Origin of the sequence: Nocardia sp. NPDC088792 (genome assembly GCF_044750615.1) — a bacterium.
Lineage (GTDB): Bacteria > Actinomycetota > Actinomycetes > Mycobacteriales > Mycobacteriaceae > Nocardia.
Genome location: NZ_JBIVKC010000009.1, coordinates 317584 through 374434 on the forward strand (window position 1 = coordinate 317584; position 56851 = coordinate 374434).

General features: G+C 67.8%; 52 protein-coding genes (2 of these 52 running past the window's edge). 30 read left to right on the forward strand and 22 right to left on the reverse strand.

Annotated elements, in window-relative coordinates; all coding sequences use genetic code 11:
• Positions 1-610, reverse strand: partial view of an inositol-3-phosphate synthase gene (locus ACIP5Y_RS46285; RefSeq protein ID WP_400360184.1) — the 5' portion only. Its footprint begins 500 nt before the window's first position; the window shows 610 of its 1110 coding nt (coding positions 1-610); its start codon is at positions 608-610; its stop codon lies beyond the left edge, outside the window.
• On the reverse strand, positions 603-1160 hold the full coding sequence (locus ACIP5Y_RS46290; RefSeq protein ID WP_400360185.1) for a PadR family transcriptional regulator: 558 nt from the start codon (positions 1158-1160) through the stop codon (positions 603-605). The genes ACIP5Y_RS46285 and ACIP5Y_RS46290 overlap by 8 nt, the downstream gene beginning before the upstream one ends.
• 237 nt (positions 1161-1397) lie before the next feature.
• Between ACIP5Y_RS46290 and ACIP5Y_RS46295 the strand changes: the two genes are divergently transcribed.
• The 3 genes from ACIP5Y_RS46295 (at position 1398) to ACIP5Y_RS46305 (ending at position 6537) form a co-directional block, all read left to right on the forward strand.
• Positions 1398-1790: a DUF5318 family protein gene (locus ACIP5Y_RS46295; RefSeq protein ID WP_400360298.1), complete on the forward strand. Its 393-nt coding sequence runs from the start codon at positions 1398-1400 to the stop codon at positions 1788-1790.
• A 598-nt stretch (positions 1791-2388) separates the two neighbouring features.
• A complete protein-coding gene (locus tag ACIP5Y_RS46300; RefSeq protein WP_400360299.1) occupies positions 2389-4776 on the forward strand; it encodes a transglycosylase domain-containing protein in 2388 nt (795 codons plus the stop codon).
• Positions 4777-4866: 90 nt separating this feature from the next.
• Positions 4867-6537 carry a glycosyltransferase family 87 protein gene (locus tag ACIP5Y_RS46305; RefSeq protein ID WP_400360300.1) on the forward strand — a complete coding sequence of 557 codons (1671 nt, stop codon included), beginning with the start codon at positions 4867-4869 and terminating at the stop codon, positions 6535-6537.
• A gap of 53 nt (positions 6538-6590) precedes the next feature.
• Here ACIP5Y_RS46305 and ACIP5Y_RS46310 read toward each other — a convergent pair whose 3' ends face one another.
• Positions 6591-7841: a TerD family protein gene (locus tag ACIP5Y_RS46310; RefSeq protein WP_400360186.1), complete on the reverse strand. Its 1251-nt coding sequence runs from the start codon at positions 7839-7841 to the stop codon at positions 6591-6593.
• A 156-nt stretch (positions 7842-7997) separates the two neighbouring features.
• On the opposite strand from ACIP5Y_RS46310, the gene ACIP5Y_RS46315 reads away from it, so the two are divergent.
• The 4 genes from ACIP5Y_RS46315 to dhaM all read left to right on the forward strand — a co-directional run bounded on the left by ACIP5Y_RS46315 (position 7998) and on the right by dhaM (position 11172).
• Positions 7998-8744, forward strand: coding sequence for a hypothetical protein (locus ACIP5Y_RS46315; RefSeq protein WP_400360187.1), 747 nt, complete (start codon positions 7998-8000; stop codon positions 8742-8744).
• Between the two features lie 102 nt (positions 8745-8846).
• Entirely contained in the window at positions 8847-9848 is a 1002-nt protein-coding gene (gene dhaK / locus ACIP5Y_RS46320; RefSeq protein ID WP_400360188.1) for a dihydroxyacetone kinase subunit DhaK, read from the forward strand.
• Entirely contained in the window at positions 9848-10462 is a 615-nt protein-coding gene (dhaL, locus tag ACIP5Y_RS46325; protein WP_400360189.1) for a dihydroxyacetone kinase subunit DhaL, read from the forward strand. Before dhaK ends, dhaL begins: the two co-directional genes overlap by 1 nt.
• The gene (gene dhaM / locus ACIP5Y_RS46330) at positions 10459-11172 is read left to right on the forward strand and encodes a dihydroxyacetone kinase phosphoryl donor subunit DhaM (protein WP_400360190.1); all 714 of its coding nucleotides are present in this window, start codon (positions 10459-10461) and stop codon (positions 11170-11172) included. Before dhaL ends, dhaM begins: the two co-directional genes overlap by 4 nt.
• A 77-nt stretch (positions 11173-11249) precedes the next feature.
• Here the strand turns inward: dhaM and ACIP5Y_RS46335 are convergent, their stop codons facing one another.
• Positions 11250-12077: a carboxymuconolactone decarboxylase family protein gene (locus tag ACIP5Y_RS46335; RefSeq protein WP_400360191.1), complete on the reverse strand. Its 828-nt coding sequence runs from the start codon at positions 12075-12077 to the stop codon at positions 11250-11252.
• A gap of 131 nt (positions 12078-12208) precedes the next feature.
• Between ACIP5Y_RS46335 and ACIP5Y_RS46340 the strand changes: the two genes are divergently transcribed.
• Positions 12209-12796, forward strand: a complete 588-nt coding sequence (locus ACIP5Y_RS46340) for a TetR/AcrR family transcriptional regulator (RefSeq protein WP_400360192.1) — start codon at positions 12209-12211, stop codon at positions 12794-12796.
• Here ACIP5Y_RS46340 and ACIP5Y_RS46345 read toward each other — a convergent pair.
• From ACIP5Y_RS46345 to ACIP5Y_RS46360, 4 genes are all read right to left on the reverse strand, one after another.
• Positions 12793-13566: an HAD family hydrolase gene (locus tag ACIP5Y_RS46345; protein ID WP_400360193.1), complete on the reverse strand. Its 774-nt coding sequence runs from the start codon at positions 13564-13566 to the stop codon at positions 12793-12795. The genes ACIP5Y_RS46340 and ACIP5Y_RS46345 overlap by 4 nt on opposite strands.
• Before the next feature lie 53 nt (positions 13567-13619).
• Positions 13620-16217 (reverse strand): phosphoribosyltransferase, encoded by a 2598-nt coding sequence (locus ACIP5Y_RS46350; protein ID WP_400360194.1) that lies wholly within the window; start codon positions 16215-16217, stop codon positions 13620-13622.
• Positions 16214-17278, reverse strand: a complete 1065-nt coding sequence (locus ACIP5Y_RS46355; RefSeq protein ID WP_400360301.1) for an HpcH/HpaI aldolase/citrate lyase family protein — start codon at positions 17276-17278, stop codon at positions 16214-16216. Before ACIP5Y_RS46355 ends, ACIP5Y_RS46350 begins: the two co-directional genes overlap by 4 nt.
• A gap of 91 nt (positions 17279-17369) precedes the next feature.
• Positions 17370-18569 (reverse strand): hypothetical protein, encoded by a 1200-nt coding sequence (locus ACIP5Y_RS46360; RefSeq protein WP_400360195.1) that lies wholly within the window; start codon positions 18567-18569, stop codon positions 17370-17372.
• 212 nt (positions 18570-18781) lie between these two features.
• On the opposite strand from ACIP5Y_RS46360, the gene ACIP5Y_RS46365 reads away from it, so the two are divergent.
• The gene (locus ACIP5Y_RS46365) at positions 18782-19357 is read left to right on the forward strand and encodes a TerD family protein (RefSeq protein WP_397007689.1); all 576 of its coding nucleotides are present in this window, start codon (positions 18782-18784) and stop codon (positions 19355-19357) included.
• A gap of 88 nt (positions 19358-19445) precedes the next feature.
• Positions 19446-20570, forward strand: a complete 1125-nt coding sequence (locus tag ACIP5Y_RS46370; protein WP_400360302.1) for a DUF475 domain-containing protein — start codon at positions 19446-19448, stop codon at positions 20568-20570.
• Between the two features lie 79 nt (positions 20571-20649).
• On the opposite strand, the gene ACIP5Y_RS46375 is transcribed toward ACIP5Y_RS46370, so the two are convergent.
• Entirely contained in the window at positions 20650-21612 is a 963-nt protein-coding gene (locus tag ACIP5Y_RS46375; protein WP_400360196.1) for a DMT family transporter, read from the reverse strand.
• A gap of 76 nt (positions 21613-21688) precedes the next feature.
• Here ACIP5Y_RS46375 and ACIP5Y_RS46380 point away from each other — a divergent pair, with 76 nt between their 5' ends.
• Entirely contained in the window at positions 21689-22249 is a 561-nt protein-coding gene (locus ACIP5Y_RS46380) for a CGNR zinc finger domain-containing protein (protein WP_400360197.1), read from the forward strand.
• On the opposite strand, the gene ACIP5Y_RS46385 is transcribed toward ACIP5Y_RS46380, so the two are convergent.
• Positions 22163-23560 (reverse strand): glycosyltransferase family 87 protein, encoded by a 1398-nt coding sequence (locus ACIP5Y_RS46385; RefSeq protein ID WP_400360198.1) that lies wholly within the window; start codon positions 23558-23560, stop codon positions 22163-22165. The two genes, ACIP5Y_RS46380 and ACIP5Y_RS46385, sit on opposite strands and share 87 nt — an antisense overlap.
• Before the next feature lie 196 nt (positions 23561-23756).
• Between ACIP5Y_RS46385 and rpsF the strand changes: the two genes are divergently transcribed.
• From rpsF to ACIP5Y_RS46415, 6 genes are all read left to right on the forward strand, one after another.
• Positions 23757-24047, forward strand: a complete 291-nt coding sequence (gene rpsF / locus ACIP5Y_RS46390) for a 30S ribosomal protein S6 (protein WP_397007697.1) — start codon at positions 23757-23759, stop codon at positions 24045-24047.
• A 143-nt stretch (positions 24048-24190) separates the two neighbouring features.
• Positions 24191-24757 carry a single-stranded DNA-binding protein gene (locus ACIP5Y_RS46395; protein WP_397007699.1) on the forward strand — a complete coding sequence of 189 codons (567 nt, stop codon included), beginning with the start codon at positions 24191-24193 and terminating at the stop codon, positions 24755-24757.
• Positions 24758-24815: 58 nt separating this feature from the next.
• Positions 24816-25085, forward strand: coding sequence for a 30S ribosomal protein S18 (rpsR, locus tag ACIP5Y_RS46400; protein WP_040814320.1), 270 nt, complete (start codon positions 24816-24818; stop codon positions 25083-25085).
• 17 nt (positions 25086-25102) lie between these two features.
• Positions 25103-25558, forward strand: a complete 456-nt coding sequence (gene rplI, locus ACIP5Y_RS46405) for a 50S ribosomal protein L9 (RefSeq protein WP_400360199.1) — start codon at positions 25103-25105, stop codon at positions 25556-25558.
• Positions 25559-26186: 628 nt separating this feature from the next.
• Positions 26187-27581: a replicative DNA helicase gene (dnaB, locus tag ACIP5Y_RS46410; protein WP_400360200.1), complete on the forward strand. Its 1395-nt coding sequence runs from the start codon at positions 26187-26189 to the stop codon at positions 27579-27581.
• A gap of 40 nt (positions 27582-27621) precedes the next feature.
• On the forward strand, positions 27622-28287 hold the full coding sequence (locus ACIP5Y_RS46415) for a hypothetical protein (protein ID WP_400360201.1): 666 nt from the start codon (positions 27622-27624) through the stop codon (positions 28285-28287).
• Between the two features lie 10 nt (positions 28288-28297).
• Here the strand turns inward: ACIP5Y_RS46415 and ACIP5Y_RS46420 are convergent, their stop codons facing one another.
• On the reverse strand, positions 28298-28786 hold the full coding sequence (locus tag ACIP5Y_RS46420; protein WP_400360202.1) for a hypothetical protein: 489 nt from the start codon (positions 28784-28786) through the stop codon (positions 28298-28300).
• Between the two features lie 24 nt (positions 28787-28810).
• Entirely contained in the window at positions 28811-29866 is a 1056-nt protein-coding gene (locus tag ACIP5Y_RS46425; RefSeq protein ID WP_400360203.1) for an alpha/beta hydrolase, read from the reverse strand.
• Between the two features lie 149 nt (positions 29867-30015).
• Between ACIP5Y_RS46425 and ACIP5Y_RS46430 the strand changes: the two genes are divergently transcribed.
• Complete coding sequence (locus ACIP5Y_RS46430; RefSeq protein WP_400360204.1) at positions 30016-31941, forward strand: CocE/NonD family hydrolase; 1926 nt, start codon at positions 30016-30018, stop codon at positions 31939-31941.
• On the opposite strand, the gene ACIP5Y_RS46435 is transcribed toward ACIP5Y_RS46430, so the two are convergent.
• Positions 31938-33404 (reverse strand): MFS transporter, encoded by a 1467-nt coding sequence (locus ACIP5Y_RS46435; protein WP_400360205.1) that lies wholly within the window; start codon positions 33402-33404, stop codon positions 31938-31940. The two genes, ACIP5Y_RS46430 and ACIP5Y_RS46435, sit on opposite strands and share 4 nt — an antisense overlap.
• A 45-nt stretch (positions 33405-33449) precedes the next feature.
• Here ACIP5Y_RS46435 and ACIP5Y_RS46440 point away from each other — a divergent pair, with 45 nt between their 5' ends.
• Positions 33450-35360 (forward strand): DUF6301 family protein, encoded by a 1911-nt coding sequence (locus tag ACIP5Y_RS46440; protein ID WP_400360206.1) that lies wholly within the window; start codon positions 33450-33452, stop codon positions 35358-35360.
• Between the two features lie 80 nt (positions 35361-35440).
• Positions 35441-36079 (forward strand): class I SAM-dependent DNA methyltransferase, encoded by a 639-nt coding sequence (locus ACIP5Y_RS46445; protein ID WP_400360207.1) that lies wholly within the window; start codon positions 35441-35443, stop codon positions 36077-36079.
• Here ACIP5Y_RS46445 and ACIP5Y_RS46450 read toward each other — a convergent pair.
• Positions 36069-36530, reverse strand: coding sequence for a winged helix-turn-helix transcriptional regulator (locus ACIP5Y_RS46450; protein ID WP_400360208.1), 462 nt, complete (start codon positions 36528-36530; stop codon positions 36069-36071). The genes ACIP5Y_RS46445 and ACIP5Y_RS46450 overlap by 11 nt on opposite strands.
• A 66-nt stretch (positions 36531-36596) precedes the next feature.
• Here ACIP5Y_RS46450 and ACIP5Y_RS46455 point away from each other — a divergent pair, with 66 nt between their 5' ends.
• The 3 genes from ACIP5Y_RS46455 (at position 36597) to ACIP5Y_RS46465 (ending at position 40760) form a co-directional block, all read left to right on the forward strand.
• The gene (locus ACIP5Y_RS46455) at positions 36597-37502 is read left to right on the forward strand and encodes an NADP-dependent oxidoreductase (protein ID WP_400360209.1); all 906 of its coding nucleotides are present in this window, start codon (positions 36597-36599) and stop codon (positions 37500-37502) included.
• A 106-nt stretch (positions 37503-37608) separates the two neighbouring features.
• Positions 37609-39144 (forward strand): FAD-binding protein, encoded by a 1536-nt coding sequence (locus ACIP5Y_RS46460; RefSeq protein WP_400360210.1) that lies wholly within the window; start codon positions 37609-37611, stop codon positions 39142-39144.
• A 35-nt stretch (positions 39145-39179) separates the two neighbouring features.
• Complete coding sequence (locus ACIP5Y_RS46465; protein WP_400360211.1) at positions 39180-40760, forward strand: phytoene desaturase family protein; 1581 nt, start codon at positions 39180-39182, stop codon at positions 40758-40760.
• Here ACIP5Y_RS46465 and ACIP5Y_RS46470 read toward each other — a convergent pair.
• The 4 genes from ACIP5Y_RS46470 to ACIP5Y_RS46485 form a co-directional block, all read right to left on the reverse strand.
• Positions 40741-41379: a class I SAM-dependent methyltransferase gene (locus ACIP5Y_RS46470; RefSeq protein WP_400360212.1), complete on the reverse strand. Its 639-nt coding sequence runs from the start codon at positions 41377-41379 to the stop codon at positions 40741-40743. The genes ACIP5Y_RS46465 and ACIP5Y_RS46470 overlap by 20 nt on opposite strands.
• Positions 41376-42269: a LysR family transcriptional regulator gene (locus ACIP5Y_RS46475; protein ID WP_400360213.1), complete on the reverse strand. Its 894-nt coding sequence runs from the start codon at positions 42267-42269 to the stop codon at positions 41376-41378. Before ACIP5Y_RS46475 ends, ACIP5Y_RS46470 begins: the two co-directional genes overlap by 4 nt.
• Before the next feature lie 16 nt (positions 42270-42285).
• Positions 42286-43206: a LysR family transcriptional regulator gene (locus ACIP5Y_RS46480; protein ID WP_400360214.1), complete on the reverse strand. Its 921-nt coding sequence runs from the start codon at positions 43204-43206 to the stop codon at positions 42286-42288.
• Between the two features lie 131 nt (positions 43207-43337).
• The gene (locus ACIP5Y_RS46485; RefSeq protein ID WP_400360215.1) at positions 43338-43895 is read right to left on the reverse strand and encodes a dihydrofolate reductase family protein; all 558 of its coding nucleotides are present in this window, start codon (positions 43893-43895) and stop codon (positions 43338-43340) included.
• Between the two features lie 173 nt (positions 43896-44068).
• On the opposite strand from ACIP5Y_RS46485, the gene ACIP5Y_RS46490 reads away from it, so the two are divergent.
• Entirely contained in the window at positions 44069-45604 is a 1536-nt protein-coding gene (locus ACIP5Y_RS46490) for a threonine/serine exporter ThrE family protein (RefSeq protein ID WP_400360216.1), read from the forward strand.
• Here ACIP5Y_RS46490 and ACIP5Y_RS46495 read toward each other — a convergent pair.
• Positions 45581-46207 (reverse strand): GDSL-type esterase/lipase family protein, encoded by a 627-nt coding sequence (locus ACIP5Y_RS46495; protein ID WP_400360217.1) that lies wholly within the window; start codon positions 46205-46207, stop codon positions 45581-45583. The genes ACIP5Y_RS46490 and ACIP5Y_RS46495 overlap by 24 nt on opposite strands.
• Positions 46208-46457: 250 nt before the next feature.
• Here ACIP5Y_RS46495 and ACIP5Y_RS46500 point away from each other — a divergent pair, with 250 nt between their 5' ends.
• On the forward strand, positions 46458-48887 hold the full coding sequence (locus ACIP5Y_RS46500; RefSeq protein WP_400360218.1) for a flippase-like domain-containing protein: 2430 nt from the start codon (positions 46458-46460) through the stop codon (positions 48885-48887).
• Positions 48888-48890: 3 nt separating this feature from the next.
• On the opposite strand, the gene fadD5 is transcribed toward ACIP5Y_RS46500, so the two are convergent.
• On the reverse strand, positions 48891-50456 hold the full coding sequence (gene fadD5, locus ACIP5Y_RS46505) for a fatty-acid--CoA ligase FadD5 (protein WP_400360219.1): 1566 nt from the start codon (positions 50454-50456) through the stop codon (positions 48891-48893).
• 283 nt (positions 50457-50739) lie between these two features.
• Between fadD5 and ACIP5Y_RS46510 the strand changes: the two genes are divergently transcribed.
• Positions 50740-51714, forward strand: a complete 975-nt coding sequence (locus ACIP5Y_RS46510) for an NAD(P)H-dependent flavin oxidoreductase (protein ID WP_400360220.1) — start codon at positions 50740-50742, stop codon at positions 51712-51714.
• Between the two features lie 94 nt (positions 51715-51808).
• The gene (locus tag ACIP5Y_RS46515) at positions 51809-51982 is read left to right on the forward strand and encodes a type II toxin-antitoxin system VapB family antitoxin (protein ID WP_400360221.1); all 174 of its coding nucleotides are present in this window, start codon (positions 51809-51811) and stop codon (positions 51980-51982) included.
• Positions 51983-52101: 119 nt separating this feature from the next.
• On the opposite strand, the gene ACIP5Y_RS46520 is transcribed toward ACIP5Y_RS46515, so the two are convergent.
• On the reverse strand, positions 52102-52230 hold the full coding sequence (locus tag ACIP5Y_RS46520) for a hypothetical protein (protein ID WP_400360222.1): 129 nt from the start codon (positions 52228-52230) through the stop codon (positions 52102-52104).
• A 310-nt stretch (positions 52231-52540) separates the two neighbouring features.
• Here ACIP5Y_RS46520 and ACIP5Y_RS46525 point away from each other — a divergent pair, with 310 nt between their 5' ends.
• The 3 genes from ACIP5Y_RS46525 to ACIP5Y_RS46535 are packed head-to-tail and all read left to right on the forward strand — an operon-like array spanning position 52541 to position 56726.
• Positions 52541-55090, forward strand: coding sequence for an acyltransferase domain-containing protein (locus ACIP5Y_RS46525; protein ID WP_400360223.1), 2550 nt, complete (start codon positions 52541-52543; stop codon positions 55088-55090).
• Positions 55091-55141: 51 nt separating this feature from the next.
• Positions 55142-55531, forward strand: coding sequence for a hypothetical protein (locus tag ACIP5Y_RS46530; RefSeq protein WP_400360224.1), 390 nt, complete (start codon positions 55142-55144; stop codon positions 55529-55531).
• Between the two features lie 10 nt (positions 55532-55541).
• Entirely contained in the window at positions 55542-56726 is a 1185-nt protein-coding gene (locus tag ACIP5Y_RS46535; protein WP_400360225.1) for a cation:proton antiporter, read from the forward strand.
• Positions 56727-56743: 17 nt separating this feature from the next.
• Here the strand turns inward: ACIP5Y_RS46535 and ACIP5Y_RS46540 are convergent, their stop codons facing one another.
• On the reverse strand, positions 56744-56851 hold the final stretch of the coding sequence (locus ACIP5Y_RS46540) for an RNA-binding S4 domain-containing protein (RefSeq protein ID WP_400360226.1). It continues 303 nt past the right edge of the window; only the last 108 of its 411 coding nucleotides appear in the window; the start codon falls outside the window, past its right edge — the gene reads right to left on this strand; it ends in the stop codon at positions 56744-56746.

Sequence of the window (56851 nt, forward strand, 5' to 3'; positions counted from 1 at the left end):
GCGTGATGGTCGCGCCGACCTGGGACTTGATGTCGTCGCCGACGATCGGGACGCCCGCGTCCACGAACTTCTGCGCCCACACCGGGTCGGAGGCGATGAACACCGGCAGCGCGTTGACGAACGCGACGCCCGCGTCGATCGCGCACTGCGCGTAGAACTTGTCGGCCTCATCGGAGCCGACCGGAAGGTAGGAGACCAGGACGTCGACCTTGGCATCCTTCAGCACCTGCACCACATCGACCGGCTCGGCGTCGGACAGCTCGATGGTCTGCGCGTAGTACTTGCCGATACCGTCGAGGGTCGGACCGCGCTGCACCGTAAGGCCACTCGGCGGCACATCGGAGATCTTGATGGTGTTGTTCTCGCTCGCGAAGATCGCGTCGGAAAGGTCGAAGCCGACCTTCTTCGCATCCACGTCGAACGCGGCGACGAACTTCACATCGCGCACGTGGTAGGGACCGAACTTGACGTGCATGAGGCCCGGAACAGTCGCGTTCTCGTCCGCGTCCTTGTAGTACTGCACGCCCTGGACCAGAGACGATGCGCAGTTACCCACACCAACGATGGCCACCCGTACTTCGGTGGCGCCAGCCTTGTCGATGTCACTCATGGCCGATATTTCCCTCTTTCTGTGGTGACGCCTTCGTCGATTGCTCTGCGGCAATCAACTCGTTGAGCCAGCGCACTTCGCGCTCGCTTGATTCGAGACCGAGTTGATGGAGCTGGCGGGTATAGCGGTCCAATTGCCCGCTGGCGCGTTTCACGGCCTCCCGCAGTCCTTCTCGGCGTTCTTCGACCTGCCGCCGCCGCCCCTCCAGGATTCGCATCCTCGCTTCCGCGGGAGTGCGGCCGAAGAAGGCCAGGTGAACGCCGAAGCCGTCGTCGGTGTAGTTCTGGGGGCCGGTATCGGCCAGCAGTTCAGCGAACCGCTCTCTCCCCGAGTCGGTCAGCTGGTAGACCCGTCGCGCGCGGCGCGTGGCCAAACCCTGTGGGCTCTCCTCAGCGATGAGACCGTCCGCCTGCATTCTGCGCAGTGCCGGGTACAGCGACCCGTACGAGAACGCCCGGAACGGTCCGAGTAGGCCGGTGAGCCGCTTGCGCAGTTCGTAGCCGTGCATCGGTGATTCGAGGAGCAGCCCGAGGATTGCCAACTCGAGCACCGGGCTTCACCCCCTGACTGTTCTCTTCAGACCTAACCGATGGATGCAGTTCCAAACTATATCGCGCCGATATATTTCGCGCGCACTTACGCCACCCGAACGACCATCAGGGGGTTCGGGGGCAAGGCCTCCGAACCCCCGCTCCGGTTGTAGGAGAACCCTGAGAGTCGATCGGGGGCGTGCGAGCTGTGGGGGGCCGCAAGTACTCTGGGTCGCGTGCGAATACAGCGGCAGGTAGTGGACTATGCGCTGAGGCGCCGGTCGCTGCTGGCCGACGTCTACGCGGGGCGGGTGGACGTCGCGGAAGTATGCGATGCGAACCCGTACCTGTTGCGTGCGGCGAAGTTCCACGGTCGGGGGAGCGAGGTCACATGCCCTATCTGCAGGAAAGAGCAGTTGACTCTCGTATCGTGGGTCTACGGTGACGGGCTCGGGCCCATCGCCGGCTCCGCGCGCACACCTGAGGAACTGGTCCGGCTGGCCGAGTCTCGTGAAGAGTTCTCGGTGCATGTGGTCGAGGTGTGCCGGACCTGCAGTTGGAATCATCTGGTGCAGTCCTATGTGCTGGGCATGACCCCGGCGCCGACGGGCCGCCGCCGTAGCGGCACCCGCCGCACGGCCGCCGAGTGAAAGGCCACGTCGACTGCTGATTCACGGGCAGGAGCCTGCCCGCCGCGGTGCCCGTGACCGCATCGAGCCAGCGCCGCCGCCTCCCCTGGCGGACCGTATCGAGTAGTTATTGGAGATCCAGGCTGTGACAGCGCCCTATGACGACGGACCGCACGGCGGCCGCCCCCGAGGCGGTTCGCAACCCGGGCCCGGCGGCTACCCCCCGCCTCGACCGGCAGGCCCGCCGCCCGGTGCACGGCAGCCGCAGGGTGGTGGCGCGCCCCGGCCCGGGCAGGGTCCGGGCGGACCGGGGCGCGGTCCCGTCCCCGGTGGCGGCCTACCGCCCCGGGGTCCGAACGGTCAGCCGCCGCGTGGGCCGGCGCCGCAGGGCAGCAGACCGGCGCCGGGCGCCGGAGCGCCCCCGCGTCGTCCCGGTGCGCCGCGTCCGGCCGATCCCGATGGCACCCAGAAGGTGAACACCGGGTCGCGGCAGGCGGTGCCGGATCATATTCAGCGCGCGGCGGTTTCCGATCGCACGCAGCGCATTTCCGACCGCGCGGTACGCGCGGGTGCGGGTGCGGGCACCGCGAGCCGCACCGCCGACGACCGCACGCGCCAGCTGTCAGGCGCGAACGGCTCGCAGGAGCGGCGCGCCCAGCCCGGTACCCCCTCGGGTCCGCCCCCGCGGCGGCCGGGCGGTGGTTCCGGTGGCGGTAAGGGCGGTCCGGGCCGCGGCGCCGGCAGCAAGCGCAATGTGTGGCGCATCATCCGGCGCATCTGCTACGTCGGTATCGCCTTGCTGCTCATCGTGCCCAGTACCCTGTTCCTGGTCTCGTATTCGGCGACGACCGTGCCGCAGCCGGCCGACCTGAAGACCAATCAGGTGGCCACCATCTTCGACAGCGACGGCGCCACGGTGCTGGCGAAAGTCGTTCCGCCGGAAGGCAACCGGTCCGATGTGGGCATCGACCAGATCCCGCCGCAGGTGCGCAATGCGGTGATCGCCGCGGAAGACCGGACCTTCTATACGAATCCGGGCTTCTCGATCCAGGGCTTCGCCCGCGCGCTGTACCGCAACGTCATGGGTAAGCAGGACGCCGGCGGTGGTTCCACGATTACCCAGCAGTACGTGAAGAACGCGCTGGTCGGCAACGAGCACTCCTTGACCCGAAAGGTCAAGGAGCTGGTCATGTCCGCGAAGATGGCGCGGCAGTGGTCCAAGGACCAGATCCTCACCGCGTACCTGAACACCATCTACTTCGGCCGTGGCGCATACGGTATCGACGCGGCGGCCAAGGCGTACTTCAACAAGAAGGTGCCGGATCTGAACGTGGCCGAGGGCGCGATGCTCGCGGCGACCATTCAGCAGCCGTCGAACCTGGACCCGGAGAAGAATCCGACGGGTGCGAAGTCGCGCTGGAATTACGTGCTGGACGGCATGGTGTCCGGCGGCAATCTGTCCGCGTCCGATCGCGCGAACATGCAGTATCCGGACGTGATTCCGGCCGCGCAGGCGCAACAGGACAAGACCCTGGACGCGGGCCCCGAGGGCCTGATCAAGACCCAGGTGATCAAGGAACTCGAGGCCGCGGGCATCTCGGAGAACGATCTGAACACCGAGGGCCTGCAGATCACCACGACCATCGATCAGAAGGCGCAGCAGGCGGTCGTGGACGCGGCCACCAAGGTGATGGACGGCGAACCCGACAAGCTGCGGACCGCCGCGGTGTCGGTGGACCCGAAAACCGGTGCGGTCAAGGCCTATTACGGCGGCACCGACGGCTACGGTCTCGACTACGCCAATTCCGGTCTGCCGCCGGGTTCCTCGTTCAAGGTCTTCGGCCTGGCCGAGAATCTGGAGCTGGGCAAGCCGCTGTCGACGCTGTACGACTCGTCGCCGGTGACGGTGAACGGCATCAAGATCACCAACGTGGCCGGTGAGAACTGCGGTACCTCCTGCACCATCGCCCAAGCGCTGAAGATGTCGCTGAACACCAGCTTCTATCGCATGATGCTGGACATGCCGGGCAACGGCCCGCAGAAGATCGCGGACATGGCGCATCGGCTGGGCATTCCGGAAACCATTCCGGGCGTGGGCAAGACACTCACCGAGCCGGACGGCAGCGGCCCCAACAACGGCATCGTGCTCGGCCAGTACCGGGTGCGCACCCTGGACATGGCGTCCGCGTACGCGACGCTCGCCGCCTCGGGCGTCTTCCACGCACCGCACTTCGTGCAGAAGGTCGTCGCCTCCGACGGCACCGTACTGCTGGACCGCGGCACCGTGGCGGGCGAGCAGAAGGTCTCGGCCGCCGTGGCCGACAACGTGACCGACGCCATGAAGCCGATCGCGCAGTACTCCAACCAGCATCAGCTGGCCGGTGGCCGCCTGAGCGCCACCAAGAGTGGTACCAACCAGCTCGACGACAGCGACGAGAACCGTGACGCCTGGTTCGTCGGCTACACGCCGTCGCTGTCGACCGCGGTCTGGGTCGGTACCGATCAGGGTGACGCACTGCGCAATGCGAACGGCGGCCAGGTCTACGGTTCCGGCCTGCCGGCCGATATCTGGAAGAAGACCATGGACGGCGCGCTGGACGGCACGCCGAACGAGCAGTTCCCGAAGCCGGCGCCGATCGCCGGCCAGGCCGGTGTGCCGTCCTGGACGGCGCCGTACACCGCACCGTCGACCTCGAACGTGCCTGTCGCGCCGCCGGTGATCACGCAGAGTCAGGTGGAGATCCTGCCGGGTATCACCATCCCGGTGCCGGGTCTGGCGCCGAACCCGCAGAACCAGCGGCAGCAGCCGCAGAACCAGAATCAGAACCAGGGCGACGGCGGCGGTCCGCTGCCCGGCCAGCCGGTCGCGCCGGCCGACGGCGGGCCGGCCACCACGGCGCCGTCGACGACATCCAACAACGGATACGGCAACGGCAATGGGACCGGCGACGGTAACGGCAATGGGAATGGCTACGGGAACGGTAACGGCTCACCGCGCAATCGGTAGCCTCGTGCCGTGATCGAGGAGGAGCTGGCGCACCGGCCGGCCGCCACAGGCGAGCCGGCCGGTCGCGCGCTGGAGACAGGGGGCGGTCGCATGCCGGAAACAGCGGAGACCGACGGATCCGAAGATGATGGCGGACAGCCGACTTCGCCGCGGCCCGATGCGCCGCGGGAACGCCGTGCCACCGACCGGTATGTATCGCCCGCGCCGCTGGCCGATGATCTGCGGTCGCTGGACGACCGCGACAAGCCCAGCCGCACCGATACCCTGACCGCCCAGCTGTGCGATCCGTTCGGCGGCCCGGTGGGCGATCACGCGGTGATCGGCCGGGTGCGGTTCTGGACGCCCATGCGGGTGCTGTTCGCCTTCGGCGTGCTGTTCCTGGCCTTGAGCTGGTTCGGCAAGATGGGCTGCATCCAGCAGCGTCCGGACGCCAATGGCGTACTGGGACTGGACTGGAACAACGGACGCCAATACACGGCCATGTGCTATTCGGATGTCGTGCCGCTGTACGGCGCGGAACACCTCAACGAGGGCGCGTTCCCGTACAAGAAGCAGTGGACCGAGATCGGCCCGGACGGTAAGCCACAGGTCCGGTACATGGAGTATCCGGTGCTGTCGGGCCTGTACCAGTACGCGGCCATGGGAATCGCCAAGGCGTGGAAGGCTTCTCCGCTGCCGGGCGGGCTCGAGGTGGTCATCTACTTCGATGTGGTGGCGGTCGGGCTGGCGCTGGCCTGGCTGGTGACCATCTGGGCCACCGCGCTGTCGGCGGGCCGCCGGGTATGGGACGGCGCGCTGGTGGCGTTGTCGCCGCTGGTACTCGTGCACGCCTTCACCAACTTCGACGCCCTCGCAACGGCTTTCGCGGCCTGCGGGCTGCTGGCGTGGGCGCGGCGGCGGCCGGTGCTGGCGGGGATACTGCTGGGGCTGGGTGGTGCGGCGAAGCTGTATCCGCTGCTGCTGCTCGGCCCGATCGTCATTCTGTGCCTGCGGGCGGACCGGCAGGGCGAGGACGTGCCGCTGTGGGGCGGATTGCGCCCGCTGCGTGCGGCGGGGGCGACGGTCGCCGCGGCGGCGGTGACCTGGCTGGCCGTGAACGCGCCCATCGCGGCGCTGTATTCGACGGGTTGGCGAGAGTTCTTCCGCCTCAATACCGTCCGGCACGCCGACCCGGATTCGATCTACAACGTGATCACCTCGTTCGCCGGCTGGAAGGGGTTCGACGGCACGCTGACTCCCGAACAGACGCCGACGACGCTGAACGCGGTGTCCTTGGTGTTGTTCGTGGTGGCGTGCGCGGGCATCGCCTGGATCGGCCTGACGGCGGCGCGGCGACCGCGGCTGGCGCAGTTGTTGTTCCTGGTGGTGGCGGCGTTCCTGCTGACCAACAAGGTGTGGAGCCCGCAGTATTCGCTGTGGCTGGTGCCGCTGGCCGTGCTGGCCCTGCCGCAACGCCGAATCCTGTTGGCGTGGATGGCGATCGACGCGCTGGTGTGGGTGCCGCGCATGTTCTATTACCTGGGCGTGGATCGGAAGGGGTTGCCGGAGCAGTGGTTCACGGGCGCGGTGCTGCTGCGTGATCTCGCGGTGCTCGGGCTGTGTGTTCTGGTTATCCGCCAGATCTACCGGCCGGCGGAGGATCCGGTGCGCCGGGACGGCGTGGACGATCCGCTCGGCGGTGTGCTGGACCGGTCCCCCGATCCGCAGCTGCCGTGGCTGCCGCGGGTGCTGCAGCCGCGCACGCTGGAACCAGTCCCCTAAGCCGGTCCTGCCGGCCGGCGGAGCCGTCGTGCCGGTTTCGGAGAGCCGTTGTCCTAGTTGAGGAATCGTCCCAGCTGGGGCACGGCCTCGCCCGGGTGCGCGGCCTGGAAGCCCTCGCCGATGGCCTCCATCTTCCAGTCCTCGCCGGTGCCGAAGCGGTACACCTTGGCCAGCACCATGCCGGTGTACGGCATGCCACCGGTGAAGGTGAAGCGGGCGAGTTCGGTATTCGTGGCGCCATCGACCAAGCGGCAGTAGGCATTCGAGATCTGTTCGAAGGTGTGCCCCTTGTAGGAGGTCACGATGAACAGCAGTGCGGTGACATAGGCGGGGATGCGGGTGAGGTCGACGACGATGACCTCGTCGTCACCGTTGCCCTCACCGGTGAGATTGTCGCCCTGATGCCGGATGGAGCCGTCCTTGGAGGTGAGGCTGCTGTAGTAGACGACATCGACCGGGCTCATATCGGAGAACAGCACCACCGAGGCGTCGAGGTCGATATCCGGCGCCTTGCCGCCGAACATGCCGCCGCGCGACACCGGATCCCACCCGACCCCCATGCGCACGTAGCTGAGCGGTTCGCCGCCGGCCTTGCGCAGGTTGATCCGCTGCCCCTTGACGAGGCTGACCGCATGACTTCCGGGCAGGTCGTGATCGTCGAGAAAGCCGGCCTGTGACGGATACCCGCCCCCGGCCGGGGACTGCGTGTACTGCTGCGCGGGTGGCGGATAGCCGGGATCCGTGTATCCCGTTGCGGGGGGCGCGAAGTCGGGCGGCGTGGGCGGCGCGGCCGGGGTCCGGTTGATCTGCACCCCGTGATCGGCGACCAGTGCGGCGAATCCGTTCGCATAGCCCTGGCCGACCGCGCGCACCTTCCAATCGCCCTGTCGCCGATACAGTTCCAGCGCGATGACGACGGATTCGGTGGTGAGTCCTTCGGTCCGGTACTCGTACAGCACTTCTCCGCTCAGGTCCGCCACGATGGCGGTCGGCGGGGCGATCTGCCCGAAGTTCGGCACGACGGAGTTGTCGAGGGTGATGACGGCGCGGATTCCCTGAATCTCCGGGGGCACCGACCCGAGCGAGATGACGAGCGCCGCGGGCCGCCCGTCGGGGCCGGGGTGCAGGCTGACGCCTGGGCCGCTGGGCTGGTTGAAGAACACGAAGTCGGCGTCCGACCGTACGGTGCCGTTTTCGGTGACCAGCAGCGCCGAAAGGTCGGCGGGCGCCGCGATCTGTGTACTGACCACCAGGTCGGTGACGTTCAGGGGCCCGTTCTGCCCCTTCACCAATGCTCCGGACAAGGTCTCCCCCTTCGCTTGTCGATGCTGTCGTTGCCACTTTACGAGAACCGGGCGACACCACGGGCGCGCCTGTCGGGAGCCCGTCACTCGGAAGGCACGCTAACAGTTTGCTGTCATTGCGCGGGTCCGCCACTCGGTCATGGCAGGATCGGCGGAGTGAGCGACGGTGAGGTCCAGCCCGCGGAAGCACACGAGCAGTACCTGCGCGCCTTCCGCCACCCCGCCGTGTCCCGCGAGCAGTTACAGGGCCTGCTCGACGCCGTGAACGGCTTCCTCGACTCCATCACGCCCCGGGAGGACGAGCTGCCGCCCGCGGGCGGCTGGGCGCCGGAGTCCACCGCCATGGCGTTCCAGATCGGCCGCGCGGTGGAGCAGGCGCTGGCCGAACGCGAGGATGCCGAGCGGGAGTTGCTGCGCCGCCGCGATATTCGGGACCGCCTGGTCGCGGCCCTGGACGCGGTGCTGGATTGCCTGCGCACCCTGCCCGAGCTGGCCGAGGCCGAGATCCGGCTGGGCACCACCGCGGTCGACGAGGGCTTCCAGGTGTTCGAGGACGGTTCCGTGCGCACCACCGTCGAGCAGGAGTTCGGCGCGGATCTCGGTGTCCTGGAGGCGCGCCGGCACGAACTCGACGAGGAGATGACCATCGCCGTCACCCGCCGCACCGAGTTGATCGACGACACCACCGATCTGGTGCGCGAGCGGCTCGGGGTGGCCGAGGTCGGCATTCCGTGGGTGATCCTGGCGGCCACCCAGGGCGGGCTGGACGTGTCGGAGCCCTTCGAGTTCGCCGCCCATCATCTGCCGGACTGCGAGTTGCGCGATCTGATGGTGCAACTGGTCACCGATATCGAACTGGCCCGCTCACTGGAGGACGGTGCACCGGAACAGCCCGTGGTGTGAACGGCCCACCGCGTCAATAAGCCCGAATTCGGCGACATGCCCGGTCCGGGAATGCGAGTCTGGCTCAGTGGATCGGAACCGGTCCGCCGACGGGAGTATTCGGTGAAGAAGCTGATCAATGACCCGGCCGAGGTGGTGGATGCCGCGCTCGCGGGCATGGCCGCCGCCCATCCGGAACTGCGGGTGGACGTCAAGCAGCAAATCGTGGTGCGCGCGGACGCCCCCGTCGCCGGGAAGGTGGGCCTGGTGTCCGGCGGCGGTTCCGGGCACGAACCACTGCACGGCGGGTTCGTCGGCCTCGGCATGCTGGACGCGGCCTGCCCGGGCGAAATCTTCACCTCACCGGTGCCCGATCAGATTCTCGCCGCCACCGCCGCGGTCGATGCCGGGGCGGGCGTGCTGCACATCGTGAAGAACTACACCGGCGATGTCATGAACTTCGATATGGCCGCCGAGATCGCCACCGCCGAAACCGGGACCGAGGTGCGGTCGGTGGTGGTGAACGACGATGTGGCCGTGCAGGACAGCCTGTACACGGCCGGCCGGCGCGGGGTGGGCGCGACGGTGATCCTGGAGAAGATGGCCGGGGCCGCCGCCGAACAGGGCCGGCCGCTGGCGGGGGTGGCCGAGATCGCGACCCGGGTGAACGAACAATCCCGTAGCATGGGCGTGGCGCTCACCTCGTGCACGGTGCCCGCGGTCGGGCATCCCACCTTCGAACTGGGCGAAGACGAGATGGAGATCGGCATCGGCATCCACGGCGAACCGGGCCGCCGCCGGGTGCCGCTGGCACCGGCCCGGGAGATCGCGGCGATGCTGATGGAGCCGATACTCGCGGATCTCCCTTTCGCGCAGGGCGATCGGGTGCTCTGCTTCGTGAACGGTATGGGCGGTACGCCGCTGCTGGAGCTGTACCTCATGTTCGACGAGGTGGCGCGGATCCTGCACGGACACGGGGTGACCATCGAACGCTCCCTGGTCGGCCCCTACATCACCGCCCTCGAAATGGCGGGCTGCTCCGTGACTTTGACCAGATTGGACGAGGAACTCACAACCCTGTGGGATGCGCCGGTGCGCACGCCCGCACTGCGGTGGGGCATCTGATGGCGGCGGTGGACATGCGTGCGTGGGTGCGCGGATTCGCGGCACTCGTCGATGCGCATGCCGAGGAGCTCACCGCATTGGACGCGGCGATCGGCGATGCCGATCACGGCACCAATATGCAGCGCGGCACCGCGGCTGCCGTTGCGGCACTGCCGGATTCGGAGGCGACACCCGGTGAGGTGAGCAAGCAGACGGCCATGGTGCTGATCCGTTCTGTCGGCGGCGCGAGCGGACCCTTGTACGGCACGTTCTTCCTGCGTTTCGCCGCGGCCATCGGAACCGGATCGGACATCACCGATTTCGCGCGCGCCTTCCGCGCCGGCCTGGACGGCGTACTGGCGCGCGGCAAGGCCGAACCGGGCGACAAGACCATGGTCGATGTGCTGTCCCCCGTCGCGGACGTACTCGACAAGCAGGCGGCCGGCGGCGCCTCACCCGAGGAAGCCCTCGACGCCGCCGTCACCGCCGCCGAATCCGGCCGGGACGCCACCACCGCCATGCTCGCCCGCAAGGGCCGCGCCTCCTACCTCGCCGAACGCAGTGTGGGACACCAGGACCCCGGCGCCACCAGCGCCACGCTGCTGGTCATAGCAGCCCGCGAGGCCCTGCAATGATCGGCCTGGTCGTCGTCTCGCACAGCCGGGCGCTGGCCCGCGCGGCCGTGGACCTCGCCACCGAACTGCTACCGCGGCAACCGGTCCGAGTGCGGATAGCGGCGGGCCTGGACGAAGCCACCCTCGGCACCGACGCGGTAGCGGTCGCCGATGCCATCGCCGCCGCCGACACGGGCGACGGCGTCCTGGTGCTGATGGATCTCGGCAGCGCCCTACTCTCCGCCGAAACCGCCCTGGACCTGCTCGACACCCCGCACATCGTGCGGCTGTGCGCCGCCCCGCTGGTGGAGGGCCTGGTCGCCGCCCTGGCCGCGGCCGGTGGCGGCGCAGACCTGGAGAAGGTCGCGGGTGAAGCCGACCGCGCCCTGGACGCCAAGCGCGCCCAACTCGGTGAAACTGTTGCACCACTCCCGGATTCAGCCGAACCGGACTCGACGATGGACTCGGCCGTGGTGGCCGTTTTCCAAGTGCGGAACGAGCACGGGCTGCATGCGCGACCGGCGGCCGAATTGGTTGCGGGGCTGCGGGATCTCGATGTGGTGGTCACGCTGCGCAATGCGACCACCGATGTGGGTCCGGTACCCGGGGAGAGTCTGACCAGGGTGCTGACGCTGGGTGTCATGCCCGGGCAGCAGTTGGAGGTCACCGCCTCGGGACCGGATGCGCAGACCGCGCTCGCGCGCATCGAGGCGCTGACAACCGGGCACTGAGGGCGGGCGGCGCGACGAGGACGGCATCTGGGCACTGAAGTCCTTGGTGTGCCACCACTTTCGGCCCTGCGGTCCGGTCAGTGGGCGGCGGCTTCGGCGTCGCGGGCGGCGAAAACCTCGCGGGCGGCGGTGATTCCGTTGAGGGCGGCGGGGAAGCCGGCGTAGACGGCCATCTGGGTGATGGCTTCGATGGCTTCCTCGCGGGTGCCGCCGACATTGAGCAGGCCGTGCAGGTGCACGCGGAGTTGTGGGGCGGCGGTGCCGAGGGCGGTGCAGGCTGCGACGGTGGCGAGTTCGCGGGTCTTCAGGTCGAGGACGGGGCGGGAGTAGACGTCGGCGAAGGCGAATTCGATGATGTAGCGGCCCAGGTCGGGTGCGATGCCCTGGGTGAAGGCGATCACCTGCTCGCCCGCTTCGCCGTCGATGCGGCCGAGCGCCTCGAGTCCGCGTTCGTAGCGTGCCCGCGCGGTTTCGTCGCCGGGTTCGGCGACGGTGGTGACCGGGTCCGCGAGGTCGGTGCGGTCGGCGAAGGCGAGCTTGGCGGCGGCGATGCCATTGAGCGCGGCGGGGATTCCGGCGTAGACGCTCATGTGGATGATGGTTTCGACGATTTCGGCGGGGGTGACGCCGACATTCAGCGCGCCGTCGATGTGGAAGCGCAGTTGCGGGGCGGCGGTGCCCATGGCGGTCAGCGCGGCCACATTGACGAGCTGCCGCTGCGGCAGCGTGAGGCCGGGGCGGTCGTAGACATCCCCGTAGGCGAATTCGACGGTGAGCCGGGCGAGGCCGGGTGCGATATCGGCGAGTCCGCTCTCGAAGCCCGCCCCCGCGGCGCCGCCGACGGTGGTGAGCAGTTCCAGGCCACGGCGGTAGCGGGTGTCGGCGGGGGTGACTGCGGTGGTCATGATCGACCCTTTCTGCGGGTTCGGCAGGTTGTGATTCAACAAGACGGTCCGTCTCGTCTCCCAAACATATAGCCGGTGCAAACGCTCGTCAAGACGAGACGGACCGTCTCATCATCGGGTAGACTCGGCCCGTGGCCACTACCCCGAACCCGGAACTGCGCAGTCAGCGCGCGCACCGCGCGATCCTGGACGCGACCTTCGACCTCGCCGTCCGCAAGGGCTACGCCAAACTCACCGTGGAGGCCATCGCCGCCGCGGCCGGCGTCGGCAAACAGACCATCTACCGCTGGTGGCCGTCCAAGGCGGCCGTCGCCCTCGACGCACTCAACGAGAAGATGGGCCCGGACACCGAATTCCCCGACACCGGCGATATCACCGCCGACCTGAAGACCCAGATCAGCGGCCTGGCCCGACTGCTCACCGGCGATGTCGGCCCGATCTACCGCGGCGTCATCGCCGAGGCGCAAACCGATCCGCGCATCGCGGCGGCGGTCCGCGAGATCATCATCGAACCCCGCATCGGCCGCTGCCAGGATCGCTTGAGCCTGGGCGTCGCGGCAGGTCAGATCCGCGCCGATCTGCCCACCCGCACCATGGTCGAAATGCTGTACGGGCCAGTGTATTACCGCTTCCTGCTGGGCGCCCCCGAGGCCGAGGTGCGGCGCAGCGCGGATCTGGTGGATCCGATTCTCGCGGGACTCCGCCCGGCGAGCAGTTAACGGAACTTCTCGAACCAGTCCAGGATCTCTTCGCTCGCCCCGATGCCGGAGGCGCCGGTGACCGTGAGATTCGGGTGGGTCCAGGCGAGTTCTTCGAGTTCGCCGTGGCGGGGCCGGATGGCGGCATCGGCGGAACGCAGCAATGCGGCATCCAGCGCACCGTCCCCGGCCGCGAGCAGCTGGGCGCCCGGGGCGAGTTCGCCCGAATCCGTCAGGCGGCGGCGGACTTCCGCGACGGCCCGGCTCTTACAGACCGCGACCGGCATGGTGTAGATCTTGCGCCCCTGCCGGGAGACCGACCACCCGCGCGGGCGGCACCAGGCATCCCATTCGGGCAGGAAATCGGACGGCAGGACTGCCGGGTCCACGACCAGATAGGGGAACAGATGGTCCGCGACCCGGAAACGCCGGACGAACGAATCGCTTATGCACCTGCCCAATTCGGCATTCACCTGGGATAAGGTCGCGCCGCTCGCGCGCACTTCGGCATCGAGGCCGGTACGCCAGCGCCGATCGGGGCGGCCGTTCTCGAGGATATTGCCGCCGTTGGTGGTGACGGCATACCGCCACGGCCTGCCGGGGAGCCGAATCCTGTTGAATTGCCGCACGGTTCGAGTGGTCGCCGGGACCACAATGGCAGCGGCGGCGAGGGCGGACAGTCGATCCGCCGCCGCGGCGGTCATGAACGACAGCGCAATACCGTCGAGGTACTCGACGCAGACCTCGTCCGGCCCGGTGCCGGTCCCGGCGGCGGCCCGCGAATAGATCATTGTCCGATCGAGATCGGTTGCGATCAGTGTTTCCCGGCGTGACGGCTCGCCCACTACTCCCCCACTGTCTTGATCAGCCCCATGCATGCATACGCCAGCTCGGGCGCGACCTCGACGGGCACCCCGCGCACGGCCGCCAGCAGCCGGATGTGCGCGTGCTCGGGCGCCTCCGCCTCGCGCACCAGCACCCGCCACGGAATGCGGCGCAGCAGCACCCGGGTCGTCTCGCCCACACCGGGTTTCACGAGATTGATGTTCGCGAGCCCGTACTCCGCGCGCACCCGCTGCACCGATTCCCGGCCCGCCCACGTCGGTGTGCGATCCGCGGCGCGCAGGGCCTCGACCGCGGCGGGGACTCGGGTGCGAATGTCGTCGAAGCGTGCGGTGACCGCGTCGAGCAGGTGGTTGGAGACATCATCCGGTGCGAGCTCCCGATAGAACTTCGCACCGTGGAACTCCCCCGGCCCGATCAGCGCATCGTTCAGCACGGTCCGCGAAATCAGTCCGGAGACCGTGGAATTGAGGCAGGCGGACGCGATGAGGAAATCATCGCGCGTGCCGTAGGTGCGCACGCACCCGCCGGGATCGGCGAGCACCGCGAGATCGGCCTCGAAGCGCGCACCGCCCGCCGCGTGATAGTCGTCGAGCGCGGACGCGAGTTCCCGGGTGATCGCCCCCTTGCCGGTCCATCCATCGACGAAGACGATGCTCGCCGGATCATGCCGTCGTGCAAGGTAATCCAGGGCCACGGTGTCGATCCCCCGATCCCGCACGATGGACATCGCATAGTGCGGCGCCTCCACCCCGCGCGTCCCCAGCCACCGCCGCATCAGTACCCCGACCGGCGTGCCCGCCCGCGCCAGCGACACCAGCGCGATGTCCTGCCCTCGTTCGCTCACCACCAGTTCGGACACCGTGGCCACGGCCAGGGCCAACCGCTCCGCACTGTCCGCCAGCACCTGCTCGAACATCTCCCGGTATGCGGCATCGGGCTGATATTCGACCGGCAGCGACTCCGCGTAATGCGCCACCCCGGCCTGAATCCGCCACTCCCGCTCCGCCACCTCCCTTTCCAGCTCCACGCCGGAGAGGTCCTGCAACAACCACCCCACCTCGTCCGCCGCATACGACCCGAAGTCCGGACCCCGCAACGGTTCCGGTAGCGGACCCGGTGCGCCCGCATCTCCAGCGCGAAGCGGCACCACCGGCGGACCGTGTCGTACACCACGCAGCGGTTCCGGCGGTGGGGTCGATGCTGTCCGCATGTCGGTCAGCGCGGCGGGGTCCGCTCCGGGCAGCACCGCCAGGACCAGATCCGCGCCGGCGGCGGTCAGCACGTCGACCAGGCCGCCCGCACCCGTCAGCCGCCCGGTATCGGCCGGTGTGTCCAGGATGACGAGCAGCACCGGCTCACCGGCGTCGGCGTCCGGCCACTGAGCGTTGTACAGATAGCGCGGCGCGGTCTCGCCGGACTCGGGTGCGGTGAAACGGAATCCACGGCGCAGCGGGTAACCGGGCTCGTCGATCACGTAAGCCGGTGAGCGCGTGGTGGTCTGGTAGCGGGTCGGGATGCCCCCGTCCGCCAGCGCCGCGGCCAGACGCAGTGGCAGGTACATGAGTTCCTCGTGCCCCAGCACTATCACCGGGCGAACCACGTCCACCGGAAGGTCGCGCCCGGGGGCCACACGCGGGCGGGGGAGTTCCGATAGCTCTCGGCGGAGGGTCGCCGTCGCTGTCGCGAGGGCGGATTCGAAGGCGGCGGTGTCTGTGTCGAGGATGCCGTGCCGCCCGCCCTCGGGAACGTCTCGGGGCCAAGGTAGTTCGATGCGGGCGATATTGCCTCGTAGACGGGCGACCGGGTTGTAAACCGGATCGGGTAGCGCGGCGACGGAATCGATCAGACCCGTGGGGAGTTCCGTGTGTCCGGTGGCGAGGCAGACCGTATCGATGCGTACGCCGAGTGTGGCCGCAAGAGCCGCGAAGGCCGCACGGTCGGCGTCGGCGCGCATGTCCACCAGAGAGGCCAGGATGTAGTGGGAGCGCGGGATGAGGGCGTGCAGGGCGGCGATGGCGTCGAGGGCGGTTGCGCCGGTGGAGATCTCATCGTCGACCAGCACCATGGGCAGCCGGTTGCGGAAGATGCCGGCGGGAGCCGGTTGCAGCAGGTGCGAGGTGGCGTGCGAATGCCCTTCCTCGAAGCCGGCGAGGGTTTCGGCGGTGGGCACGTCGCGGCGGGTGGAGTGCAGGTAGCAGCGGGCGCCGATGCGGGCCGCCACGCAGTGGCCCAGTCCGGTGGCGGTTTCCGCGAAGCCGAGGACCACGGCCGCGGGCGCATCCGCCGGCGCTCCGGTGGTTTCGGTGAGTGCCGCGCGGACCAGGTCGCCGAGCCGGTTGCCGGCGTCGAGCACACGGTGTGGGTCGGTGGGCAGGTGTTTGCCGAGCACGGTGGAGACCAGCAGATGCGCGCGGCGTGGGTTCCGGCGCAGTCCGGGCTGGACGAGATGCTGTACGGTCCAGTCTTGCTCACGCGCGTCCGGATGGCCGTCGGGCGCGTCCTCGTGCGCAGACTTCTGGCTGTGCTCGTGCACAAACGAATTCCGGTGCCGCAGCCCGAGTCCGAAGCGGCGTGTCGCCCAGGGCGCGACGGTCACGGTTCCACCAGCACTTTCATCAGATCCGTCAGGGAGACGCCGCGGTCGGCGACGCCGAAGAGGCGGGCGCGCAGCAGTGTTCGCCGCGCCCAGCTGCGGTGCGGCCGCATTTCGTTCATCTTGTTGCGGTACTCGGAGGCCGCGACCCCGCCGGTATCCGTGCCGAGGATGTCGAGGGCATCGGAGTACTCCTCGAGCGTCACCACGGACAGCGCGTGCACGACGGCCACCTGCGCGGGGTGGATGACGGTCTTGCCTTGGATCCCGTTGGCGCGGTCCAGCGCTGCCTCCCGCAGCAGTCCATCGACGTCGAAGTACTCCCATACCGGTCCGGTGATGGTGAATCCGCTGCCGTCGCTGCGCCCGAGATAGTTGACGATGTCGGCAATGACGTCGGCCACCACGCGCACGTCGTAGATGGTGCGTTCGCTGTCGCGGCGGATTCCGAAGGTGGAACACATATCGGTGGCGCCGATTCGCACGGCGAGTACGCGGTCGCGGTGTGCGGTGAGCAGTCGCGCGATGGTGTGCAGTTCGTGGTCGCGCGTCTGCCGGTGTACCAGGGCGGGTGATTCCAGGACCGGCATGCCGTAGACGGTGCGGCCGAGGCTCCCGCACGCGGTGTCGAGTGCGTCGAGATAGTCGGCGGCACAGGAACTGTCGAATTTCGGGAAGACGAATCCGGTGAGCGCCTTGGTGTCCGCGCCCAGCCGGTTCACGATTTCGCGCACGGTTCCGGGATCTCGCACCCTGACGAACAGCAGCGGATACGGTTCGTGTCCCGCCCCGAGTTCCGCCAGCGTGTCGGCGGCGCGGCGTTTTGCTTGCGCCAGTTCGTGGTCGGCGACGGCATCCTCGAGGTCGATGACCATCGAGCACACGCCGTTGTGCGCGCGCCGGACGATGGTCTCGGTGAGGCCGGGCCGGGTGGCGGGCACGTAGAGGGTGGCGCCCAGCGCCATGGCGAGGAGTTCGCGGTCGCGGGTGTCGCCGAAGGGTTCGGGTTGCCGATGGAACAGCCGCCGGATCTCTGGTCCGGGCACGTGCCGGAAGTGCCGCAGCGGCAGGTGTTTGCGCAGTGAGACTCGGGTGACTTCCGGATAAGTGCTGACAATCGCGGTCATCGGTCCCCCGGTCCTCCTGGGCTTTCGGTTATCTGTCGGTATTTCGCATGCGCTCGACCACGCCCGCGACGAAGGCCGCGATGGTGTCGAGTTCGGACACGTAGGCCCAGTAGTCCGGGTGTGGCCCGGTGAGGCCGCCGGTGACGCGGCCGAGGCGTTCGACCTGGCCGTCGAGCACCGAACCCCATTGCGGGACCAGGCCGTTGTTGACCGCGAGCATCTGGGCGTCGCGCAGCTTGAAGCGGACGGCCGCGGCGCGTTCCTGCGGTTGTTCGCGGACGGCGCGCAGCAGCGCGAGGCGGTCGGTGACGGCGTCGGCGTGATGTTCGGCGGTGGCGAGCGCGCCGCGCGCGGTGGTGGTCAGGTCCAGGGCTTGCTCCGGGTCGTGGTGCCGCAGGGCGGTGCGGGCCCGGGTGAGTTCGGCATCGGCGGCGTCGATGGCGTGCCGGGCGTGCCGCTCATTATTGGACAAATCGGACGAGGAGGCCGCATTGAATTCGCGCAGCAGCGCGGACATGGCGGGCCCGATCCGCTGCAGCCGATGCCGGGCGGCATCGAGGCGCGTGGTCGCGGAGGCCAGCGCGTTCTCGGCCGAATGCTGTTTGCCCGGAGCGTCTTCGAGGGCCGTGGACAGTTCCCGGGTGCGGGTGTCCAAGTGGGTGGCGGCGTCGCGTGCGGCAGCGGTCGCGTCCACGGCGACGGCGGCCTCGAGTGTGACGAGCGCCTCGTCCACGGCGGCCGCACAGCGCCGGATCGACGGATATCGCGCGTGGGGGGAGGCGTCGGCGGCCTGCCGGGTCTGCTGTGCGGCGGTGCGCGCCCGGGTAACCAGTTGCGGCACCGCCCCGTACACCGCGACCGCATGTTCGAGGTGCGCGCGATGGCGGTGATAGAACTCGTCCACACCGCGGGCCGCGTCGGCGAGACGCCGGATCTGCGTGTCGATTTCGGGTTGCGGCACGCTGCCGCCATCTCGTTCGGCCTGGTCGAGGCGTTCGCCGAGGGCCAGGTAGGCGCCGGCGGCGTCGTAGCAGCGGGCACGTACGGACGCCCACTCCGCGGCCGCGCCGCGTTCGGGGAACAGCTGCGCGGAGGCGGTGACGGCGGTTTCGGCGATGGTCTGCCGGCGGTCCATGTCGAGGAAGGCTGCCGTGAGGGCCTGCCGGGCCTGCTGCACCCATTCGTTGTTCGGGGGTGTCCGGAACCATCCGCGTTTTCGGCCTGCCACGCCCCGATGTTAGGAGACCGTTCGCGGGGTGGGCGACCCGGAATAGTTCCGAATGGGATTATTTATGTCAGGGTGGGTGTGGGTGGCTTTCGGTTTGCTGGTGGGCAGCGGCGGCCGGAGCCACTACTGTGTCGTTACAGCGGAACCGGACAAATCGGTCATCCGCATTGCTGGAAACGCTCCGAACGCTTTGCAAGGAAAGGGATTCCCAGATGGGTGTCAGTTTGTCCAAGGGCGGTAACGTTTCACTCACCAAGCAGGCCCCGAACCTGACGCAGGTCGCCGTCGGCCTCGGCTGGGACGTCCGCACCACCACCGGAACCGATTTCGACCTCGACGCCAGCGCCATCGCCACCGGCGGCGACAAGAAGGTGCTGTCCGACAAGCACTTCGTGTTCTTCAACAACCTGCAGTCCCCGGAGGGCACCATCGTGCACACCGGCGACAACCTCACCGGTGAAGGCGACGGCGACGACGAGGTCATCAATATCGACCTCGCCAATACGCCCCCCACCGTCGAGTCGGTCTTCTTCCCGGTCTCCATCTACGACGCCGACCAGCGCGGCCAGAGCTTCGGCCAGGTCCGCAACGCCTACATCCGCGTCGTCGACCGCAGCAACGGCAACGAACTCGCCCGCTACGACCTCACCGAGGACGCCTCCACCGAGACCGCCATGGTCTTCGGCGAGCTGTACCGCAATGCGAGCGAATGGAAGTTCCGCGCCATCGGCCAGGGTTACGCTTCCGGACTGGCAGGCATTGCCCGCGACTACGGCGTCAATGTCTGATTCGAACGGCTAGCGCGCAGGGGCTCGGCAGAGCCCCTGCGCTGTCTCCACCAGCTCCACCCGAATCGGATCCGGCACAACGAAAGGCCTGGTCGCCGTGCGTATTTTCGGCCTCTCCATCATCGTCTCGGTGCTCTCGCTGCTGGCCGCGCTCCTGTACGGCGGCTGGAAGGGACTGGCGGTCTGCGCCATCCTCGGCGTGCTCGAGGTGTCGCTGTCCTTCGACAACGCGGTCATCAATGCCGGCGTGCTGCAACGCATGAGCGAATTCTGGCAACGGCTCTTCCTCACCGTGGGCGTGCTCATCGCCGTTTTCGGTATGCGCCTGGTGTTTCCGCTGGCCATCGTGTGGATCACCGCCGGACTGGACCCGCAGCGGGCCCTGCACCTGGCCCTCAATCCGCCCGCCGACGGCGGCCTGCTCTTCCCGGACGGCAGCTCCTCCTACGAGAAACTGCTCACCGACGCGCATCCGCAGATCGCGGCCTTCGGCGGCGCGTTCCTGCTGCTGCTGTTCCTCAACTTCATTCTCGAGGACCGCGAGATCACCTGGCTGAGCTGGATCGAACGGCCGCTCGCACGGCTCGGCAAGCTCGAAATGCTTTCGGTGGTACTCACCTTGGCGGCGGTGCTGGTCACCGCGCAGGCGATCGCGGACGACGATGACGTGGCCACCGTGCTGCTGGCCGGCGTGCTCGGCGTGATCACCTACATCACCGTCGACGGGCTCGGCTCGATGTTCGATGCGGAGCAGCAGGCCGAAGGGCACACCGCCGCAGGACCTTCCGGCGTGGTGCAGGCGGTCGGCAAGGCGGCGTTCTTCCTGTTCATCTACCTGGAAGTACTGGATGCCTCGTTCTCGTTCGACGGTGTGATCGGCGCCTTCGCCATCACCTCCGATCCCATCCTGATCGCCTTGGGGCTGGGCCTGATCGGCGCCATGTTCGTCCGGTCCATCACCGTGTATCTGGTGCGTAAGGGCACGCTGTCGGAGTACGTGTACCTGGAGCACGGCGCGCACTGGGCCATCGGCGCGCTGGCGGTGATCCTGCTGGCCTCGATCGGGATTCACATCAATGAGGTGATCACCGGCCTGATCGGCGTGGCGTTCATCGGCGCGGCGTTCCTCACCAGCATCATTCGCAATCGCCGCGACGGTGCGGCGGGGGATTCCGACGCGGAGGACCACGCACCCCACGCCGTGATCGGCTGAAACCGGGAGCGGCTGCGGCACCTGCACAGACGAACGCGCCCGGCACGCGAAATGCGTGCCGGGCGCGTTCGTTTCGATTTCAGGAGCGGGCGGGCGCCGCGCTCGCGAGGGTGAAGCTCTCCGGTTCGATCGCCTCCGCCACGGCTTCGGCTGCCACCGGCCCGGAATCGCCCTGCACCGCAGTGCGGGTCCGCCGCGAGGCGAGCACCATGCCGACCACGCCGACCGCCAGTCCCGCAATCGTCAACGGATGCAACGGCTGTGCGATGACCAGCCAGGCCAGCACCGCGGTGACCGCCGGGATGGCGAAGAACAAGCGGCTCACCCGGGTGGTGTCCCAGCGCTGCAACATGGTGTTCAGCAGCAGGAACGCCCCGATGGAATTGATCAGCACCATCCACACCATCGAGCCCGCGAAACGCGCCGGATCGGAGATGTGCAGATTGCCGCCCAGCAGCGCCAGGATGCCGGCGAAGGGTGCGCTGATCGCCACGTGCAGGGCGGTGCCGGTGCGCGGATCGATCTGCGGGGTGAAGCGCTTCTGGTACACGGTGCCGATGCTCAGCCCGAGCAGCCCGACCACGCACAGCAGCAGTCCGAGCAGCGAGAACGAGGACCGGTGGTCCACCACCGCCAGGCCCACGCCGATCCCGCCGACACCGAAGCCCAGCCACTGCCGCAGGGTGACGGATTCGCCCAGCGCACCGGCGAATACGGCGATGACGAGCGGGCTGAGTCCCTGCATGAGCGAGATCACCGCGGCGCTGACGTGTTCGTGCATGGCGGTGTAGAACCCGCCGAACTGCACCATCTGCATGAGCAGGCCCGCGATCATGGTGTGCGCCAGCGTCTTTCCCCGCGGCCAGGCGGCCCGGGCCAGGAACGCGTAGGCGGTGAGTATCAGGGCCGCGATGCCGAAGCGCACGAAGAGCACCACCATGGGCGCGGCCGAGCCGACACCGATGATGCCGGCGATGAAGGCGCTGCTCCACATGAGGATGAGGGCGGGCGGGCCCGCTACCTCCATGAGCCGGTTGTTCATGATCAATCTCCTTGCTAACCGCCTTGAGTGGTTACTACCATGGCACTCGTCCACATAACCTGTCAAGGGGGTTACTATGACCACCGTGTCCACCTTCGAAGACGCCCACCTCTGGGTCAGCGGCAACCTGGCGCTCAACTTCATCGGCACCGTGGAGGGTCGCCGCGACTACGCCGAGAACCGGCTGAAAACTCCCGCCGACCTCGGGGGATGGATCGTCGCCGCGGGTCTGCTCGACAGCACGCCCGACTGCACGACCGGCGACCTCGACCGGGCGACCGAACTCCGCGAGGTCGGCTATCGCATGGCACTGGCGCTACTGGGCGGCGAATCGTTCACCGAGGCCGACCTCGCACTGGTCAACGGCATCGCCCGCGGCGCGCTACCGGAGGTCGTGCTGACCGCACCCGGTCACGTACATCGCACCGGCACCATCGATTCCGCGCTGGCCGCCATCGCCCGCTCGGCCGTCGAACTGTTCGGCGGACCCGACCGCACCCGGATCAAGGAATGCGAACGAGAGGCGTGTACCCGCCTCTACATCGACACCTCACGCGGCGGTTCGCGCCGATGGTGTGATATGGGAATCTGCGGAAACCGTGCCAAGAGTGCGGCTTTCCGCGCCCGGAACACCTAGCGCGTCCGCCCCGCGCGAGCGCGCCCGCACGAACAGGACGAAGAACACCAGCAGCAGCACGGCACGCCCCCACACGCCGAACTGCACGATGTTCTGTTCCACGCTCGCGTTATAGCCGCTGCCGAGCGCATAGAAATACCGGAAGACCCCGATGCCGATGGCCGCGTCGGCCAGCAGATAGCCGCCGATCAGCGACCACGGCACTTCCAGCAACACCAGGAACGGGATCAGCCACAGCGTGTACTGCGGCGAATGCACCTTGTGGAACAACAGGAATCCGCACAGCATGGCGCCGCTGACACCGACCCACGGATACACCCCGGTGACCTGGTACCGCCGCCACCCCAGCCAGGCCGCCAGCGCGAACGAGGCCAGAATCAGCAGCGGCGACGCCACCGACACCACATCCTGGAAACCGCGCTCGGCCGCCGGCGTGCCGCCGAACAGCGGCCGCAATCCCCAGTACCAAATGGAATTCGTGGTGATGTCCGCCTGCCGCAATTCCTGGAACACGATCGAGGCGCGCCAGCCGTCGAATCCGGCCACGGCGAACGGGAGATTGATCGCCACCACGGTGCCGATCGCGGCGCCCGCCACGGCCAGTGCCCCGCGCACATCGTAGGAGCGCGGCAGACCGTGCCGCCTTGCCGCGCTGCCGAATTCGCTCTCGTCACCGAGCAGCACGTAAATCAGCAGGGGCAGTACGAATATGCCCGGATACAGCTTGAGACAGAAGCCGATGCCCAGCAGGACCGCCGCGGCAATTCCGCGCTGCCGCAACGAATATCGGGTCATCATGGTGACGATGTAGAACGCGCCGACCGCCGTGCAGACCACCGGCAATTCCCAATTGTGGAAGGCGTAGAGCACCAGCGGCGATCCGGCCGACCACAGCAGCGCCGCCTTACCGGCCATCTTGCCCAGCAGATAGGCGGTCACGAGCGCGAACGGGGCCAGCAATATGGCCGTGTGCATCAGGAAGGCGGCGTCATTGTGCGCGCCCACCGCGCCGAGCCACATGAACAGGCCGCTGAGCACCGGGTATTCCACCGCGCCGCCGGTCAACTGGCCATCGGGGGTGATGCCGCCCGATATATACGGGAAGATGTGGTCGTCGATGCCCCGGCCCAGCCACAAGAACTGGATATCCGAGTAGCAGACCGAGGAATCCTTCACCGAGTCGAAGATGGTGCTCCGGCCGAATTCGTCGAACGGGGCTGCCGCACACCGCAGTTTGTTGGCGTAGGCGAACAACAGCGTGACCGAGCACACCATCAGGGAAGTGATTCCGGCGGCCAGTCGGTGCGACATGGCCACCACAGTAGGGGGCACTCCGGCGTGTCGGCGCGCTCAACGCGACGCGGCACCCGACCGCACCGGCCGGTTACACCCGATTTCGCTGGTCGAGCGGCCCTCATGTAGCCTTGTCCAGTTGCTGACGCAACGAACCCTCCTGCCCACGGACAGTCCGTGGGCCGTTTACAGTCCACAGGAGGTGATGAGGTCCGTGCGTCATTATGAAGTGATGGTCATTCTCGATCCGAGCCTGGACGAGCGCACCGTCGGCCCGAATCTGAACACCATGCTCGGTGTTGTCGGGACCGAGGGCGGCAAGGTCGACAACGTCGACATCTGGGGCCGCCGTCGTCTGGCTTACGAGATCAGCAAGCAGAGCGAAGGCATCTACGCGGTGGTCACCCTGACCGCCGAGTCCGCCACCGTGAGCGAGCTCGACCGCCAGCTGGGGCTCAACGAGTCGGTGCTGCGCACCAAGGTGCTGCGCCTCGACAAGAAGTAGTCCAGTCCTCCCGCAACGTCGCTCGTAACCGTCGGTGCCTATCTCTAGGCTGACTGGCAAACCGTGCATCGAACCCGGCACCGGGTTCATCCGGATGCGCGGAGCGAGCGGATTGCGGACTGCACCGGAAAGCAGGAGGAACCATGGCCCAAGGCGACACGGTCATCACCGTCATCGGAAACTTGACGGCTGACCCCGAGCTTCGATTCACGCCCGCGGGAGCGGCCGTCGCGAACTTCACGGTCGCGTCGACTCCCCGTGTGTTCGACCGTAATACCAATGAATGGAAAGACGGCGAAGCGCTTTTTCTGCGCTGCAACATCTGGCGTGAAGCTGCGGAGAATGTCGCCGAGAGCCTGACCCGGGGCTCACGAGTGATCGTGAGCGGACGACTCAAGCAGCGCTCCTACGAAACCCGCGAGGGTGAGAAGCGCACGGTCGTCGAACTCGAGGTCGACGAGGTCGGTCCTTCCTTGCGCTACGCGACCGCGAAGGTCAACAAAACCACCCGTGGCGGTGGTGGCGGCGGCTTCGGCGGTGGCGGTGGTGGAGGCGGCGCCCAGCAGGGCGGCGGCTTCTCCGGCGGTGGCGGTAACAGTGGCAGTGGCGGAGGTCGCGGCGGCCAGAGTGCCGGCGACGACCCGTGGGGCAGTGCGCCCGCGGCCGGCTCCTTCGGGGGCGGCCCAATGGACGATGAACCGCCGTTCTGAAGAACGGCTTTCGCAGGAGCCTCCAGGCAGGCTTCGCAAACTTACGGAGTGAATGACCATGGCCAAAGCACCGGCACGCGAAAAGGTGCTGAAGAAGAAGGCTTGCACCTTCTGCAAGGAAGACAAGGCCGGCAAGAAGAACAACACCGCCGGCGCCAAGATCGATTACAAGGACACTGCGCTGCTGCGCAAGTATGTCTCCGATCGCGGCAAGATCCGCGCGCGCCGGGTGACCGGCAACTGCGTGCAGCACCAGCGGGATATCGCTGTCGCCGTCAAGAACTCGCGTGAGGTGGCCCTGCTGCCTTACGTGTCCACCGCTCGCTGAGAAAGGAAGACACAGCCATGAAGCTCATCCTCACCGCTGATGTCGACAACCTCGGTGCGCCCGGCGACACCGTGGAAGTCAAGGACGGTTACGGCCGCAACTTCCTGCTGCCCCGCGGACTGGCCATCGTTGCCACCCGCGGCGCGGAGAAGCAGGTCGCAGGCATCCGCCGGGCGCAGGACGCCCGTAAGGTGCGCGACCTCGATCACGCCAACGAGCTGAAGCAGGCCCTCGAGGGCCTGACCGGCGTGGTGCTGGCGGTCAAGACCGCCGGCACCGGCAAGCTGTTCGGCTCGGTCACCGCCGCCGACGTCGCGGGCGCCATCAAGGCTGCCGGCGGCCCGGTCGTCGACAAGCGCAGCATCGAGCTGCCGAAGGCCCACATCAAGAGCACCGGTAAGCACGGTGTCGTGGTGCATCTGCACCCGGATGTGATCGCCAAGGTCGACCTGCAGGTCAACGCCGCCGAGTAATTCGGCCGATCGGAGGCCATCTCCCTGCGTGGGGATGGCCTCCGATTTCTGTTTGCCGGGTATTGTCTGAATCTCTGCCCCGCTGGTGGCCGCGTGCCGCCGGGCGTGAGTGGGCGAAGTGTCGCGATGCATGGTTCGGAGTGTTCGCCCAGGTTGTGGATTACTCAGCAAACCAACCGTTTTCGTTGTGCGGCAGGTCACAGCCTTGTGGCCGTCCGTTTACCCAACACGCCCGGACGTTACTGTCCAGCGACACGCCGCACCAGATTGATCCACAGTGGCCTCCGGTGAGAATTCGGCCACTACCTGCGAATTGATCGCACACACCGACTGTTGTCCCCAAGTTCTCCACAGGGGGTGCACAACGGTTGGTGAACAATACCCACGTTGCCCACAGTTGTGTACACAGCTCCGTTTGGCGGGTTCCCACCCGGTCGCCTAGGTTCGCATTCATTGCCGTGACCACGGCCCCGGACGACACGACCTGCCCTACCCTCCATCCCGCACCACGGGTTTGCCGACGCGCGTGAAACACGCCGCGCCGCATGCCCGAACGTGTCGGTGCCCAGGCGTAGAACGGGTCAAGGATGTGCCGCATCCGGGCGGGAGGAGAGAGGACGGTCGACTGATGGCAGTCATCGACGATCGCGGCCACGACGATCACGGACCCTCCGACTACCCCGAGGCTCCCGGAGAAGATTTCGGCCGCCAGCCCCCACACGACATGGCAGCCGAACAGTCCGTCCTCGGCGGCATGCTCCTGTCCAAGGACGCCATTGCCGACGTCATCGAGGTCATCCGCCCCGGCGACTTCTACCGCCCCGCACACCAGGCCGTCTACGACGCCATCCTCGACCTCTACGGCCGCGGCGAACCCGCCGACCCCGTCACCGTGGCCGCCTCCCTCGACCGCCGAGGCGACCTCAAGCGCATCGGCGGCCCCCCGTACCTGGTCACCCTGACCCAAACGGTCCCCACCGCGGCCAACGCCGGCTACTACGCCGAAATCGTCGCGGAGAAGGCGATCCTGCGCCGCTTGGTCGAGGCCGGTACCCGCATCGTCCAATTCGGCTACGCCGGCGCCGACGGCCAGGACGTAGCCGAAGTCGTGGACCGAGCCCAAGCCGAAATCTACGAAGTAACCGAACGCCGCGCCTCCGAGGACTTCTCCCCCCTGGAAGAAATCCTCCAGCCCACCATGGACGAACTGGACTCCATCGCCTCCCGAGGCGGCATCTCCCTCGGCGTCCCAACCGGTTTCACCGAACTCGACGAAGTCACCAACGGCCTCCACCCCGGCCAGATGATCATCGTCGCGGCTCGACCCGGCGTGGGCAAATCCACCCTGGGAATGGATTTCATGCGCAGCTGCTCGATCAAGCACGGTCTCGCCAGCGTCATCTTCTCCCTCGAAATGAGCCGCACCGAAATCGTCATGCGCCTCCTCTCCGCCGAGGCGCGAATCAAACTGGGTGATATGCGTTCCGGCCGCATGAGCGACGACGATTGGACCAAACTCGCCCGCCGTATGAGCGAAATCAGCCAGGCCCCACTGTTCGTGGACGACTCGCCGAACTTGACGATGATGGAAATCCGCGCAAAGGCGAGGCGCCTCAAGCAACGCCATGATCTACGACTTATCGTGGTCGACTACCTTCAGCTGATGACTTCAGGCAAAAAGGTCGAATCACGCCAGCAGGAAGTTTCCGAATTCTCGCGTAGCTTGAAGCTTATGGCGAAGGAGTTGGAGGTGCCTGTGGTGGCAATTTCGCAGCTCAACCGTGGTCCGGAGCAGCGAACCGATAAGCGACCTATGGTGTCCGATTTGCGCGAATCGGGATCTTTGGAACAAGATGCCGATATGGTCATTTTGTTACATAGGCCCGATGCTTTCGAACGGGATGACCCGCGCGGTGGTGAAGCGGACCTTATTCTGGGTAAACATCGAAATGGGCCTACCGCGACGATTACCGTTGCGCATCAGCTGCATTTGAGCCGCTTCGTAGATATGGCTCGCGGTTAGCATTAGAAAATAACTTGCGCGGCCGAGCTACCGTTATTGAGTGACTTCGAGCGAATCTTCGCGTATTCGAATTGATAAGCGCCCCCGCATCGTCGATATGCGCAATTCAGGCCGATTGTCCGCATCGACGCGAATCCTTCGTGCGGACAACGGCAGTAATACGCCGCTGGGCCTCCTACTGGAGAGCGGTGAGCGCCCGCTCGTGTGGTCGCTCGATGAGAGGATGCGCTTCGTCGCCAGTTCGGTGGAGCACATCTTTCCCCGCGGAAGTGGCAAGATCATGTGTCTGCGCACGGCTTCCGGCCGTTCGCTCGAGATGACAGCCGACTCGAGTTTGAGGACCCTCGACGGCTGGCGGGAGCTGAACACACTCACTGTCGACGACCGCGTCGCAATCCCTCGCTGGATTCCGGCACCATCGCCCGCCATCGAAATGAACGATGCCGAAGTAATCCTGTTGGTGCACATGATCGGTGACGGCTCCTGCGTGAAACGTCAGCCAATCCGCTACGCCAGCATCGATGAAGAGAACCTGGCTGCTGTCACCGCTGCGGCCACTCACTTCGGTGTCACCTCCGGGATCGGATCACCGAGATCACCGACCTCGGTGAGCAAGAGGTCTTCAGCATCTCCGGCGCCGGAAACCTTGTCGTGCAAGGCATCTGCGTCCAAGCCTAGGAAGCCTGGATCGGGCTCTGGGCGGTGATTCCGGAGGGTCAGGCTTCGTTGGCTCGGACCAGGCGTAGGGGGGCGGGGTGGCCGGAGGGGATGATGCGGAGGGGTGAGGGGTGGGGGCGGGAGGTGGGTTGCCGGGCAGTGGTTTCGGGCATGGCTGCGACTATCCAGGATTGGATCAGGAGGCAGCAGAAGACTATTGCGGTGGCTGCTGTCCAGGGGAAGGCGCCGGGGAGGTCGAAGTGTTTGGACCAGAGGGTTATCGAGGCGGTGAGTAGGGCGGCTGCGGAGGTGATGGTGTACCAGGTGAGGGCGGGGCGGCGGGGGAGGAGGGGGTCGCAGAAGGTGAAGCCGGCGCCCAGCCACCAGAGAGGGTTGGAGAGGACGGGGATCAAGGCGGCGTGGAGGAAGGTGCGGGGGGTGGAGGGCGCGTGGGACCAGGTGGTGAGAACTGCGGTCATGACCGAGAGGGGCATGGCCAGGAGCATGGAGGTCACTGCCAGGCGGACCTGCCACACGCGCCATTTCATGGTGGGCTCCTTGGGGTTCGGGGGTCAGCCGATATTGGCGGAGAGGTCGGGGAGCATGCGGTTGGCTTCGTCCTGCCAGTTGTTCCAGGCGTGGATGCCGTACTCGGGGAAGGAGTACGTCACGTTGTTCGCGCCGAGGGTGGCCATGCGGACCTGGAAGGAGCGGGTGTTGGCGAGGGCCAGGGCTTCCAGTGCCATGCCGTTGACGGTGCCCATATTGGGGCCGTCCTGGGCGGTAGGGCGGCCGCTGGCGGCGGCGATGTAGAGGCGGGTGTTGTTGGCGATGAGGCTGGGGGCGAAGACGAAGGGGTCCATGCGGAGCCATTGCGGGCCCCAGGGCGGGGCCATGGAGTCGACGTTGTAGCCGCCGGCGTCGATCATGGCGAGGCGGATGGCTTCTCGCATGCCGGGGGCGGAGACATTGAGGTAGCCGGAGAAGGATCCGGCGAAGCTGAACTGGTCGGGGTGGTATGCGGCCAGGGTGAGAGCTGCCGAGCCGCCCATGGAGAGGCCGAAGATGCCGTTGCGGTTGGGGTTGAAGCCCAGCCGGTCTCGGAGTGCCCAGCGCAGGTCGTTGGTGAGGAAGGTTTCCCAGGTGTAGCGGTAGGACTTGCCGGGGCCGCCGGATAGTGCGTCGGTGGCGCCGGAACCGGTGTTGGCGGAGCCGGTGCCGGCGGGGATGCCGAAGAATTCGCTGGGTGCGTTCCAGTCGCTGTAGAAGCTGGATTGGCCGCCGACGGGCATGACCACATTGATGTTCCAGCTGGCCAGGGTTTCAGCGACATTGGTTTCGATTTCCCAGCCGTTGAGGTCCTGACCTGCGCGCATGCCGTCGAGGGCGTAGACGACGCGGTCGGTGTTGCCGTCGGCGGCGCGCAGTACGCGGGTTTTGATCGGTCCCATGACCGGTGAGTCGACCCAGAAGTCGAAGGCGGCGGGGTTGAAGGCCGCGCCGGCGAGGGCGCCGACGCCCGCGGCGGCGATGGCGAGGGGTGCGGTGAGTGCCAGCGACAACACCAGCAGGGCGCGGCGTACCAGCCTGTTCATGGCCGAATTCGACTTGCTGTGAATCGATCTCATCGATCCCGATCCTTTCGCCGTGGGTAGCGAGGCAGTACCGTCGCGACGCTCATTCGAATTGCCTATCGCCCAGGCGCAAGAGTTTGTTGCTGAAAATTAGCTTAGATATTGTGATGCGGCACACGTCCGGCAGGGATTACCGTCGATCAATGAGGCGGAACCGGTTGCGTCGCACTCGTATCGCTCGGGCAGGGGCGGTGGCCGCAGCGGCCGCGCTCGTCGCCACAGGTTGCGGTGGCTCGGCCGATACCTCCCGGACCAGCGATTCGTCCTGGCCACCCACCGGCGGGCGTGGTTCCTGCGCGGTAACCAAACAGCCGGACGTCCCCGCGACCATGCGCGACGGCGTGGTGTTGAAGGCCGATGTGTACCGCCCGCAGACCACCGGCAAGGTGCCCGTCATCCTGATGCGCACCCAGTACGGCAAGGAGGAGGCGCAGATCCAGCCGTCCCGCTATCAGACGCCGGACTGGTTCGCCTCGCACTGCTATCTCGTTGTGGTGCAGGACATTCGCGGCCAGGGCGCATCCGGCGGCACGTTCACCGAGTTCCAGAACGATATGAACGACGGCTACGACTCGGTGGAGTGGGCGGCCGCGCTATCGGGTTCGAACGGCAAGGTCGGCATGTACGGCTCGTCGTATGTGGGTGCGACGCAATGGCTCGCGGCGGTGAGCACCCCACCCCATCTGACCACCATCGTGCCCGCCAATACCGCCTCCGATTACTACGACGGCTGGACCTACGAGGGCGGTGAGTTCCGGCTGGCCTTCGTGGAGCCGTGGGCCATGGGCACCATCGGTGCGACCGCCGCCCTGGACCGGGGTGACAAGGCGACGGCCCAGCAGCTGCAGCGAGACAGCGGTGATTACACCCGCTGGCTGAACTTCCGCCCCTACCAGCAGTTCCCGCCCTTCCACCCGGGTGATCCGACGGTGGCTCCGTGGTTCTACGACTGGATCGAGCATTCCTCGCGTGACAGTTTCTGGAAGCAGTGGAGTATCCGCGACCGCTATCCGAACGTGAAGGTGCCCGTACTCGATTTCGAGGGCTGGTACGACGCGTTCCTGGCGGGCGGCACGCAGAACTTCTCCGGCATGGTGGCCGGGGGCGGTACGCCGGAGGCGCGGGCGAATCAGCGCCTGGTGATCGGCCCGTGGGATCACGTCGGCTGGGGCCGTCCCGGCGCGAACGTGTCCGCGCCGATGCTGGACACCTTGGGCCAGGTGGGTAGCAGTCCCATCAATGATCTGATGCTGGCCTGGTACGACCACTTCTTGAAAGGCAAGGACGACAAGGTTTCCGGTCAGCCGCGCGTCGACTACTTCCTGATGGGTGCGAACCGCTGGAAGTCCGCCACCGCCTGGCCACTGCCGAATACTCGCTGGACCAGCTATTACCTGTCCGGTCCGGGTGGCGTGGGCTTGGCGGGCCGCGCGGGTGCGCTCTCGACGGACGCCCCGAAGGCGCAGCAGCCCGACACCTACGACTACGACCCTCTCGACCCCGTCCCGAGCGCCGGTGGTCATTCCTGTTGTGGCGCGGATTCCGGCCCGCAGGGCCCCTACGATCAGTATGTGGTCGAGCAGCGGTCCGATGTGCTGACCTACACCACCGCGCCGGTCTCGTCGGATACCGAGATCACCGGTCCCGTGCAGCTGAAACTCTGGGCCGCGTCCACCGCCCGCGATACCGATTTCACCGCGAAGCTGGTGGCCGTCGCCCCCGACGGGTCCTCGATCAACCTGAACAACGGCATCATTCGCACCGCCTACCGCGATTCGCTGGAGAACCCGTCACCGATCGACCCGGGTAAGCCCTACCAGTACACGATCGACATCTGGCCCACGAGCTACTTGGTGAAGGCCGGTTATCGCATCCGGGTGGAGGTCTCCAGCAGCGATTATCCGCAGTTCGCCCCGAATCCCAATACCGGGGAGCCGTTCGGCCGGTCCGCGAATACCCAGCTCGCCACTCAGACGATCTATCACGACCCGGATCATCAGTCGGCGCTGATCCTTCCGATCATTCCCGCCGGCGACAATGGCACGGAGACGTTCCCGATCGAGCATTAACCGCCCGAATTCGCCTCTTGCGCATGCTGAGCCATGGCTACCTGCCGCGCCGTCAGGCGAATGAACAGTGCCGCCATCGCCGCGAGTGCCGCACACACCGCGCAGCCGAGCAACGCGAAGGTGTATCCCTTACCGAGCGCATCCAACTGCATTGCGGTCATTCCGGACGGTGGCCCGTCGATCCCGCCGAGCGCACGGGTCCTGGCGGTCGCCATGCCTCCGATGACCGCGAGTGCCACCGGCCCACTGAGGGTTTGCGCGACAGAGGTGATGGCCGTCAACGGCCCGATCTCCTCGTCACCGACGCCGACCAGCGCACACAGCGGCAATGGCACGACGGCCAGCCCGATCCCGAAGCCGATGGCGAGAATCGGTGGCATCAGATCGGTGAGATAGTGGGCTCCCGAGTCGAGGGTGGATCCGAAGATCAGTCCGGGAACCACGATGAGCCCGCCCGCGAAAACCAGCGTCCGTGGCGGAATCCGGGCGGCGAGTTTACTGGCGACGGCCGAGCCCAGCGCCAATCCGAGCCCGAACGGCACGAACGCGAACCCGGCCCGCAGCGCACTGTAATGCAGGATGTTCTGCACGAACTGAGCAATGTAGACGCTGCCGCAGAACAGTGCCGCGGCCGCAAACGCAATGGATACGAACGTAATCAGCCGATCCCGCTCCGCGAAGAGCCGCAAAGGTAGTAGCGGACGCGCGGCAGTCCGCTCGACCCGCAGGAAGACGGCCAGCAATACCAGCCCGCCGATCACCCCACCGGCCACCACGGGATCGGTCCACCCCAGTTCGGCGCCCATGCTCACCCCGAACACGAGTGCGGTGCACCCCGTCGTCGCGAGTACCGCCCCCAGCACGTCGAGTTCCATTGGCTCATCAGCGGTTTCGGCGAGCACCTTGCGCGCGCAGGGAATGATCAATGCCCCGATGGGCACATTGATCAGGAAGATCCAGCGCCACGACAGATCGGTGAGCGCGCCGCCGAGGATGAGCCCGGTGAACGATCCCGCACCCGACATGGCCGCGGAGATCGCGATGGCCTTGTTGCGCGCCGGCCCCGCCGCGAAAGTGGTTGCTATGAGCGCGAGCGCCGCGGGTGAGGCGATGGCCGCGCCGCTGCCTTGCAGGGCGCGCGCGGCGATCAGCATGCCGCCGTTCAGTGCCGCCCCGCACAGTAGCGAGGACACGGTGAACAGGGTGACTCCGCAGAGGAACATCTTCTTGCGCCCGAATCGATCACCGAGCCGCCCGCCCAGCAGCATGAGGCCGCCGAAGGCCAGGGCGTAGGCGACAACCGCCCAGTTCCGTCCGGCGTCGGACAGTCCGAGATCGTCCTGCAGTTCGGGCAAGGCCAGGTTGGCGACGGTTCCGTCGAGTACGACGAGTAGTTGTAATCCGCTGAGTACGAGTATCGCCGGGCCGAAGGCCCGGTCCGTCACCGGTTGGGTATCGACCACACGGTCACGCTACGGGAAGGTGCGGGCCGGGGTTAGGGTCGCTGGGTGGGTTTCGAGGTTCGGGTGGATATCGCGGGTGCGGTCGAGATCGTCAGGGCCGCAGTGGGGTTCGAATGGCGCTGGGGCGCTGCGGATGTGGGCGGTTTCGCGCGGCGGATGGGGTGGAGTACGCCGCTGCCGGTGGGCACTTTCCGGTCGGGTGCGGTGTTCGCGCGGACGGGATTGCAGGTCTGGTGGGATTCGGCGTTGTTCTGGGGGAGTGAGCGCGGGCTCGACTATGTGCGGATGCCGATCTCGGATTGCCCGTCCCGGTCGGTATTCGCCGGTGACGAGCTGCTCGCCGACGCGATGGCCCGGGTCACGGCCGCCTTCACCGAGCGGTGGGGCGAGCCGGAGAGCACGGACGCCGGCCCCGCCGAGGGTGTGGCCTGGCGTTTCCCGAACCTGTTCGCGGGCTTGACGATCGGTGCCGACACGGTCGACCTGCTGCTGGTCGCTCCGGCGCAGCAACGCTATTGGATGGATATGCGACACGAGGCCGCGCGCCGGCGGACCGCGCTCGGCGGCTGGGGCCGGCTCACCGAGCAGCTGGCCGGATTCCTGGACGGGCTGCCGGTCGAGGCGCGGCTGGTGCTGACCGCGCCCGGGGGCAGATATCTGCAGTTCACCGCGGAGGCGGAACGCCTGCACTGCGAGCTCAGCCGCAGCGAATTCATCGACCCCACCTGGCGATACGGCGCGGAGACCGAACAGGAGCTGATCGATCGGGGCTGGACGGCCGCCCCGGATGCGAACTGGTGGCGGGCCCTGACCCGCGGCTCCGGCAGCATCGCGCTGAGCATCCTCGCCCGGCAGACCACCGATGCCTTGCGCCTGCTGGGCGTCACCGCCGCCACCGAACTGGTGGCCGATGCCTGGGTCGAGGGCGGCGATGATCTCGACATCACCGCGCTCGGCATCCCCGAGCATCCGACCGCTCGCGGCCAGCGGGCCGAATTCCTGCGCCACCACACGGCGGTCGAGGCCGACGCCGAACCCTTGCGCATCGATGTCCCCGGCGGCGTCGAGATTGCCCGTGCCGCCCGCGATTTCGCCTGGACCTGGACCCGCGCCGATGTGGCCGCCTTCCTGGAGGTGACCGGCTGGAAGCCGGTGCACGACCCGCGCGAGGGCGAACGCGAGGTGTGGGCGGACACCGACGTGCGAGTGGAGGGCCCGCGCGCCCGCTTCAGTTTCGACGGCGACCGGCTGGAATCGGTGTGCGTCACGCTCAGCGACAGCATCGAATCCTTCCTCTACGACGAGGGCCTCCCCGCCGAGGTGCGCGAGCAGCGCACCGCCGCCTTCACCCGCGCCATCGACGGCTTCCGCTCCGAATTCGGCACGCCCGTGCATGCCGCGCTCTGGCATGCGCACGGCCCGGTCTGGCCGTCCCCGCGCTTGTCCCTGGGCCTGGTAGCCGATGCGGACACCGTGGATCTGCACCTGGTGAATCCGGCGGAACGGGAACGCCGGCTGATCATCGAGCAGCAGCAGGCCGCGCATCGGGCGCGCGACCGGGAGTGGGGTCAGTTCTTCGACGATCTGGCGGGGTTGGCCGCGGATCTCACCGCGGCCGGGCAGCTCACCGTGGACGGCGGCGCGGACAATCGGGCCCGCATCGACCTCGACGGCGAGACGGTGCGCCTGGAATTGTCCAGTGCCACCGCCCGGCAATTGTCCCCGCGCGTGCTGCGGTTCATGCTCCGGGACGGCTGGCTGGCGCCGGACAGTCGATACCCGTTGTGGCGCATCATCCTTCCGCTGCCCGCGCTGCCCCGCGACTACCGTTTCCTGGCGCAGCTCAGCGTGTGGCCGCTGCGCGCCCGCATGGGCCCGGGGGTGCCGCTGCGGGTGCGGCTGGATGGTGTCGAGCAGCCGCTGCGGTTCCCGTCCACGGGCGCGGTGCGGCTATGAACCGATGGCGCGGTGCGGCTATGAATCGGCGGCGCAGTGTGTTCCCCGGACGTGTCACCGCATCGATCTAGAGTCGAGCCGTGAGCGAAGCGGCAGATGTGCGGGTGACCCGCGAGGCGTACGACGATATAGCCGAGCGGTACACGTCGATGTTCCAACGGCATTTGCACGACAACCCCTTCGAGCGGGCCATGCTCGACGTCTTCGCGGCCTCGGTCCAGGAGGATTCCGACGGCCCGGTCATCGATATCGGCTGCGGGCCGGGCCGGGTCACCGGCTATCTGCAGGCCGCCGCACTGGATGTGTCCGGGATCGACCTGTCCCCGGAGATGATCCGCATCGCCCGCGAGTTGCACCCGGACCTGCGATTCGAGGTGGGCACGATGGAGCGCCTCGACGTCCCGGACGCGACCCTGGCCGGAATCGTGGCCTGGTACTCCATCATTCATATGCCGCCACAGCGGATGCCCACGGTGTTAGCGGAATTCGCGCGAGTGCTACGGCCCGGCGGGCGACTATTGCTCGCCTTCCAAGCGTCCGATGAACCGACCGGAATCCAGGACTACCCGCACAAGGTCGCCCCCGGATATCGTTGGGCGCCCGATACTTTGGCGGCGGAGCTGGACCGCCACGGCTTCCGGGTGACCGCCAGGCTGGTGCGGGATCCCCGTCCGGACGAGTGGACTCCGCACGCCTGCCTGTTGTGTGTCAGGCAGTGAGCGGCTGTCCGATTCGAACCGTGACCGGTTGTGGTTCCTGAGCCGCGCGCTCGTCGAATTCGGTTCGCGCGCGGTCGATTTCCCCGGCATGCCGGACCGCCCATTGCCCCATGGCGTGGGTGAGCACACCGAGATCCGCGCCCAGTTCGGTGAGCGCGTATTCGACCCGGGGCGGCACGGTCGGGTATACGGTGCGGCTGACCAGTCCGTCGCGTTCCAGGTCGCGCAGCGTGCGGGTGAGCACCTTCTGGGTGATGCCGTCGAGGCGGCGGCGCAATTCGTTGAACCGGACCGGTCCGTCCGCGGCGCGCAGCGTGCCGAGCACGAGCAGCACCCACTTGTCGGCAAGCACCGACAGGATGTTCCGTGCGGGACACTGGTTCAGATAGCTCTCGACGAGATTCGACGACTGCGCCCAGTCCCATTCTGACCGGTCAGGGACGGTATCCATCAGGTACCTCGGGATCGATTAAGTGCCTTCTTCCCCGAAGAGACTACCCGGCGCAGGATCGGGATCATGAAGAAGATCAGTCAGGAAGTCTTCGGCGGCCCGGAAGTTCTGCAGGTCGTGGAGGTCGACACACCGCAGCCCGCGGCCGGTGAGGTGCTGGTGCGAGTCGCCGCCACCGCGGTGAATCCGGCGGATTGGAAGCTGCGCGAAGGCCAGGTGGACAAGCTGGGCCCGCCGCCCTTCACCCTCGGCTTCGACTTTTCCGGCACGATCGCCGAGGTCGGCCCCGGCGTCACCGAATTCCGGCCCGGCGACGAGGTTTTCGGCATGGTCCTGAGCCGGAGCGGCGCCTACGCCGAATACGTCACCACCCCGGTCGATTTCCTCGCCCCCAAGCCGGAGTCCCTCGACCACGTGCATGCCGCCGCGCTGCCGACCGCGGTGCTCACCGCCTGGCAGGCGCTCACCGAGGTGCGGCCGGGCCAGCGGGTGCTGGTGCACGCCGCGGCGGGCGGGGTCGGTCATCTCGCGGTCCAGATCGCCAAGGCGGCGGGCGCGTACGTGATCGGCACCGCGCGGACCGCCAACCACGAATTCCTGCGCGGGCTCGGCGCGGATGAGCTGATCGACTACACCACAACCGATTTCACCACGGCCGTCACCGATATCGATCTCGCCTTCGACCTGGTCGGCGGCGACTACACGGCTCGTTCCTTGCAGGTGCTGCGTCCCGAAGGCCGGGTGGTGGACGCCCAGGGCGAACCGCTGGACGATCCGCGCTACCACCGCCACTACGTCAGCCCGTCGGGCGCCGATCTACGGACGCTCACCCCGCTGCTGGAGAGCGGCCGGCTGCGCGGCGAGGTCGAGCACGTGCTGCCGCTGGACGAGGTGGTCGAGGCGCACAAGCTCAGCGAATCCGGCCGGGTGCGCGGCAAGATCGTGCTCATCCCCTGGGGCGCCGCGGCCTGACCGGCGGCGGGCATCCGGATTCCTGCCCATCGAGACACTTCCTGCGTTCACTGTCCCCGGCCGTTTAGCGTCGGCTCGGGGACCGCGTCTTTTCAGGGAGTAATCGGTGACGGACTGGAACGAAGAAGTCGATGTGCTGGTGGCGGGCTCGGGCGGTGGCCTGGCCGGGGCGTATACCGCGGCGCGCGAAGGATTGTCGGTGGCGGTGGTCGAGGCCACCGAGAAATTCGGTGGCACCACCTCGTTCTCGGGTGGCGGCGGGGTGTGGTTCCCGAACAATCCGGTGCTGCGCCGCGCCGGCGTGGACGACAGCTTCGAGGACGCGCTCACCTATTTCCGCGCGGTGGTCGGTGAGCGCACCCCGGCCGACCTGCAGGAGACCTATGTGCGCAAGGGCGCGGAGGTGATCGAATACCTGGAGCGGGACGCGGCGTTCTCCTTCCAGATGTTCCCGTGGCCCGACTATTTCGGGAAGGCGCCCGCGGCGCGCCTGGACGGTAAGCGGCACATCATCCCAACTCCGCTGCCCGCCGCCGAGCTCGGCGCCTGGAGCGAGCAGGTGCGCGGGCCGCTGGGCAATGACCGCTACGGTGATCCCGCCCCCGAACTGCTGATCGGCGGGCGGGCGCTGGTGGGCCGGTTCCTGCTCGGATTGCGCAAGTACCCCGATGTTTCCCTGCATCTGAACACGGCACTGGTGGAGCTGGTGACGGAGGACGGCGCGGTCGTCGGGGCGATCGTGGAGCACGACGGCGAACGCCGTGCCATCCGGGCCCGCAAGGGCGTACTGCTGGCGGCCGGTGGGTTCGAGGGCAATGACGAACTGCGGCAGCGCTACGGCGTGCCGGGCGTGGCACGAGACACCATGGGCCCCTGGGGAAATCAGGGCAAGGCCCTCGAAGCCGGGCTGGCGGCCGGAGCCGACACCGATCTCATGGATCAGGCGTGGTGGTCGCCCGGACTGGTGCATCCGGACGGGCGCGCGGCCTTCGCGCTCTGGTTCACCGGCGGCATCTTCGTGAATCAGGCCGGAGAGCGTTTCGTCAACGAGTCCGCGCCCTACGACCGCCTGGGCCGCGACATCATCGAGCATTTGAACGACGGCTCGGCAACCCTCCCGTTCTGGATGATCTACGACGACACCGAGGGCCCGGTGCCGCCCATCAAGGCCAGCAATGTGCCGATGGTCGAAACGCAGAAGTATGTCGACGCCGGGTTGTGGCGCACCGCGGACACTCTCGAAGAACTCGCGGAACTGATCGACGTCCCCGCGGAGGCTCTGGTCGCCACGGTGGCCCGGTTCAACAAGTTCGCCGCCGCGGGCGTGGACGACGACTTCTGCCGCGGCGACGAGGCCTACGACCGCGCCTTCTCCAATGGCGAACCGCCGCTCACACCGATCGTGCGGGGCCCGTTCCACGCCGCCGCCTTCGGCATCTCCGACCTCGGCACCAAGGGCGGATTGCGCACCGATACCGCGGCGCGCGTACTGAATTCGGCGGGCGAGCCCATTCCGGGCCTGTATGCCGCGGGCAACACCATGGCCGCGGTGAGCGGCACGGTCTATCCCGGCGGCGGTAACCCGATCGGCGCGTCGGTGCTGTTCAGTCATCTCGCGGCCCTCGACATGACCGAGAGATAGCGAAACCGCCGCACCCGATGTGATGCGATGGGGTCATGACACAACCCGGTGGGCCCGAGCGGACGCGGTACGACGTGGTCGTGGTGGGCGGCGGTCACAACGGTCTGGTGGCGGCCGCATACCTCGCGAAGGCCGGGCGCTCGGTGCTGGTGCTGGAACGTCAGGACCACACCGGCGGCGCGGCCGTGTCGGAGCGCGTCTTCGCGGGCGTGGATGCGCGGCTGTCCCGGTTCTCGTATCTGGTCTCACTGCTGCCGGACCGGATCGTGCGGGATCTGGGCCTGCGCTTCGAGACCCGGAAGCGGCGCATCTCCTCCTACACGCCGGTCGGCGAGCGCGGCCTGCTGGTGGACAACGGGTCGGCGGCGGGCACCCGGGAGAGTTTCGTCCAGACCACCGGTTCCGACCGGGATTTCGAAGCGTGGCAACGCTTCTACGCCATGACCGGGCAGCTGGCCCGGCGCGTCTTCCCGACCCTCACCGAGCCGCTGCCCACTCGCGCCGAATTACAGCGCACCGTCGATGATTCCGCCGCCTGGGAGGCCGTTTTCGAACGGCCGCTGGGTGAATCGGTCGAGGCCGCGTTCGCCGACGACACCGTGCGCGGCGTGGTGCTCACCGATGCGCTGATCGGCACCTTCACCCATGCCCACGACCGTTCGCTGCTGCAGAACCGCTGCTTCCTCTATCACGTCATCGGCGGCGGCACCGGCGACTGGAATGTGCCGGTCGGCGGCATGGGCGCCTTGACCGACGCCCTCGCCGACGCGGTCCGCGGGGCGGGTGCGCGGATCCTGACCGGGGCCACCGTCACCGCCATCGAAACCGACGATGTCACAGCCGAAGTGCGGTACACGCGGGCCGGCGCGGAGGAGACGGTGAGCGCGCGGCATGTGCTGGTGAACGCGGCGCCCTACGAGCTCGCACACCTGCTGGGCGAGCAGGCGGAGAAGCCTGAAGGTGCGCAGCTCAAGATCAATATGCTGCTGCGCCGCCTACCGGCCTTGCGTGACACCACGATCGACCCGCGCACCGCCTTCGCCGGCACCTTCCATATCGCCGAATCCGCCACCCAGCTCGAGCACGCCTACCGCGAGGCGGTATCCGGCCGCCTTCCCTCGGCGCCGCCCTCGGAGATCTACTGCCACACCCTGACCGACCCGTCCCTCCTCGCGCCCGAGCTGATCGAGCAGGGCATGCACACGCTGACGCTGTTCGGTCTGCACACTCCCGCACGGCTTTTCGCCGACGATCCGCGGGGTGCGAAGGAGCGGCTGGTCGATGCCACACTGGCGCAATTGGATTCGGTGCTGGCCGAACCCATCCGGGACTGCCTGGCGACCGACGCCGCCGGCGAGCCGTGTCTGGAGGCGCGAACTCCGGTCGAACTGGAACAGGAGATCGGCCTGCCGGGCGGGCACATCTTCCACGCCGATCTGTCCTTCCCGTACCTGACCGGTGGCGCCGACACCCTGGCCGCCCGTTGGGGTGTCGCGACCGAGCACCGCAATATCCTGCTGTGCGGGGCGGGTGCGGTGCGCGGCGGCGGGGTCAGCGGCATCGGCGGCCACAATGCCGCCATGGCGGTCCTCGCGGTCACCGCAGCGACTGAGTGATCCGCCAGAGGCGGCGCGGGAGCTCACCCTCCTCGAAGGCGTGGCGTTCACGCAGTTCCCAGCCTCTAGCCACGGCCTCGACCAATGCCGTGGAGAAGAAGTGCACGGCGAAACCGGCGTGCTCGAAAATATCGTCGTCCCGGGCGATTCCACTGTTGTAGTGGGCGTCGTCGGTATTGCGGACGGTGTAGACGAAGACGCCGCCCGGTCGCAGCACGCGGCGGATCTCGGCGACCAGGTCCAGGATCTCGACGGTGCTCAGGTTCATGCACAGCAGCATGTGCGCGAAGACCGCGTCGACGCTGTTGTAGCGCAGCGGGATGGGCTGGCGTACATCGTGTTCCAGGGTGTCGACCCGGTCGGCCACGCCGAGCGTGCCCGCCCGATCCCGTAGTTGTTGCAGGCCGATCGCACTGAAGTCGGTGGCCCGGACGTGAAAACCCTGCTGCGCCAGGTAGATCGCATCACGACCGTGGCCGGCACCGAGTTCGAGCACCGAGCGGGCATCGGCTGCGCCGAAGACCTGCGCCGCGTACACCGCCGCCGCGGAGGGCTGCTCACCGTACATTTCCGGGTGTGCCCGGTAGGTCCGCTCCCAGTGCTGATGCTGATCGGTCATGCGCCACACACCTGTACGCAGCAGCGGACGAAGTCCCGGACCATCGGATTCACGTCCGCGGACGCGGGCCAGGCCACCGCCACCCGGCTCGGCCCGATGCCGCGCACGGGGCGGTAGACCACCCCGGGGCGCGGGTAGTAGCGGGTCGAGGATTCGGGCGTGAAGCTCATGCCGAAACCATTGCCTATGGCGGTGAGCCATTCGTCGGTATTGCGGGCAATGGCGCCGATGACGGCGGTGTCGGCGGGGCGGGCGTCGGTGCCGATCCAAAAGTCGCGCCACCAGCCATTTTCCGGGGGCGCGGCCACGAACGGCTGACCCCAGAGCTCCTCGAAGTCGATCTCTTCCCGCTCGGCCAGCCGGTGCGTGGCGGGCATCGCGATATAACGCGGCTCCTCGAACAACTCCTCGATGCGATAGCGCTCGTGCCCCGGGAACGGCAGGCGCACGAGCGCGGCATCGACATCGCCGTCATCCAGACCGGCGGACGGATCGGTCCAGCCGAACTGCCGCATATCGATTCGCCAGCCCGAATGGGCGGCACCGAACGCGGCCACGATCTCCGGTGTGAATTCGTTTGCGGCGCTGGCGATGAAGCCGACGCGCAGCACCTTGGCGGCGCGGCTGGCCCCGGATTTGGTCTCCCGCAGCATGCGATCCCAGCCGGTCAGCAGGCCGGGCGCGTATTCGGCGAAGACGCGCCCGGGCTCGGTGAGTGCCATGCCCGTGCGGGACCGCACGAACAACTCCACTCCCAGTTGCTGTTCCAGCTGTTTGATCTGTTTGGTCAGCGCGGGCTGGGACACGTACAGCCGTTGCGCGGCCCGAGTCAGATGACCTTCCTCGGCGACGGCGACGAAATACCGCAGCAGCCGCGTATCGATGTCCATTACCCCAGGTTATTGCCTATGAGGTGCGGCGGCCGTCGTGGCCCTGGTGGCCCACGATGTCGGTGCAGCAGCGAATGAAGTAGCGCACCACGGGATCCGCTTCCGAGGCGTCCGGCCATACCAGGGCGACCCGGGTGGGCCCGATGCCGTGGACGGGCCGGAAGACCACGCCGGGGTAGGCATTGGTGCGGGAGGTGGAGGCCGGGGTGAAGCTGACGCCGAAGCCGCCGGCGATGGCGCGCAGCCATTCGTCGGTATTGCGGGCGATGGCGCCGATGATGGCGGTGTCGGCGGGCCGTGCGTCGAGCCCCATCCAATAGTCGCGCCACCAGCCGGTTTCCGCGGGCGAGGCGACATACGGTTCGTCCCACAGTTCGCGGAAGGCGATATCGTCGCGTTCGGCCAGCGGATGATCCGCGGGCAGTGCGATCCAGCGCGGTTCGGTGAACAGTTCGCGTACGTGGTACTCGCCCTGGCCGGGGAACGGTAATCGGAGCAGCGCGACATCCACGTCGCCCTCGTCCAGGCCGGCCGTGGGGTCGGTCCAGCCGCCCTGATGGATGTCGACCTGCCAGTCCGGGTGCAGGCGGTGGAAGACCTGGACGATCTCCGGGATGTAGCCGTCGGCCGCGCTCTGCACACTGCCCAGCCGCAATACCCGCGAGGCCCGGGAGGCATCGCTCTTGGTGTCGCGCAGGATTCGATCCCAGGAGGCCAGCAGGTTCGGCACCTGTTCGGCCAGCACCTTGCCCGCGGCGGTCAGCGTCCAGCCGGCCCGCGAACGAATGAAGAGCTCCACCCCGAGCTGCTGTTCCAGCTGCTTGATCTGCGTGGCCAGGGCGGGCTGCGCGACATGCAGGCGTTGCGCGGCCCCGGGGAGGTTCTCCATTTCCGCGACCGCCAGGAAGTAACGCAGCAGTCGCGTATCGATATCCATGCCACCCAATTTATGGAGGAGGACCAAATCTCGTGAATTCCAAGGGGCCAGGCCCCCGAAACCCCGACTGCCCGGGCAGGCATTCGTGACGGTATCGCACCCGGCCCCGGCGGGCAGATGTTATGGCCGGTTCAGCCGAAGGTGGGACGCGTCACGGTGGGCGAACTCACCCGGTAGGTGGCGAGGACGACCCCGTTGCCCAGGGTTTTCGAGTCGGCGAGCGCGAGGGTGGCCTCGGCGTCGACCGGATTCCACAGGCGCAGGCCCTGACCCAGCAGCACCGGGTAGACGACGAGGCGGTACTCGTCGACCAGATTGTTCGCGCGCAGGAAGTCGACGAGCCGGCCGCTGCCGAAGAGCAGCAGGTTCTGCTCGGTGCGCAGTTCGGCGAGGGATTCGGCGAGGTCGCCCTCGATCCGGGCGGCGTTCCATTCCAGCTCGGGTCGCGCGCTGACCACGTGCTTGGGCATGGCGTTCATCTTGTCCTTGTAGGCGCCCTCCTCCGGGTGGTTCGGCCAGGCGGCGGCGAAGCCCTCGTAGGTGGTGCGGCCGAGCAGCAGGGCGTCGGCCTCGTCCAGTTCGGCGCTCTTGTAGGCGGCGATCTCGTCGGACCAGTACGGGACCGTCCAGGCCGGGTTCTCGATGATGCCATCGGCGGAAACGAATTCGGCGACAACGATTTTGCCCATGGTGGGTGCTCTCTCTCGGCTCTGTGGTCGGGTTCGAGGGTGCTGACGGGGCCGGTCCCCGAAACTCATCGCAGTCCATCGAACCGCATTCCGCACAGGTTAGGGTTCTTTAGCCACGATGTTGCTGTCTCCGTCTCGGCGAGTAGAACTGAAGCGGAATCAGGAGGCGATACATGAGTGCGACGAGCCCGCGGCATCTACGGACGCGGCCTCGGCGTGCGGCCACCGCCGGGGTCCCGGTCAGCCGGCGACTGACGAGCGTGGCCCGCCGGGCCGGTGATGTGGTCGACGAGTGGCTGGTCAATCGCGTGGCGCACCGGGCGGGCGCGCACGAGATCCACGATCCGCCGCCCCCGGAGGAACCACCGGTCTCCGCGGATCTGCTGAATCTGCTGCGGCTGCTGGGCGTCATGCTCATCGGCGCCGGCGAGACCACCGATCGCGCCCAGGCCATTCTCGACGACACCGCCCGCCGCTACGGCGCGAAGGATGTCCAGTTCTTCGTGCTGCCCACCGGAGTGTTCGTGCGCGTGCAGGATTCGCGCGGTTCGGCGGTCGACCTGCAGGTGGCCGGCAACGACACGCTGCGGCTGGATCAGATCGCCGCGCTGTACAAACTGCTGGACGGCCTGAAGCACGAACTGCCGCCGCCCACCGAGGTCACCGCCGGTCTGGAGGCGATCCTGGCCGCGCCGCCGCCGACCGCCGTCTGGCTCATGCTGCTGGGCAATGTGATTCTCACGGTGGGCCTGGGACTCATGCTGAACCCGACCCCGCAGGCGCTCATCGGGTACGCCGTCCTCGGGCTGGCGGTGCAGCTGCTGGTGATGCTGGCGGACCGTTTCCAGCTGCTGTCGCTGGCGCTGCCGGTCACCGCGGGCGCGGTGGTCACCTTGCTGGCCTACGGATTTCCGCACGCGCTGGGCGGCGGCCAGCCCTCGCAGCTGCTGATTCCGGCGGTCGCGGGCCTGCTGCCGGGCGCGACGCTCACCAATGGCGCGATCGAACTGGCCACCGGGTCCATGGTGGCGGGCTCGGCGCGCACGCTGGCGGGCCTGAACAAGCTGCTGCTCTTGGCCTTCGGCATCTACATCGCATTGCAGATGATGGGTCCGCAGCCGCCCGAGTTCTCGTATCTGCACACGGTCGGCTGGTGGGCGCCGATCCTGGGCGTGCTGCTCATCGGCATCGGGCATTCGTGGCGGTCCAGTGCGCCGCCCAAATCGTTGTTCTGGCTGCTGCTGGTGCTGTATGTCACGTTCGTGGCGCAGCAGTTCGGGATTCGGGCGGGCGGGCCGCTGCTGGGCGCGTTCCTGGGTGGTCTGGTCGCGGTGCCGGCCGCATATCTGGTGCAGCGCAATCGGAATGCGCCGCCGACCCAGGTGGCGTTCCTGCCCGCGTTCTGGATGCTGGTGCCCGGCGGTATGGGGCTGACGGCGGTGTCGGACCTGGTGAACAATTCGCACGGGGTGAACGGCCTGCAGGTGCTGATCAATGTGCTGTTGTCGGTGCTGGCCATCGCGCTGGGCGTGCTGGTCGGATCGGGTCTGACCAATACCCGCAAACGCGGATCGGCGTCGGTGATGGATTGGCTGCTGCCGCCCGCCGCCCATCCCGCGCACCGGGTCGCCGTCGTGCCCGATTCGGTGGCCACCGTGCCCGATTCGGTCGCCACCGTGCCCGATTCAGCGGAGGGTCGGCAGCCCTGATCCGGGATCGGCCAGCCACAGCAGCCAGTGCGGCACCAGCAGGGCGGCGAATTCGTCGTAGCCCGCCGCGCCCGGGTGGTAGCCGTCGCCGGCCGCGACATCCTGCATCCAGATCTTGTTCTCCAGCAACGGTTGATGCGCCCGCAGATACGGGACGCCGAGTCCCTCGCAGAGTTGGGCGAACTTCTCGTCGAGCACCTCGAGCCGATGATTGTGCGCGGGATCGACATTCGGCGGCGGCGCGACAACCAGTGGATGCCAATGGTTTCCCTGTACGCGGCGCAGGATGGCGTCCATATTCGCCACCGACTCGACCGGATCCACGCGCGGCAGGCCGCGTTCGTGCACGCTGTCATTGACTCCGGTGGAGATCACCACCCGGCAGTCCGCGCCCTCGGGTAGTCGGCGCTTGCACTCGGCTTCCCATCGGGTTCTCAGCTCGCTACTGGTTTCGCGGCGTATACCGAGGTTGTAGAACGTGAGAGGCTGTCCGGCGGCAATGGCGCGGGTGGCCAATCTGCCCGCCCAGCCCAAGCCCTTCTGGTCACCCACCCCCGCGACGAACGATTCCCCCAGAAAACAAACACGCAGATCGAGCACCACGGATCGATCCTTGCACGCATCTGTCCGGAACGCCTCGAAGATCAATTAAGCCGGAAAAACAGGGGTATCGCGGGGACGGCTGACACGCCCGGTGGCAGGTGACGGGCCGGGCAGATCTCAGCCGCAGGCAGCGACGGGTTACGGTAACTCGGCGTGTTGGGCGCACGGTGCTGCCGTCGCCTGCCGCATACTCACACGAGCCGACCATGGGACCGCAGGTGTTCCCACGATCCGAAAGCGCCGATAGGACATGCGAGTCGACGGGCGGGAGATCCCCGTCTCCGGCAGCCTGCTGCAGCCGCGGATCCGCCGGACCAGTGACATTCTGCGTGTAGTGCTGTCCGTACTCCTGGTCGCGATCGTCATCGCGGGCTCGCTCATCACGCGGCCCAAATGGGAGGCGCTGGAGAAGTCGGTCTCCAACATCCTGGGCTTCCTGACGCCGGAACAGTCCAACCTCGTCTACATCTTCTACGGCATCGCCATTCTGGCGCTGCCGTTCGCGATTCTGGTGCGGCTCATCCTGCGCCGGCAGTGGAAGCTGCTGGCCGGGTTCCTCTCCGCGGGTCTGATCGCCCTGGCCCTGTTCTCCATCACCGGCACCGGATTCACCGCGCCGCGCTGGCATCTGTCGCAGCCGCAGCAGGTCAATACGTTCCTGTCGCAGTTCCTCGACGATCCGCGCTGGATCGCGATGCTGGCGGCGGTGCTGACGGTCGCGAGCCCGTGGCTGCCCAAGCGGGCCCGGCGCTGGTGGTGGACGCTGCTGCTGGCGTTCGTGCCCATTCACCTGTTCGTCAGTCTGGTGGTGCCCGCGCGGGCCGCGCTGGGCCTGGCGGTGGGCTGGCTGGTGGGTGCGGTGATCGTGCTGGTGGTCGGCACTCCCGCGTTGGAGGTTCCGCTCGATGCGGCAGTGCGGGTGCTGGCGCAGCGCGGTTTCCGGGTGACGGCGTTCAAGGTGCTGCGCCCGGCCGCGCGCGGACCGCTGGTGCTGTCGGCGAGCACCACGCCGTCCGCCGAGCTGGGCGCCTCCCTGGACAACGGCGGCGGCGGATCCGCTTCTCCCGACAATGAACTGATCATCGAGATGTACGGCGCGAATCAGCGCAGCCGCGGCGCCCTGCAGATGTTGCGGCGCTGGTTGACGATTCGCGCGAGCGAGTCCCCGGCGCCGTTCGCGTCCATGCGCCGCGCGGTCGAGCATCGCGCGCTGATGGGTTTCGCCATCGCGGATCTGGGGCTGGCCAGCAACAAGCCGCTCACGGTCGCGGCGCTGGAACGTGGCTGGATGGTCTACGCGCACACCGTCACCCAGGGCCGGTCGCTGGCCGCCTCGGACAGCGCCCGCACGCTGACCAAGGTGTGGGAGACGCTGGGCGCCATGCATCAGGCGCAGATCTCGCACGGTGATCTGCGCACCGAGGAAATCCGCATCATGCCCGACGACACCGTGTTGTTCGGCGGGTTCGTGCAGTCCGAATTCGGTGCGTATCAGGCTCGTTTCGAATCCGATGTGGCGCAGCTGCTGTTGTCGGCCACGTCCTTGTTCGGCGCGGAGATGACGGTGCGCACCGCGCTGGAGGCGCTCGGCAAGGAGGCGGTGCTCAGTGCCTCCGCGCGGCTGACCCGCACGGCCATGCCCGCGCACGTGCGCAAGGCGGTGCCGGACGCGGGCGAGCTGATGAAGGCCATTCGCGAGGAAGTGCTGGAGCAGACCGGGCAGGACAAGATCGAGGCCGCGCAGATCACCCGGTTCTCGCGCAATCAGATCATCCAGCTGGTCCTGCTCATCGGCCTTGTCTACGTGGCCTATCCGTATATCAGCCAGGCCCCGACCTTCGCGTCGGAACTGGGGAATCTGCACTGGGGTTGGGCGGCGCTCGGGCTCACCGTGTCGGCGCTGACCTATGTGGGCGCGGCAATGGCGTTGTGGGCGTGCGCGTCCGAGGCCGTGCGGTTCCGCAATCTGCTGATCATGCAGGTGGCCAATACCTTTGCGGCCACTACGACGCCGGCCGGTGTCGGTGGTCTGGCCCTGAGCGTGCGCTTCCTGCAGAAGAGCGGCCTGGGTGCGGTGCGCGCCACCGCCGCGGTGGCGCTGCAGCAGACCATCCAGGTGGTCACGCACGTGGTGCTGTTGCTGATCTTCGGTGCGCTGGCCGGGGTTTCGACGAACCTGTCGCATTTCGTACCCAGCGCCACGGTCCTGTACCTGGTGGCGGGTGCGCTGCTCGGCTTGCTCGGCGCCACCATGTTCATCCCCAAGGTGCGCAAATGGCTGGTGCACGAGGTGCGCCCGCAGCTGGCGGAGGTGCTCGAGCAGCTCAAGGATCTGGCTCGCAAGCCGTGGCGGCTGGCCATGATCGTCGCCGGTTGTGCCACCACGACGCTCGGCATGGCGCTGGCGCTGTGGGCGAGTATCGAAGCCTTCGGCGGCAGCACCACTTTCGTGACGGTCACCATCGTGACCATGATCGGCGGCACGCTGGCCTCGGCCGCGCCGACCCCGGGCGGGGTGGGCGCCGTCGAGGCCGCGCTGATCGGCGGGCTGGCCGCCTTCGGTGTGTCGGCGACGCTCGCGGTGCCCGCCGTCCTCCTCTACCGGGTACTCACCTGCTGGCTCCCGGTCTTCTGCGGCTGGCCGCTCATGCGCTGGCTCACGTCCCGCGACATGATCTAGCGGTTACGCCGAATACTGCTTGCGCAGTTCGACCTTCACGACCTTGCCGCTGGCATTGCGGGGGAGTTCGGGGACGATCACCAGGTGCTTGGGGTGCTTGTAGCGCGCCAGCGACTCGTTCAGGAAGGGTTCCAGCTCTTCCAGCGTCAGGTCGTCCGCACCCTCGACCAGAGCGACCACCGCGACCGGCACCTCGCCCCACTTCTCGTGCGGGCGGCCGACCACCGCGGCCTCGTGAATCTTGGGGTGCGCGAACAGGACGTTCTCGACCTCGGCGCAGTAGATGTTCTCGCCGCCGGAGATGATCATGTCCTTCTTGCGGTCCACCACGTAGACGAACCCCTCCTCGTCCCGGCGCACCAGGTCACCGGAGTGGAACCAGCCGCCGTGAAAGGCTTCCGCGGTCGCCTCGGGCTTGTTCCAGTACTCCGACATGAGAGTCGGCCCGCGGTAGACGATCTCGCCGATCTCGCCGGGGGCGACATCGTTCATCTCGTCATCGACGATGCGCGCCTGGATGGTCGGGATGGGCTTGCCCACCGAGCCGATCTTGCGCAGCGCGTCCTCGCCCTCCAGTACGCAGGTGATGGGGGACATCTCGGTCTGCCCGAACACCGCGACATTGAAGGCGCCGGGGAAGCTGTCGGCCATGGCCCGCAGCACCGTGTCCGAGGCCGGGGCGGCGCCCCAGCACAGCGCCCGCAGGGCCAGCTTGCGCTGCTTGACCGTCGGTTCCTCGCAGATGAGCTGCCATTGCACCGGTACGCAGAAGGCGGCCGAGGCCTGTTCCGCCTCGACGGCGTCCAGCCATTCGGTGGCGTCGAACGCGCCCAGCGGATGCAGCACGGTCTTGCCGCCGAGCATGAAATACGGTGTGAGGCTGCCCAGTCCGGCGATATGGAACAGCGGCGAGGTACAGAAGCCGATGGCGTCCGCGCCGAGATCCATGGCCCGGATGCAGGTGAGGGCCTGCGCGCTCATGTTCGCGTGCGACAGCACCGCGCCCTTGGGCGCGCCGGTGGTGCCGGAGGTGTACATGATGAGGCAGGGCGTGTCCTCCGGAATGTCCAGCGGCGCATGGGGTTCGCCCGGTTCGGCGATGAAGTCGTCGTAGCCGATGACGCCGTCCCCGGTCTGCCCGTTGATGACCACGATGGTGGACAGCTCCGGGGCCCGCGCCGCGACGCCTACCGCGAGCGGTTGCAGCAGGTTGTCGGTGACGACCGCCTTGGCGCCGGAGTCGCTCACGATGTAGGCGACCTCGGGTGGGGTGAGCCGGAAGTTCACCGGTACCGCGATGGCGCCCAGGGCGTTGATGCCCATGACCGCCTCGATGTACTCGGTGTAGTTGAGCGCCAGGATGAGCACGCGATCGCCGAACCCGACCCCTCGACGGGCGAGCGCGTCGGCGAATGTCTCCGACCGCTCGTGCAGCTGCTGCCACGTGGTGTCCACGCCCTTGAACCGGAAGGCGACCCGGTCCGGGCGCATGACCGCGTGCGTCGCTATCTGGTTCACCCAGTGGTTGCGTCGCGAGCGGATCGGTTCGTCGAGCGGCTGCAAGGTCATGCGGTGTCCTTTCACGCTGATCGAGCGTGAGAATAGCAACTAACTTTTTGGCGTGACAAGGGTTACAGAGAAGGTTCCGCCATAAATTTATCAGTGCTTCATTTCGCAGCTCAGAGGGTACAAAATGATCTAGTACCAGGTCAGCGCCTGCCTCGGTTATCCACAGGTTGACCCTGATGAGATCGCCCGAGGTGCAAACTCCCACTCACATAGGGCTTGTCCGCCCATATGCAACCATGCGAGTATCGGCACAGTTGCGAGAGGCAGGGAGAGGACAGCGCCAATGGCTCTGAAAACCAGGTTCACCGAGACCTTCGGGGTCGAGCATCCGATCGTGCAGGGCGGCATGATGTGGGTCGGCCGCGCCGAACTCGCCGCCGCCGTCTCCGAGGCGGGCGGGCTCGGCATCATCACCGCCCTGACCCAGCCCACCCCCGACGATCTGCGCCGCGAGATCGATCGCGCGCGGGAACTCACCGACAAGCCCTTCGGCGTGAACGTGACGATCCTGCCGTCGATCAACCCGCCGCCGTACCAGGAGTACGCCAAGGCGATCATCGACTCCGGCGTGAAGATCGTGGAGACCGCCGGCAGCAATCCGGAACCCTTCCTGCCGTACTACAAGGAAGCCGGAATCAAGGTGCTGCACAAGTGCACCAGCGTGCGGCACGCGCTCAAGGCGCAGAAGATCGGCGTGGACGGCGTGTCCATCGACGGCTTCGAATGCGCCGGGCACCCGGGCGAGGACGATGTCCCCGGCCTGATCCTGATCCCCGCCGCCACCCAGGTGCTGGACATTCCGGTCATCGCCTCCGGTGGCATCGCCGATGCGCGCGGTCTGGTCGCGGCGCTGGCGCTGGGCGCGGACGGCGTCAATATGGGTACACGCTTCATGTGCACGCAGGAGTCGGCGATCCACCAGACGGTCAAGGAGCAGATCGTCGCCAACAGTGAGCGCGCCACCCAGCTCATCTTCCGCACCATGCACAACACGGCGCGCGTGGCGGACAACGAGATCAGCCGCAAGGTCGTCGAGATCGAGAAGGCCGGCGGCAAGTTCGAGGACGTGAAGGACCTGGTCGCGGGTGCGCGCGGGCGTCGCGTGTTCGAGGAGGGCGATCTGGACGCGGGCATCTGGTCCGCCGGTCAGGTGCAGGGCCTCATCGACGACATCCCGACCTGTGCGGAATTGGTGTCGCGCATGGTGTCCGAGGCCGAGGCGCTGATCGGCGCACGCCTGGCGGGCATGCTCGCCTAGCGGATTCGAGTACCGCGGGCCTCGCTGTTTCGGCACCGCCGCCTCATCGATACGTCATGCTTTCTCTACAGACGGACATGGCGGAGGTGCCGAAATGGCAATCACTCGTATCTATCTCGACGATGACGCGCTGCGCCGGACAATGGCCATCTCCGGTGTCTACACCGAACAGGACGCGGTGAATCTGGCATTGCGTTTCTTCACCCAGCACGCGACGCCCGAGGATCTCGAGCATCCCATTCACGCGCGGGCGGCGCAGGCGTCGTAGTCGTGCGACGCGGCTACCCTCCCTCCCGGCCGGGAGGGAGGGTAGCCGCTGAATCGTGCGGAACGCGGCATCCCGGTCGGCATCGAAGAGCAGGCCGGGCCTGGGCGCATTCTCGCGAATCAGCTTGACTTCCAGGTTGTTCCGGACGGCAACGCCCCCATGGCCATCGGCAGTTCCTTCGGACTGCGCACGCCTTCCGCCACGATCGTGGCCGGCGCCCGTCCCGCCCGTACGGAGTTCTCGCTCACCCGCGCCACGCTAGGCGACAACGCGGCGCGCGCAAAGCTCTTCTGACCGCGCCGAAAACTTGGCAGAATCCTTGGAGGTACCTCGGCGCCTGCGAGCGCCGCACACGGGAGGGATTCCTGTGCAGCAGAGTACGAAAGCAATACCCCCGCCCACATCGCGCCCCCATGCCGCGATGCGCACCGCCGCACCCGGCCACACCGGCGGGCGAGAAGCGGCGGTGAAACCGATCGCCGCGCCCGCCGACCGCGAGGCGGCGAACAGCGCGAACGGTGCGGGACGCGTTGGATTGCCGCGGGACGGGTCGGTCCGATGAGCGCGGCGGCCGGGCTGCCGGCGGTGTCGATCGTGGGAATCGGGTGCCGGGTGACCGGTGCGGATTTCGATCACGAGTGGTTCGGGATCGGCGGGCTCGAGGCTGCGGGGATGAGTGGGCGGCAGCGCGCGAATCTCGAAGTGGCGGTGGAGGCCCTGGACGATTCGGGGCTGGGGTGCGTGGCGCGCGGGTCCGGAGCGGCGGTGGTGTTCGGGGTGGGCGGGAGTGTGAACAGCGCACACCAGTTGTCGCGGGCGCTGGAATTGCGCGGGCCCAGCCTGATGGTGGACAGCGATCGGACCTCGCCGCTGGTGGCGGTGGACATGGGTGTGCGGCTGCTCGCCGATGAGACGGTGCCGTTCGTGATCGCGGGCGGCGTGGATCTCGCTCTGCTACCGGACATTTCGGACCTCCAGGTGCCCGTCGGCCTGGCGGGGGACAGTGTGTGCACGGTGCTGGTGCTGCAACGCACGGCCGATGCACGACGCACCCGCACCCGCCGTTACGCGGAAATCGGCCTGGATGGTATCGAATTCACCGAAACCCGGAGCTCGGCGCATATCTCGCTGCGGGACGCCGCCGCGATTCCCCGGCACGAGCGCGGCGAGGAGCCACCGGTGCTCATCCCGATCAGCGGCCGGGATGCGGCGGCCGTGCACAATCTGGCGCTGCGCTGGGCGACGGCGGTCACCTCCTACCGCACCCTGCGCGAATTCGGCGCGGCCGCCGCGCGATTGGCGCCGGAGGCGGTGCGGGCGGCGGTACTGGCGGACGATATCGCCGACGCCGGCGATCAGTTGCGCGCGCTGGCACGGCATATGGAGACGGCCGCGCCCCGCGCCGTCACGCCGCGGCTGCTCGCCGATACGGTGCCGGGCGGGCCGCAAACCTCCGATACCGTGCTCGGACCGGCGCCGGCGCGCCGGGCGGGCGGGGTACTGCTGCTCTTTTCGGGAGGCGGGGGGCATGCGCGGATGGGGCGGGCGCTGGCGGCGCGATACCCGGTTTTCGGGGCCGTGGTGACCGCGGTCGCCGATGCGGTGGTGGAGGCGGGCGGGCCGCGGGTGTGGACGCCGCGCACCGGTTTCGGAAACGATTCCGGCGGGGCGGTATTCGCGCATTCCGCGCTGTTCGCGTATCAGGTGGCATTGGCGGAACTGCTGGACTCCTGGGGTATTCGCCCGGATGCGGTGGCCGGGTACGGGGCCGGGGAGGTCGCGGCCGCGGTGGTCGCCGGGGTGCTGTCGCTGGGGGATGGTGCGCGGGTGGCGGTGGCTCGGGGCAGGCTCCTCGATGCGGCCGGGACCGAGGCCGCGGCGGCCGTGCTGGAGGCGACGCCCGCCGAGGCCATGCGGCTGGTGGAGCCGATGCGGGCGTCCGTCGCCGTGGCCGCGGTCGACGGGCCCACGTCGATCACCGTCTCGGGTGAACCCCGGTATGTCGAGGCCCTCATCCGCCGCGCGCATCGGCGGGCCATCTTCGCGCAGCGGGCGCCGGGACCGGCTCCCCATCATCTACCGCGCGCCAGAAGCCTGGTACCTCAACTGATCACCGACCTTGCCGATCTCGTTCCCCGCACTCCCGAGATCACCGTCTACTCCACCACCTATCGCGGCGCGAGCATCCGCCTGCCGCACCCTGCCGCCGCCGGAACGGGCGGAGCTGTGCAGCCGTCCGGTCCGATCGAGGCGAGCGTGCGGATGGACGCGGAGTATTGGGGCGAGAATGCGGCGGGCGCGGTCGAATTGGCCGGGGCGCTGGAACAGGCGGCGCGCGAAGGGATTTCGACGGTGGTGGAGGTCTCGCCGCATCCGGTGCACGCGGCGGCCGTGCGGGAACAGGTCACGCTGCGGGAGTCCGCGTATGCCGCGGCCGCCCAGGAGGATGAGGCCACGGCCTTTCTGACGGCGGTGGCGGGGTTGTATCTGGAGGGGCGTTTCGTCGATTGGACGGCGCTCGGGCCGCATACGACGGCGCCGCCGCGGCGGCAGTGGCGGCGGCCGCGCGGGGCGCCCGGTGAGCGGTATTCCGCTGGCGGGCAGGCCGATTCCGAGCCGGCGCTCGCCCCGGTGTTCCCGGCGGTGAAGGTGCGACCGGAGGACACCTATGTGGTGGCGGACGGGTTGAGCCCGCAGGGCGTGGTGGCGGTGCGCTGGCTGCTGGCGGCCGGGGCGCTGGATGTGGTGGTGCTGACCCCGGATCCGCAGGCGCTGCCCGCCCCACTGGACGGTATGGAGGATCGGATCGTGGTGGTGCGCTGCGATATTGCCGATCGGGCGGATCTGGCCACGGCACTGCACGATATCCGCGAGTGCGGGTCACCGATCCGGGGCATCGTGCACGCGGCGTGCGAGCCGCCGCTGAGCGCCGCCGCCGATCTGCTGGCGCTCACCGCGGCCGATCCGACGGATTTCACGGTGCTGCTCACCGCCCCGGTGCCCAGCCCCACCTGGCAGGTCGCGCACGACGCGGTGCGCGAACTGGCGGCGGCGCAGCGGGATCGGCGGGTGGTGTGCGTGGAGTGGGAGGTCGGGCCGGCGGCCTGAAAATCCGCGTGTCGGGCCACACCGCCACCGACCGGACGGAATGATGACTCCATGGCGGAATCGACCGTGACGGTCAAATGGAAGAAAGAGCCGGACGAGCACGACTATCCGGCGGCAGCGGACTATCTGGAGATGCTGGCCGAGCCGGATGTCATCGAGAGGGTGGTCGCCGGCCTGCGGAAGGCGAAGCTGACGCACAAGAAGGCCAAGGATATTCTGCGAGCCTCCCAGCTGGAGTTGCTGCCGCCCACCAATCAGTGGGTGCGCACCGATCTGCAGAAGATCATCGCCGGGACCGCGCTGTCGCCGATCCTGCTGGTGCGTGGCAACTTCCGCAAGGGCGTGCCCATGCAGATCGCCGACGGCTATCACCGCGTCTGTGCCATCTACTACACGGACGAGAATATCGAGATCCCGGTGAAGATCGCCGACCTGCCATGATCGTGAGCCCATGACCTTCCAAACCCTCGCCCTCATCACCGTCCTCGGGCTGGCCGGGCCGCTGCTGGCCTGGCGGCAGTCCTGGCATCTGCCGGTAATCCTGGGCGAACTGGCGGCCGGAATCGTGTTCGGCACCACCGGATTCGGGGTGCTGGATCCGGCCGAACCCACCTTCGCGTTTCTGGCGAACATCGGTTTCGCGGTGGTCATGTTCGTGGCCGGAACGCATGTGCCGGTGCGGAACGCGGCCATCCGGTCGGCGCTGGGCACGGGTGCGCTGCGGGCGGTGCTGGTCGGGGTGGCGGCGGCCGTGCTGGGTCCGCTGGTGTCCGATTTCTTCGGCATGGGTCATGGGGCGATGTACGCGGTGCTCATCGCGTCGTCGTCGGCGGCGCTGGTGCTGCCGGTCATCGACTCGCAGGGGCTGACCGGGAAACCGGTGCTGGAGTTGACCGCTCAGGTCGCCATCGCGGACGCCGCGTGCGTGGTGGCGCTGCCCCTGATGATCGATCCGAGTCATGCCGGGCGGGCCGCGCTGGGCGCGCTCGCGGTGGCCGCGGCCGCGGTGGTGGTCTATTTCGTGCTGCGCTATCTGGAGATGTCGGGGATCCGGCATCGGATGCACAAGATCTCGGAGGATCGGCAGTTCGCGCTGGAGTTGCGGGTCAGCCTGGCGCTGTTGTTCCTGCTGGGCGCGTTGGCGACGCGCAGTCAGGTGTCGATCATGCTGGCCGGCTTCGCACTCGGGCTGGCGGTGGCGGCCGTCGGCGAGCCGCGGCGAGTGGCGCGGCAATTGTTCGGCATCAGTGACGGTTTCCTGGCGCCGTTGTTCTTCGTCTGGCTGGGTGCGCGCTTGAACCTGCGCGAGTTCGGGCAGCAGCCGCACCTGATCATCCTCGGGCTGGCGCTGGGCGGCGCCGCGGTGCTGGCGCATGCGCTCATGCGCCTGTCGGGGCAGCCGATTCCCTTCGGGGTCATGGCTTCCGCGCAGATCGGCGTGCCGGTCGCGGCGGTCACGGTCGGCACCCAATTGCATGTGCTGAAACCCGGTGAGGCGTCGGCCCTCATGCTCGGTGCCCTCATCACGGTGGCCGCCACGGCGTGGGCGGCGCGCGGTATCCCCGCGGCGCCTACGGCGGCGGGGAGCAATGGCGCGACCGAACCCGGCCCGCCGAGCCCGAAGCCGCCGAGTTAGCCCCTGACCTCGGCAGGCTAGTCCTCGGCACGGCCGAGGAGCCGATCCGTTTCGCGCCGTTCGCGTTTGGTGGGACGGCCGGAACCGCGGTCGCGGCGGGGCAGGGCGGCGACCAGACCGGGATC

Coding starts and splice junctions, on each gene's coding strand:
- ACIP5Y_RS46500 (WP_400360218.1), top strand. CDS start 46,458: ATGCGAGTCGACGGGCGGGAGATCCCCGTCTCCGGCAGCCTGCTGCAG.
- ACIP5Y_RS46345 (WP_400360193.1), bottom strand. CDS start 13,566: ATGATCTATTCGCGGGCCGCCGCCGGGACCGGCACCGGGCCGGACGAG.
- ACIP5Y_RS46455 (WP_400360209.1), top strand. CDS start 36,597: ATGAAGAAGATCAGTCAGGAAGTCTTCGGCGGCCCGGAAGTTCTGCAG.
- ACIP5Y_RS46420 (WP_400360202.1), bottom strand. CDS start 28,786: ATGAAATGGCGCGTGTGGCAGGTCCGCCTGGCAGTGACCTCCATGCTC.
- ACIP5Y_RS46485 (WP_400360215.1), bottom strand. CDS start 43,895: ATGGGCAAAATCGTTGTCGCCGAATTCGTTTCCGCCGATGGCATCATC.
- ACIP5Y_RS46365 (WP_397007689.1), top strand. CDS start 18,782: ATGGGTGTCAGTTTGTCCAAGGGCGGTAACGTTTCACTCACCAAGCAG.
- dhaM (WP_400360190.1), top strand. CDS start 10,459: ATGATCGGCCTGGTCGTCGTCTCGCACAGCCGGGCGCTGGCCCGCGCG.
- ACIP5Y_RS46335 (WP_400360191.1), bottom strand. CDS start 12,077: ATGACCACCGCAGTCACCCCCGCCGACACCCGCTACCGCCGTGGCCTG.
- ACIP5Y_RS46425 (WP_400360203.1), bottom strand. CDS start 29,866: ATGAGATCGATTCACAGCAAGTCGAATTCGGCCATGAACAGGCTGGTA.
- ACIP5Y_RS46385 (WP_400360198.1), bottom strand. CDS start 23,560: ATGTCGCACCGACTGGCCGCCGGAATCACTTCCCTGATGGTGTGCTCG.
- rpsR (WP_040814320.1), top strand. CDS start 24,816: ATGGCCAAAGCACCGGCACGCGAAAAGGTGCTGAAGAAGAAGGCTTGC.
- ACIP5Y_RS46470 (WP_400360212.1), bottom strand. CDS start 41,379: ATGACCGATCAGCATCAGCACTGGGAGCGGACCTACCGGGCACACCCG.
- ACIP5Y_RS46395 (WP_397007699.1), top strand. CDS start 24,191: ATGGCCCAAGGCGACACGGTCATCACCGTCATCGGAAACTTGACGGCT.
- ACIP5Y_RS46535 (WP_400360225.1), top strand. CDS start 55,542: ATGACCTTCCAAACCCTCGCCCTCATCACCGTCCTCGGGCTGGCCGGG.
- ACIP5Y_RS46490 (WP_400360216.1), top strand. CDS start 44,069: ATGAGTGCGACGAGCCCGCGGCATCTACGGACGCGGCCTCGGCGTGCG.
- ACIP5Y_RS46380 (WP_400360197.1), top strand. CDS start 21,689: ATGACCACCGTGTCCACCTTCGAAGACGCCCACCTCTGGGTCAGCGGC.
- ACIP5Y_RS46510 (WP_400360220.1), top strand. CDS start 50,740: ATGGCTCTGAAAACCAGGTTCACCGAGACCTTCGGGGTCGAGCATCCG.
- ACIP5Y_RS46475 (WP_400360213.1), bottom strand. CDS start 42,269: ATGGACATCGATACGCGGCTGCTGCGGTATTTCGTCGCCGTCGCCGAG.
- ACIP5Y_RS46480 (WP_400360214.1), bottom strand. CDS start 43,206: ATGGATATCGATACGCGACTGCTGCGTTACTTCCTGGCGGTCGCGGAA.
- ACIP5Y_RS46430 (WP_400360204.1), top strand. CDS start 30,016: ATGAGGCGGAACCGGTTGCGTCGCACTCGTATCGCTCGGGCAGGGGCG.
- ACIP5Y_RS46525 (WP_400360223.1), top strand. CDS start 52,541: ATGAGCGCGGCGGCCGGGCTGCCGGCGGTGTCGATCGTGGGAATCGGG.
- ACIP5Y_RS46305 (WP_400360300.1), top strand. CDS start 4,867: ATGCCGGAAACAGCGGAGACCGACGGATCCGAAGATGATGGCGGACAG.
- fadD5 (WP_400360219.1), bottom strand. CDS start 50,456: ATGACCTTGCAGCCGCTCGACGAACCGATCCGCTCGCGACGCAACCAC.
- ACIP5Y_RS46530 (WP_400360224.1), top strand. CDS start 55,142: ATGGCGGAATCGACCGTGACGGTCAAATGGAAGAAAGAGCCGGACGAG.
- dhaL (WP_400360189.1), top strand. CDS start 9,848: ATGGCGGCGGTGGACATGCGTGCGTGGGTGCGCGGATTCGCGGCACTC.
- ACIP5Y_RS46515 (WP_400360221.1), top strand. CDS start 51,809: ATGGCAATCACTCGTATCTATCTCGACGATGACGCGCTGCGCCGGACA.
- ACIP5Y_RS46450 (WP_400360208.1), bottom strand. CDS start 36,530: ATGGATACCGTCCCTGACCGGTCAGAATGGGACTGGGCGCAGTCGTCG.
- rplI (WP_400360199.1), top strand. CDS start 25,103: ATGAAGCTCATCCTCACCGCTGATGTCGACAACCTCGGTGCGCCCGGC.
- ACIP5Y_RS46465 (WP_400360211.1), top strand. CDS start 39,180: ATGACACAACCCGGTGGGCCCGAGCGGACGCGGTACGACGTGGTCGTG.
- ACIP5Y_RS46375 (WP_400360196.1), bottom strand. CDS start 21,612: ATGAACAACCGGCTCATGGAGGTAGCGGGCCCGCCCGCCCTCATCCTC.
- dnaB (WP_400360200.1), top strand. CDS start 26,187: ATGGCAGTCATCGACGATCGCGGCCACGACGATCACGGACCCTCCGAC.